Raw genomic sequence first — 57,671 nt, forward strand, 5'->3', positions numbered from 1 at the left:
CCGATCTGACGAAGTCCGAACCGCGCCCGACGGGTGCCCCTCCCCCGGCCCCTCCCCGGTCGTTCCGCACGGAGAGGGGAGAATTCGATCCCGCTCCGGACGGCCGGTCGGCGAAAACCATCAGCCCCGCAGCCTTCGAGAGGCCGCGGGGTTGATCGCGTTTCAGCTAAGACCTTCCGGATGATCGTGGGATCAGCCTTAACTGCCGTTGCAGGCTATTCCCTATTCCCTATTCCCTATTCCCTGCAGTTCACACCATCGGGCACCCGCGGCACGGCACCGCCTTGGGACACCCTTCGCACGGCAGCTCCGGCGCGGGCAGGTCGCCGATGCGCGCCTTTTCCTCCGCCAGGCGCAGGGCCAGGTAGCGCATCCGCCGGCTGTTGGTGGCCTCGCTGAACTCGCCCTCGCGCGCGGTGCCCAGCGTGCCCGACGCCGCGTGCGTGGCGATCTCGCGCACCTGCTCGATCTCCTCCACCCCCAGCCGGCCCAGCCCCGGCAGCTCGTGCCGGGGCGCGCGCTCGAGCACCAGCACCTGCCGCGCGAACGAGATGAACATCGAACACGCCTCGGGGCAGGGCACCAGCGCGTCGCCCGTGGTGTCGCCTTCGCTGGGCAGGTCCAGCGGCGTGTCGCCGTCCACGTTCCACGCCACGCGGCGCAGGCACACGGCGTCGCCGCAGCAGGCGCGCACGGTGTTCCGCACCACGTCGGCCGGCAGCAGCTTTACGGCGCCGTACATGCCGCTCTGCCGCGCCGCCACCTCGCGCCAGTGCGTCACGCGCAGGGTGCCCGCCAGCTCCGCGTACCAGTGCAGCGCGCACGCCGGATAGAGATAGTCCAGCGCCGTCCACAGCGCCCGCACGTCCAGGTCTACCAGCGCCCACCCCTGCCGCAGGGTGGGCGCGGTCTTCAGCGGGCGGTGCTCGCCGCCGCTGGTCATCTGCGCGATGAAGCGCGCGGCGTACGGGTCGCTGGTGACCGTCTCCAGCGACAGGATGGATCGGTGGACGTCGCGCGCGTGGCGGATCTCGTACTGCCCGTCCCCCGTGCGCAGCAGGCGCACCTGGAGAAAGGTGCGCCCCGCCTCGCCCGCGGCGTCGATCCACTCGGTCAGCGCACGCCGCGCGTCGGGGATGCCGCCCGGCGCGTGCGATCCGCGCACCCGCGGCGCGTCAGACACGGGCCGCCTCCCCCACCACCAGCCCCGCGGGAACGCGCGCGCCGGCCTCGCGGGCGCGCTGCAGCACGATCTGCGCGATCTCGGGAAAGGTGCCCACGGGCGCCGCGTAGAAGATCGTCCGCCCGTCCTTTTCGGTCATGGGGCTGACGGCGGGGCGGTTGATCCCCAGGTCGTCGGGGATGGTCTCCTGCGTGTGCCACCCCTCCGCCACGAAAAAGGGAACCAGGACGACGGTCCGCTCCTCCATCTCGTCCAGCACCTCGCCCACCTCCGGCGCCTGGTCCAGGAACCCGGTGCGCACGTGGCCGAAGACACCCGCCGCGTCGGCCTCGCGGCTGACGCGGTAGATGACCTCGGACGAGTTGCTGTTCCGCTCCGTCCCGTGGCCGATGATGATGAGCCCCGCCCGCCGCGCCTGCTCGTCGGTGAGCCCCGCGGTTTCCTCCGCGCGGCGCAGGATCATCGCCGGCATGCCGGGATGCGTGCCGACGGGCGGCGTGTAGTGGATGGTCCTGCCCAGCTTGCGCGTGGTGGAGGGCGCCGGCCCGTCCAGCCCCAGCTCGCGCGGAATCACCTCTTCGGTGAAGTAGCCTTCGGAGATGAAGAGGGGCACCACGTACACCTCGTCGGCCTCCACCAGGTCGAACACCTCGCGCATGGAGGGCTCTTCCTTCCAGAAGCACTCGCGCACCTCGTCGAACGCGCCCGACGCGCGGATGGCGGCGGCGTGCGCGTAGACGGGCGCGCTGCTTTCGGCGTTCAGGTGCGACCCGTGGCCGATGATGATCAATGCCTGCAACTGCCTGGCTCCCTTCGGCGAACGTTGTACGTACGCGCCGAAGATGGCCCGGCGCCAGGCGCCGGGCAAGGAGCGGCGAACGGAAATCCTCTTCCTCCCATGGCCAGCAGAGGAGGTGCACGCCGCCAGATCCGCCAAGATGTCTCACGCGGAGAAAGCAGAGGACGCAGAGGGATGGTTTTTCTCTGCTCCTCTGCGTCCTCTGCGTGAGAACCTTCTTTTGCCGGAGCTTCCTCTACGCCGGATATTCGCGCGCGGCCAGGTGTTCCCGCCCCTGGGCCAGCGTATGCCGGGCGTGCGTTTCGGGCTGGGGGCTCATCCTGGGGTCCTTGCGGGGGAGGGATGGAGCCGCCGCGCCGGGCGGATGCCAATGTGGAGGATAGTACCGGGCGGGATGTGCACGGTGACAGCCTTTTCTCCCCGCCCGCCGCGGGGACGTGTCTTTCGATGGGAGCCACGGACGAACAAAACCCCCGCGAGCGGCTGCACGCGGGGGCGATTTCGTCCGGCCGGTCTGGGCCGCAGGCGGATTGCTCTACGGCTGCGGCGGCGCCGGCGTGACGGGGACCTGCGGCTGCGGATTCACCGTGGGCGCGGGCATCGCCGGAGCCTGCGGCTGGACGGGCGGCGGAGGCGGCGGCGGGACCTGGGCGGGGGCGGGACGCAGGCTGGCGTCGTATCCCCAGGGCTGCAGGGTCCACTTCCAGCGCTCGCGCGGCGCGGCGGCCCCGGTGACCGCGCCCACCACAAAGCCACCGGCCAGCCCCGCGCCGCCGCCGATGACGGCCATCTCGCCCATCTCGCGGTCCACCACCTTGGCCAGCAGCGGCCCGGCGATCAGCCCCAGCCCCGCGCCGATGAAGGCGCCCATGCGGCCGCGGTACCACGCCGTCGAGGCGGCGCTTCCGCCGGCGAACTCGTCCAGCCGCAAGACGGAGCGCAGCGGCAGCACGACGGTGTCGCCCGTCACCTCGTCGGTGACGGTGATGCCCTGCTGCGTGTACGCCGTGACCGTGCCCGTGACCGGCGCGGGGATGAAGTTGGGCGCCGTCACGCGGACGCGCGTGCCGGTGAGCCCGTCCGCGCGCTGGGCGGCCGCCGGCGTGGCGAGCAGGAGCGCGGCCAGCGCCGCAAACGTCAAGGTGCGCGTCATTGTCATGGAAGTGAGTGTGAAAGGCGTGCAGATCGGGACGGTGAATATGCCCGCGACGCAGAAGAACGCAATCCTCCCGTTGCCTCCGCTCGTCTGGATCGACCGGGTCCCGAAACGGAATGCCCTCACCCAGCGTCAACAGAGTCAGCAGAGTGTACGCCCTCTGACCCTGCCAGCTTCTGTGTGAGGCCATTCTTCGCCAGCGGGTGAGCCGGCCGCGACGGCGGTCAGGTGCTCGGCGAAGTCGCTCCATCGCCGCTCCAGCTGGTTGCGCGTCTGCCGCACTTCGTCGCGTCCTCGCCGCGCCGCGCCGCGCACGCCACACGCTGCGCGTCTGCGGCACCATCTCCCTGGCACATTGGGAGAGCGGACCCCCGGTGGTGGCGAGCAGCTCCTCCATGGCCTGGTGCGAGACCTCGATCGCGCCGCGTTCCGTTGCCGCTTGCTGCCTCTTCCACCACGGGATCTCCGCCCGCGTCACCTGAATCGGCGCGTAAACATCTTGTTCTTGGCGCATTCCCTTTGAACGGTTACATTTACGCGTCCCGGCTCCCCGTTGGCCCTTCCCTCCCGCTGGATTCGTGGTCCCGCTGTGATCATCGAGGTAAACATGAAACCGTCCTCCTCCCTCCTGCGCCGTGTTGCGCTCGTTCCGCTGGTGCTCGCGCTGGCCGGGTGCGGCGACAAGAGCCCGTCGCGCCCGGAGGGCACCACGCCCGTCGGCGTGCGCGTGGTGAGCGGCGACGGGCAGACCGGCGCCGCGGGCGCCACGCTGGAAAAAGACGTGGTGGTGGAGGTGGTCGACGACAGGGGGCGCCCCGTACCCGGCGTGCTGGTGCGCTTCAGGGTGCTGGACGGCGAAGGGAGCGTGGCCGCAAGCCCCTTGACGCAGGACGAGCCGGCGATGGCGCGGGCGCGGTGGACCCTGGGCCCGGTTGCGCCCGACTCGCAGGTGCTGGAGGCGTGGCTGGAGGGCGTGCAGGCCACCCCCGTGCGCCTGGTGGCCTTTTCGGTCCCGGGCCCGCCCGCGCAGCTTTCGCGCGTGCGGGGCGCGACCGCCGGCCTCGTGGGTGGCGCGGTCACGCCCGCCCCGGCGGTGAGGGTGGCGGACCGCTTTGGCAACGGCGTCCCCGGCGTAGAGGTGGGATGGGAGATGGTGGCCGGCGACGGCACGCTCTCCCCCGCGCGGGGGCAGACGGATTCCACGGGGGTGGCGGCGGTGCAGTGGATGCTGGGGCCGCAGGTGGGCGCGGAGCAGACGGTGCGCGCGGCGGCGGCGGGGCTTCCGCCGGTGCCGTTCACGGCCGTCGCGGGCACGGAGGGCGTCCCGCTGCAGCTGGCCAGGCGCGGCGGCGACGGGCAGCACGCAGCGGTGGGCACCCTGCTGGCGGACTCGCTGCGCGTGGCGCTGCGCATGCCGGACGGCCGCCCCGTGGCGGGCGCGCAGGTCACGTGGGCGGCGGCCGCGGGCGGCGTGACCCCCGCGGTGTCGCGCACGGACGCGCAGGGCTACGCGGCCGCGGCGTGGCGGCTGGGCACCGTGGCCGGGCTGTCCACCGCCACCGCCACGGTGGACGGCGGCACGCTGACCTTTACCGCGCGCGGGGACGCGGGCCCGCCCGCGCAGCTGTCCATCGCCGGCGGCGACGGCGGCACGGCGCCCATCGGCGGCGCGGCGCCGGACGACCTGGCGGTGCGGGTCGAGGACGCGTACGGCAACCCCGCGCCCGGCGCGCAGGTCACGTGGACCGTCACCTCGGGCGGCGGCTCGGTGCAGCCGGCCGGCGGCGTGGACCTTCCCGGCATCACGCGCGCCCGGTGGATCCTGGGCCCGCTGCTGAACTCGGCCCAGACGGTGCGCGCGTCCATCGCCGGGGGCGCGTCCGCCACCTTTACCGCGACCGCCCACGCGCGGGGCGTGCCGCTGCAGATCACCGGGCACGGCATCGGGCAGCGCGGGACCCCGGGCAGCGTGCTGGCGGACTCGCTGGTGGTGGCGGTGAGCTGGTCCGGGCGCCCCGTGCGCGGCGTGCGGGTGCAGTGGACGGTGCCCGCGGGGAATGGATCGGTCACGCAGGGGGCAGAGGAAACCGACGCGCAGGGGCGCCTTTCGGCGGCGTGGCGGCTGGGCACGGTGGCGGGGCCGTCCTCGATCACCGCCACGGCAGAGGGCGGAACGCTGACGTTTGGCGCCGACGTGGTCGCGGGCCCGCCCGCGCAGGTGGCCATCGTGGGCGGAAACGGCGGCACCGCCCCCATCGGCGGCACCCTGCCCGGCGACCTGCAGGTGCGGGTGAGCGACGCGTACGGCAACCCGGCCCCCGGCGCGCCGGTCACGTGGATCGTCACGTCGGGCGGCGGGTCGGTGCAGACGGCCGACGGCGCGGACGCGCCCGGGGTCGCCACCGCCCGGTGGACGCTGGGCCCGCGGCTGGACTCGGTGCAGACGGTGCGCGCGTCCATCGCCGGGGGCGCGTCCGCCACCTTTACCGCGACCGCCCACGCGCGGGGCGTGCCCCTGCAGATCACCGGGCAGGGCAGTGGCCAGCGCGGGCCCGTGGGCAGCGTGCTGGCGGACTCGCTGGCGGTGGTGGTGCGCTGGTCCGGGCGCCCGGTTCAGGGCGCGCGGGTGCAGTGGACGGTGCCGTCGTCGTACCAGGGATCTATCACCCCGGCGGAGGGACGCACGGACGCGCAGGGACGCGCTGCGGCGGCGTGGCGGATGGGGCCGGGCGCCGGCCACGCGGAGGCCACCGCGACGGTGGAGGAAACCAGCCTGGTCTTTGTCGCCACCGCCCAGGTGGGCACGGCCGCCAGCCTGACGCCCCTGGGCGGGAGCAGCCGCGAGGGCCGGGTAGGCCAGCCGCTGGCGGACTCGCTGTTCGTGGCGGCGCAGGACCAGTACGGCAACGCCGTTCCCGGCGTGACGGTGACCTGGGGGGTGGCCTCGGGCGGCGGGTCCATCAGCCCGGCGCAGAGCGTCACCGATTGGCGGGGGGTCGCGGTCGCGCAATGGACGCTGGGGCTGGTGGCCGACTCCACCCAGCAGGCCTCGGCGGTGGCGCCGGGCGCGGCGCGCGTGTTCTTCAACGCGACGGCGCGCACCCAGGGGGTTACGCTGCACCTGACGCGGCGGGCGGGCAACGGGCAGTCGGGCCGGGTGAGCACCGTGCTGGCGGACTCGCTGGAGGTGGAGGTGCGCACGCCGGCCGGGCAGCCGGTGCGCAACGCCTTCATCCGCTGGGACACCAACGTGGAGTACAGCGGCGGAATCTCGCCCAACAGCTCGCGCACGGACGCGAACGGCCGCGCCCGCACCTCGTGGGAGCTGGGCTACATGCCCGGTCCGGTGCAGGCAACCGCCCGCCTGGACGACGCGGTGGTCACCTTCACCGCCACCGCGAATCCCTGAGCGGCGTCCCGCGGGCGGATCGGCACGCGGAGCCTGCGGCGTACAAACGAGAGTTCGCGGAGAACGGCAGGCCCGTTCTCCGCGAACTCTTTTTTGACCCCATCGAGGATTTTCGTGCACCCACGATCGAGAACATCGTACGCGCGCCGCCAACCGTCCTTCCGAGGGAGGCGCCCGCCCGATCTCCGCCGCCGCCGAACGACACCGCCTTCAGAGGGTGTTGCTAAACCTCAAATCCATAACGAAGCGGTGACTTCCTGAGGGAGCGCACCACGTGTAACCCGATTCCACACAACCGCCTGCGCGCGACCGAAGGACCTCGTCTCGGTGGCGCAGGGGCCAGATCAGGGCACGGGACCAGCCCCGTCGTTCTGCTGGCGAGGTCCTTCAGTCGGCGCCAAGGTGCAGTGTGCAAGCGAGTTAGGGGGTGGCGCCTCCCTCAGGAAGTCGATCACGCTGGGAGGTTTGGCAACACCCTCTCAGGCGCCCCGCTTGCGGGCGTACGCCTCGTCGTAGCGGGCCGCGACGGCGGTCAGGTGCTCCGCGAAGTCGCTCCACCGCCGCTCCAGCAGGTTGCGCGTCTTTCGCACCTCGTCCGCCTCTTCTCCGCGCCGCGCCTGGCGCAGCGCGGGGAGCACGTTGTGCATCTGCGTCACCATCTGCCGGGCAAGCAGGGGAAGCGGACCCGTGGTGGTGGCGAGCAGCTCTTCCATGGTCTGGTGCGCGACCCGCGCCAACTCGGTGCTCTCCAGGTGTCCCGAGGCCAGCATGTGGTCGACGAGGAACGCACGGTACCAGTAGTAGCTCAGGCGGTCGGCTGCCTGCTTCACCGTAAAAAAGTACAGCAGCTTGCGCGAAAGGCGCTTCAACAGCCCGACCGTCAGGTACACCGGCAGTGCCGCGCACCCGCCTCCGCCGCCCTCCTTCTGCAGCACCGCCCGCACCTCGCCGGGAATCGTGCGCCCGCGCGACTCCGCCACCGCCCCGGGAATGCGCTTGCGGAAGAACGCCTCGAAGGCGTCGTCCATGAAGGGGATGGGGATCAGCACGGAAAGGCCGGCCAGCGTGGCATCGGCGTATCGAGACCACTCAAAATCCGTCGTCCGCGCGTAGGGCATGGCAGGTCAGCAGGCAGAGGGAGGTTCGCCGGCACTCCGCCGGCCAAGTCGCCGCCGCGGATTGCACGACCCACGCCGCCGGTGAACCGCGCCCTTTTCTCAGCGGATCACACGACTCCTCTGAAGGCCAGGCCATGCCGCAGCGGGTGTTGCCAAACCCCTCGAATCCCAACGAAGCGGTGACTTGCTGATACCCATTGTGAAAAAGAATGATCGTACAGAGGAACAGAGTCAGACAGAGAAAGCTGAAGTATCATCCTGGTTCCCCTGTCTGACTCTGTTCCTCTGTACCCATGAAGGTGTTGTTTTCCCGTGATTCGGTAGAAGAGGGTGTTGCTGAACCCCTCGAACTTCACAACGAAGGGTGACTTCCTGAGGGAGCGCCCGCGTGGAACTCGAATCCACACAACCGCCTGCGCGCGACCGAAGGACCTCGTCCGCCTTCGCGAAGGACTGTCCTCCGGGCGCGGCAGCCGGCCCCTCGGTTCTGCCGGCGAGATCCTTCGGTCGGCGCCAAAGTCCATCGTACCCGCAGGTTGCGTAGCGGCGCCTCCCTCAGGAAGTCAATCGCAGGGCGAGGTTTGGCAACACCCTCTCAGGAGTCAATCATGGGGGAGGTTTAGCAACACCTCCTCAGTTGACCGCCGCCGTCCGCACCTGCACGGCGGGCGCGAGCAGCTTGTACATCACCGGCGTCACCAGCCGCGCCAGGATCGTCGACGAAACCAGGCCGCCGATGATGACCCACGCGAGCGGCGAGTAGAGCGACGAGCCCTCCAGCGCCAGCGGCAGCAGCCCGCCGATGGCCGTCAGCGTGGTGAGCACGATGGGGACGAAGCGGATCTCGCCCGCCTTCTGGATGGCGTCCACCAGCCCCATCCCCTCCTCACGCAGCTGGTTGGTAAAGTCTACCAGAAGGATGCTGGTCTTGATCTCGATGCCGATCAGCGCCACGAAGCCGATGGTGGCGGTGAACGACAGCGTGTGCCCCGTCAGCCAGAGCGCCGCGATGCCGCCGACGAGGCCCAGCGGGATCACCGACGCCACGATGAGCGTGCTGCGAAAGGTGCGGAACTCCAGCACCAGGATGGCCAGGATCATGAAGGTGGCCACGATCACCGCGCCGCCCACGCCGCCAAAGCTCTCCTGCCGGCTCTCGATCTCGCCCGCGGCGGTCCAGCGGTAGCCGGCGGGCATCCGCATCCCCTCCAGCTTGTCCAGCACGGCGCGCGTCACGCGGTCGGTGTTGTACCCGGACCGCACGTACGACGTCACCGTCACCGCGCGCTGCTGCTCGTGGTGCGCAATGCGGGGCGGCGAGCTGGCGAAGCGCACGTTCGCCACCTGCCGCAGCGGCACCGTGGCCCCGCTCAGCGCGGTAACGTAGACGCGGTCCAGCGCCTCCACCGTGGGCATCCCCTGGTGCGGCAGGCGCACGCGGATGGGGTACTCTTCGCCAGATCCGTCGCGGAACACGCCCGCGTTCAGCCCCGCCACGCCCAGCCGGATGGTGCGGTCCACCTCCACCGCGGGAATGCCGAACATCCCCGCCTTGTGCTGGTCCACGTCGACTTTCAGATCCGTGCGCGCCAGCCGCACCGGGTTGTCGACGTACATCGACCCCGGCGTGGCGGTGATGACGCGCTCCACCCGCGCCGCCAGCGCGCGCAGCGTGTCCAGGTCGGGCCCGGTCAGGCGGATGGCGACGGGCGCGTCGATGGGCGGCCCGTTCTCGAACTCGCGCACCTCGATGCGCGCGTTGGGGTACGCCGCGAACCGCGCCCGCAGCGAGTCGAACATCGCCGGCGTATCGGTGGGATGGTACTCGTCGAGCGTGACGAACAGCTGCGCCACGTTGGCGTTCTGGCTGCGCGGGATGACGTTGTAGTACACCTGGGGATTGTCGCGCCCCACGTTGGTCATCACCGACTCCACCCCGTGCTGCCGCCCCACGATGCGCTCGGCGAAGCGGGCGGCGCGGTCCGTCTCGGCCAGGCTGCTTCCCTCCGGCGTCTCGACGTCCACCAGGAACTGCGGCGTGCCGGCCTTGGGAAAGAGCGAAAAGCCCACGACCGGCACCAGCGCCAGCGACGCCACGAACAGCGCGGCGGCGCCCCCCAGCGTGCGCCCCGGACGCGCCAGCGCCCGGTGCAGCACCGGCGCGTACGTGGCGCCGATGGCGCGGTGCATCCACCGCATGAAGACGTTCCCCTCCGGGTCCTCGGTGCGCGAGAGCGTGCGGCTGGCCAGCCAGGGGACGATGGTCAGCGAGACGACCAGCGACGCCAGCACCGTGTAGACCACGGTCAGCGGCATCACCCGGATGAACTTGCCCGCGTTGCCGGGAAGGAAGATCAGCGGGAGGAAGGCGAAGATCAGCGTGGCCGTGCATCCCACCACCGCCACGGAGATCTGCCGCGTGGCCATCAGCGCCGCCTCGCGCCTCGATCTGCCCTCACGAAGGAAGCGGCTGATGTTCTCGACCACGACGATGGAGTCGTCCACCAGCAGCCCCAGCGCGATCACGAAGCCGACGATGGAAAGCTGGTTGATGGTAAAGCCGGTCAGGTTGAGCGCCGTGAGCCCCATCGCCAGGGAAAGGGGGATGCTGACCATCACGATTCCCGCCGCGCGCACCCCCAGCGGCAGCAGCGTCAGCAGCACCAGGACGATGGCGATGGCGAAGTCGCGGCCCAGGTGGCTCAGCCGCTCGCCGACGTTCTTCGACTGGTCGAAGCCGCGCTCCAGCGTGACCCCCGGCGGCAGCGTCTTTTCGAACGCGTCCAGCTCGGTCCAGATGCCGTTGCGCACGGCGGCGATGTTGACGTCCGGCTGCTGGTTGGCGGTCACGAACACCGCGCGGCGGCCGTTGAAGCGCGCCACGTGCGTGGGGTCGCCGTAGCTCCAGTCGACGCTGGCCACGTCGCGGAGGAAGGTGACGTTGCCGCCGCCCGCGCGCACCACGGTGTTGCGCACCTCGTCCAGCGACGCGTACTCGCCGCTGGTCTTTACGTTGAAGCGGCGGCTCCCCGCGTCCACTGTGCCCCCCGGCAAGTTCGCGTTGTCGCTGCCGATGGCCTGCATCACCTGCCCCGGCGCCACCCCCAGCTGCGCCAGCCGGCCAAGATCGAGGCGGACGCCGATCTCCCGCTGCGGAAAGGCCCACGCCTCCGCGCTCTTTACGCCAGGCACGGCCTCGATGCGCTCCTCCAGCCGCTCGGCGCGCGCCTCGAGCTCGTGGTACGGCAGCGTTTCGCTGACCAGCGCCAGCTGCACGATGTTCACCTCACTGGCGCTGACCTTGTTGACGTCCAGCGAGTGCAGGTCCGCGGGGAGCGAGGGGCGGAGCGCGTTCACCTCGCGCAGCACCTCGTCGTACTTCTTGTCGGCGTCTTCCTCGGCCTCGAACTCCACGTTGATCACGGCCAGGCCGTCTTCCACCTGGCTCTTGATCTGCTTGAGCCCGTCCAGCTCGCCCATCCGCTCCTCGATGGGATCGACGACGAGCTGCTCCACGTCCCCCGGCCGCGCACCGGGGTAGACGGCCACCACGATGTAGGTGGGGATGGGGATGGCGGGATCCTCCGCCTTGGGGATGCCGGCCCACGAGCTGACGCCCATTACCGCCAGCATCAAAAAGAGGACGACCGTAAGCTGGTAGCGGTCGACGAAGAACTCGGTGATGCGGCTGATCATGGGACCACCTGTACGGCCGCGCCGTCGCCAAGGTACGCCGCGCCGTCCGTCACCACGTGGGACACGCCCTCCAGCCCACCGCTGACCGCCACCCGCTCCCCCGCGATGAAGCCGACCGTGACGGGAAGCCGCTTTGCCGTGCGCCCGTCCGCCGCCAGCGTGTAGACGGTCGCCGCGTCGCCGTCCGCCTCCAGGATGCTCCCGATGGGGACCAGCGCCATCTCGGCCCCCGCCGCCGGCCGCATCTCCACCCGCCCGACGAGGCCGGACGAGAGCGGCTTTCCGCCGGCGACGACGGAGACCTCCACCTGGTACGTCCCCGTCGCGGGGTCCGCCGCGGGCGCCACCTCGCGGACGCTGCCGGCGAACTCCTCGCCCGGATAGGCGTCGAAGCGCACGGTGGCCGCGTCGCCGGGCTTCAGGCGGACGGCGTCGCGGTCGGCCACGCCCACGCGCAGCACCTGCCCCCGCTCGCTGCTGCCCAGGACGACGACGGGCTGCCCCGCCCCCACCAGCTCGCCGCCCTCCGCCAGCCGGCGCAGCACCACCCCGTCCGCCGGGGCCACGATGGTGGCGTAGCGCCGGTTGAACGCCGCCGCCTGCAGCCCGCTTCGGGCCACCTCCGCGCCCGTGCGTGCGTCCTGCACCTGCGCCAGCGTGGCCACGCTGTCCGCGTACAGCGCTTCGGCGCGCTGCAGGTCGCGCTGCGCCTTGTCGACGCCGCTGCGGGCGGCGGCCACCTGCGCGTCGATCTCGCGCAGGTCCAGCGTGGCGAGCGGCTGCCCGCGGCGCACCTGCTGCCCCTCGGCCACCAGCACGCGGGCGACCACGCCCGGCATCTTGAACGAAAGCTGCAGCTCGTCCTTGCTGTGCAGCGTGCCCGTGGCCTCCACCGGCCGCGTGACCCACTCGCGCGCCACCGGCGCCGTGCGCACCGCCACCGCGTCCGCCACCCGCGGCGCCTCCGCCTTCGCCGAGCGCCCGCAAGCGGCGGTGAGCAGCAGCGGCAGGATCATCATCGCTCTATTCATCGCATCCTTCCTTTCGTCTCGATGGTTGACACTCACGCCTGATGGCAGAGGGCCCCTCCCCCCGGCCCCCTCCCCGCTCGTTCCTCGCGGAGAGGGGGAGAACTACCTGCGCCACTCACGCACTTCCGCACTTCCGCACTCACGCACTTCAGTTCCCCAGATCCCGCAGCGCCGCCGCGCGCTCCACCTCCACCCATCTCGCCGCGTAGTCGTACCGGGTCAAAATCAGGTTCAGCCCGGCGGACGTGTATACGGTGCGCGCGTCGATCAGCTCGATCTGCGGCGCGATGCCCTCCTGGTAGCGGCGCTCCACCAGCTCGTAGGTGCGCCGCGCGGCCGCCAGCCGGTCTTCCGCGGTGGCGATGGCGCCGCGGGCGACCTCGGCGGAGCGATACGCGGTGCGCACCTGCAGCTCGATCTGCTGCTCCGTCTGCGCGCGGCCGGCGCGGGCGGCGTCGGCGGTGATGCGCGCCTGCTGGCGGCGCGCGCCGGTCTGGCCGCCGTTGAAGGCGTTCCACTGGACGACGAGCGAGGCCACCGCGAAGTCGTCGTCCGCGCCGATGCGGTAGTCGGGGCCCTGGAACCCGTAATCCACCGCCAGCGCCACGGTGGGGAGGCGCGCGTGGCCGGCCAGGCGCACCTGGCTTTCCGCCGCCGCGATCCCCGCGTCGGACTGGGCCAGCTCTTCGCGGCCGGCCAGTGCCCGGCGCACCGCATCGTCCTCATCCACCGAAAGCGCGAAGGCCAGCGCGGAGTCCGGCAGCACCTCGACGGGCGTGTCCAGCGGGCGGTTGAGCAGGTGGTTGAAGCGGCGCATGGCGCTCTGGCTGCGCACCTCCGCCTCGGCCAGCGCCTGCTGCGTTTCGCCGCGCTCGGCGCGGGCGCGCAGGACGGCGTCGGGGGTGGCGGTGCCGCGGGCCACCCGCCGCTCGGCCACGCGAAGGTTCTCGTCCAGCAGGGGAAGGGTGGAGCGGTACAGCTCCACCACGCGGACGGAGCGCGCGTAGTCCAGGTAGGCGCTCTGCACGTCGGCGGCGAGCTGGCGGGTGGCGGCGTTCAGCGCGTGCCCCTGCAGGTCGCGCAGGGTGCGGCGCAGGCGGTGGTTCTCCCAGATGGAGGGCTGAAACAGCGGCTGGGCAATGCGCAGCCGCGTCTCCTGCGCCAGCGGCAGCCGCGCGTCGACGTCGGTGGGAAAGCGGTTGGTGCCGGTGAGCTCGTTCAGCGCGCCGTACGCCGGGTTCACCAGGTCACCGATGTTCATCCCTCCGCTCATCTCGCTGTAGCGCGCGTCGAAGGCCACGCTGGGGAGGAAGAGGCCGCGCGCCTCGCGCACCTCGGCGTCGGCGCGGTCGCTGGCCAGCCGCTCCTGCCGCAGCCCCAGGTTGCCCTCGATGGCCTGCCGCACGTAGCCGCCCAGCGGGTCCGCCTGCGCCCGCAGCGGCGCGGTGACGAGGAGGGAAGAGGAGAGCAGCGCGGCGAGCGCCAGCCGCGCGATGGGGATCGATCGTCCATCCGGGTACCGCATGGGGTCCACCTCCAGCCGGGGTGAGAGGGTGTTCAGAACCGCGTGGAAACATCTGACTGCGTGCATGTTTCTAACAACGTTAAGTCGACGGGCAAAAAGAACCTCCGCGCGGGACCGGCAGGGGGATCAGCCCTGCGGTGCCTCGCGGAGGATGCCGCGGATGAGCGCGTCGATGATGCGCGACGCGGTCTGCCGCAGGTCGCGCCAGTCCACCCACGGATCGTGGCACTTGGCGATCTGCAGCGAGATGATTCCGTGCACGCTGCTCCACGTCATCTGCGCCAGCTCGTGCGCGTCCGTGAGCTCCGGCCGAAAGCGTCCGGCGGCCAGGCCTTCCTCGACCGTCTGCAGCAAAAAGCCGTAGGCGTCCTCTTCCGGGTTCTTTTCCGGGTGCTCGTGGACGGGCGTACGCGTCATGAACATGATCTGGTAGTGGTGCGGGTTGTGGATCGCGAACTCCACGTACGCCATGCCGATCCGCCGCAGCCGCTCTACCGGGTCCTCGATGCGCTCCATCTGCGTGAACTGCCGGCCCAGCCTGGCGAAGTCGCTGTGGCACAGCTCGATGATGAGCGCGTCCTTGTCCTTGAAGTGGTGGTAGATGGCGGTGGGCGTGTACTCGATGCGATTGGCGATGGCGCGCATGGTGGTCGCCTCGATCCCCTGCGTCGCGAACATCTCTCGCGCCGCCTCGAGGATCTTGTCGCGCGTCTCCATGCGCTCCCGCTCCCGCCGCTCTTTGGTTCCCATAACCTTGATTGATGACTTAACAGTGTTAGGATGGATGATACCTGCGGGCCATTCGGGTGTCAAGCATCGTGTGCAAGGGGCGTGTTCCACATCCCGATCCGACCAACGCGGATCTCGCCGCGTCCGCCCCAGGAGCGAATGAATTCGCCGCGGGAAAGGCGCAAAGTCCGCCTGCGCGGACTCGGCGGCCCGGGCGCGTGCGGCGTCCCACGCACCGGCGCGTCCGCAACGGGAGAGGCGCCTGCGCGGCTCACCTGCTCCTGACGAAACCCGACTCTGTCATTCCGAGGGAGCGCCGCGCGGAATCATACGAATCCGCGGAAGTCAGGGCGCGACCGAGGAATCTACCGTCGGCCACTTCCGCGCTGTTCGAAGCGCATCGTGCCCGCGGTAGCGCCGCCCCTGCCGCGCCTCGTTGAACCGCCCCTACTCCTCCGGCTCGTCGAACAGGCCCAACAGGTCGGGCGAGGGCGTGCGCGTTTTGCGCGGGCGGGGGGCGGAGACGCGTGGCTCCAGGAACTCCACCTCCGCATCCGCCTCCAGAAAGCCGTACGTCGCGCGGCCGGTGCGCTTGAGGACCGCGAGTGCGGCACGCACCTGCTCGGGCGCAACGTCTCCATCCCCCCCGGCCGACAGCAGTTCGGGAACGGGCACCCTGGTTCCCACATGGCGCGCGTGCAGCTGGTCAGCGAGCACGCCGGGATCCGGCCCGCGCCGCGCCGGCTCCGGTTCCGACGAGAGCGCAAAGAGGTCCAAGACCGCGGCTGGCTCGTCAGGTGCGGGCTGCGACGGCGCCTCGACGGCGGATGCGGTGGCGCGCTTGGCGGCCCGTGACCTGGGCTTGGCGGCAGCTGGTTCGGGTGCGGCCGCCTCAGATGCCGACGGATCGGCGGCCGATTCGGCGGCAGGCGGCCCGGCGGTTGACTCAACGGCGGCCGGCTCGGAGGCTGGCGGCTCGGAGGCGGCCGGTTCAGCCGCAGGCGCCTCAGATTCGGCGATGGGCGGCTCGGCGGCGGCTGGCCCGGCGTCGGCCACCTGAGACTCGGTGGCGGCTGGCTCGGCGACGACCGTCTCCGGCGTCGGCGGCTCGGCTACGGCCGGCTCTGCGGCAGCTGGATTAGCGGCCGCGGTTTCCGGCGCCAGTTGCTCGATGATGGGCGGCTCTGCGACGGCCGGCTTGCTGGCTGGCGTCTTTGCGGCTGGCGACTCGGCGGGAGCCGGCGTCTCTGCAACGGCCGACTTGCGGCCGGCGCGGCGCTTGGGTGCGGGGGCGCTGTCGGCGACGGCGGTGTCCAGCGCCAGCTCCAGCTCCGACAGGTGCGCGGCGTGGGGGGTGGAGAGGAGGAGGTGGACGGATCCCGCCTTGCCGGCGACCGGCAGAGCACGGGTGGATCGATCCTCGTCGACCCCGGCCAGCAGCGCCTGCATGCGCTCCAGGACGGCGGCCAGCGCGGCATCGGCACCGCCGGCGCGCTGCGCGGTGCGCCAGGCGGCGACCCATCCGTGGCGCGGATCGGCCAAGAGCGCGGAGCAGCCTTCCACCAGGCGCCGCAGGTTGGGCGGCAGGTCGGCCAGCGGGCCGGTGAAGTGCGCCTGCTTCGCGAAGTCCTCCAGCGGAACGCGCAGCAGCACGTCGGTGCCGGCAAGCTCGGCGATGGGCTCCAGCGCGGCCCACGGCAGCGTCCGCGCGGTGAGCGGCGCCAGGCGCACCAGGGCCGGCTCATCGCCAATCGCGCTGGCGAGCCGCGTGGCCACGCCGGCGAACGGCGCTTCCACCAGCGCAATCTGGCCCGGCTCGGTGGCGGCGGGATCGGCGGCCACGTGGATGCGCTCGCCCAGGCCGATGCGGTCCAGCTCCTGGCGCAGGCGCGAGATCAGGCCGGGATCTTCGTCGATCAGCACGATGCGCGTCGCCGCATCCAGCGCCTGCACGGCGGCGATGGCGACGGCCTGCGCCGTCGTGCCCCGCAACGCCGCGCGCTGCAGGTCCGCCCCCGCGAATCCATCGACGTACCACGGTGCCGCCGGTTCGGGAGCATCCTCCTCCCGCGGACGCGCGACGCTCTGCGCCCAGCGGCCGGCGTACCGGCCCGCGATGGCGCAGGAGAGCGTTTCGGCGTCGGGAGCGGGAGGAGCAGTCACGTCAGTGGCCAGAGAGGAGCGCGAGTAGCACGTAGATTACACCCGCACAAAAGCCGAAGCAAGCGCCTGTCTCATACACGCGAGGATCAGGGCCGTTTCGCGAGGTCAGTGCGGGTGGTGGTCCCAATCTATCAGCGCCAGTGACTTTCCGAGTCCATGGATCAAGTTGCTGTCATTCCGAGGCCCGCCCGCGCTGCACCGGCCGAATGCGACCCAGGTTGCAGGGCCGAGGAATCTACTGTCGGCCCACGCGGGGCCGGACGCGGCAGCCCGCGCCACAGCCGCGGCGACGAAACCGCTAGACAGGGCCAGTCCGGGGCCTCACCGCACGTCACCAGGAAACGGAAAGTAGATTCCTCGTCGCGCACCGAGTTTGTTGGTCAAGCAGGTGCAGCGCGTGCGCTCCTCGGAATGACAGATCGGCGGTGGGCGCCCAGTGCCGGTTTAGCTCAAAGGGTGTTGCCAAATCTCCCAGCGTGATTGACTTCCTGAGGGAGGCGCCGCCCCGCAACTCGCTCGTACACTGCACCCTGGCGCCGACCGAAGGACCTCGCCAGCAGAACGACGGGGCGGGTCCCGTGCTCTGATCTGGCCCCTGCGCCACCGAGACGAGGTCCTTCGGTCGCGCGCAATCTGTAGTGTGACTTACGGGGTGGACGTGGTGCGCTCCCTCAGGAAGTCAGTTCTTGGCGTGTTGGTGATAATAAACGATCATTTACGAATACCAGGCAATCCCGTCATCTGCTCGCTGATCTCCCATAGGCGGCGGGCGGCGGTGTCGTCCTGCGCGGCGGATGTGATGCGGGCGGGGCGCTCGTCCTGAAAGTAGCCGCCGGTCACTGTGGCTACGTCGGGAAAGGAGGCCAGGTACACGGTGGTTCGCGCGCCCTGCTCCGGCGTCTTCATGAAGAATTTCAGCAGCCGCAGCGGGGCAAATCCGCCGAAGAGCAGTTCCGTGGCCACCACGCCCGGATGCAGCGCGTTGGCCGTGACCTGCGCCGGCGGAACGCGCCGGGCAAGCTCGCGGGTAAAGAGGATGTTGGCCAGCTTGGTGTTGGCGTACTGCCGCAGCCCGTTGTACTTGCCGCGCATCTCCACGTCGTCCAGGCGCAGCGCGGCGCCACGGTGCGCGCCGGAGCTCATCGTCACCACACGGGCCGGGGCGCTGGCCCGCAGCCGGTCCAGCAGCAGGTTGGTGAGCAGAAAGGGGGCGAGGTGGTTCACCGCCCACTGGGTTTCGATGCCGTCCGGCGTAAGCTGCAGCGTGCGCGTGTAGACGCCGGCGTTGTTGATCAGCACGTGCACCGCCGGCCAGCGCTCCATGATCTCCGCCGCGGCCGCGCGCACCTGCGCCTGCACGGCCAGGTCCGCCCGCACCACGTGCACGCGGTCGTGCCCGGCGGCGCGCACCACCGCCTTGCGCGTGTTCTCCGCGCGCTCCGGGCTGCGCGCGACCAGCACCACCGTGGCGCCACGCCGCGCCAGCTCCGTCGCCGCCGCCTGCCCCAGCCCCGCCGTGGCGCCCGTGATCACGCAGACGCGCCCCTCCATCCCCCGCCCGCTCATCCGCTTCCTTTCGTTTCCATCGATCAGCCCGCCGCTACCGTCGCGTGACGCCGCGGCACTGGCCCCGTGACGCGCAATGGCGTAAATCGTCTACGGACCCCATCGACCGACACCCGCGGTACCGCAGGCAATCGCATGACGCATGATCTCGACCGCCGCGCCTTCATCCGCCAGGCCGCCGCGCTGGGCGGCACCGCGCTGGTGGCGCCCTCGCTGCTGGGGCTTTCGGCCTGCTCGGCCGCCACCGGCGCCATGCCGCGCGCGTTAGGCTATGGGCCGCTGATGCAGAGCACGGACGTCCCCGAGCTGTGGGTTCCGGAGGGGTTCACCGTCCGCAAGCTCAGCACCACGCGCGCGCCGTCGCTGGTGAACCCCGCGCTGACGGTGCAGTACGGGGTGGATGGGATGGCGGCCTTCGACGCGGGGAACGGCGCGGTGCGGCTGGTGCGCAACCACGAGATCCGCGACGCGGCCGCCAGCGCGCGGCTGCTGGGCCCCGGCGTGCGCGCGTACGACCGCAAGGCGGGCGGCGGCACCACGACGCTGGAGGTGCGGCAGTCGCGCGGCGGGTCCGTGGAGCTGGCGCGCGAGTTCGTAAGCCTGAGCGGCACGCACACCAACTGCGCCGGCGGCCCCACCCCGTGGGGATCGTGGATCACCTGCGAGGAGACGACGGTGGGGCCCGCGTCCGGCTACGAGCGGGCGCACGGCTACTGCTTCGAGGTGCCGGCCAGTGCGGACGCCGAGGTGGAGCCCGTGCCGCTGCGCGCGATGGGCCGATTCGTCCACGAGGCGATGGCGGTGGACCCGCGCTCCGGCACCGTCTACCTGACGGAGGACGTGACCTACGATCCCGCCGTCGCCGCCGGAAAGGGTGCGGGGTTCTACCGCTTTCTCCCCGCGCAGCCGGGGAACCTGGCGGCGGGCGGGCGGCTGCAGATGCTGGCCGTGCGCGGGCGGCCCAACTACGTCACCGCCAGCGGGCAGACGGTGGGCGCCTCGCTGGAGGCCGGATGGGTCGACATCCCCGATCCCGATCCGGCGGCCGCGGAGGCGAACCTGTCCGCCGTGTTCCAGCAGGGGTGGGCGCGGGGCGGGGCGGTGTTCCAGCGGCTGGAGGGGTGCTGGTACGGCGAGGGCAACGTGTACTTCAACGCCACCAGCGGCGGCAACGCGGGCGCCGGGCAGGTGTGGAGCTACCGCCCGGGCAACGCGGACGGCGGCACGCTCACGCTGATCTTCGAGTCGCCGTCGCGCGACGTGCTGGACAGCCCCGACAACCTGTGCGTGAGCCCCCGCGGCGGCCTGGTGCTGTGCGAGGATGGCGGGGGCGAGCAGTTCGTCCGCGGGTTGACGACGGATGGAAAGATCTTCGACTTCGTCCGCACCGCCGGCCCCAGCGCCGAGACGGCGGGCGCGTGCTTCAGCCCCAACGGCCGCACGTTGTTCTTCAACATCCAGGGCGGCACTAGCGCCACCACCACCCTGGCCGGAGGCACCTACGCCATCTGGGGCCCGTGGGAAAAGGGCGCGCTCTGATCAACGGTAGCTCCCGAACTTCTGAAGCGTCGACGGACTGACGAGTTGGTGGGGTACAGAGGAACAGAGGTCCAAAAGAGAGGTGCAGAGGAGCCGTCGTTTCGGGCCTCTGCTCCTCTCTTCACTACCTCTGTTCCTCTGTACCCCCAGTCTTTTGCGGATCTGGTCGAACGCGCCTACGCCGGCTCGTCCGTGCCGTCCCACTCCGCGTGGAAGCGGTCGAGGTACTCCTGCATGAAGCGGTGGCGGCCTTCCGCGATGCGGCGGGCGGCGGGGGTGTTCATCCGGTCGCGCAGCAGCAGCAGCTTTTCGTGGAAGTGGTTGATGCTGGCGCCGGTGCTCGCCTTGTAGCGGTCGAAGCTGTCGTGCAGTTCCGGCGCTTCGCCGGGCTCGTGCAGCGGACGGCCGCGGCTGCCCCCGTACGCAAACGCCCGCGCGATGCCGATGGCACCGATGGCGTCCAGCCGGTCGGCGTCCTGCACCACCGCGCCCTCGGGGCTGGCCATCGGCGTCGGCACACCGGCGCCCTTGTACGACAGCGCGGCGATGATGGCGCACACGTGCTCGACGGTCTCCGCGTCCGCGCCGGCGCTTGCCAGCCAGGCGCGGGCCGCCCGGGGGCCGGCCGTCTCGTCGCCGTCGTGGAACTTGTGGTCGGCCACGTCGTGCAGCAGCGCCGCGAGCTCCGTCACGTACGGGTCCGCGCCCTCTTCGCCGGCCAGGCGCAGCGCCGTGCGCCGCACCCGGTCCACGTGCCACCAGTCGTGCGAGCCCTCCGCGTGCATCCGCTCGCGCACGAACGCCTCCGTCCGCCGCAGAATCCCGTCCCGATCGCCCATCCCGCCTCCCGTGTGGTGTTGTGGGCGACGAATCTGCGCCCTTGGCGGTGGATGGGGAAGATGCGGCGCGACCCTCCGGGCTCCAAACAGCGCGGGGAGGGTGACGCGAGGGGAAGGTTGGGAGCGACGCCGAAGTTCGGCACGGACCTGCGGGGCGCTTCGGCAGGGCTGGGCGCGAGGGGCGGGCGCCCCCTCCGGGCTCGCATTACTCGCCCACCTCCCCCAAAACTGCTGGGGGAGGTTGGGGGTGGGGCTGGCGGTGGGGCGCTTCGGCAGGGCTGGCGCGGGAGGGTGAGCCGCCCCCCCCGGCCCTCCCCCGCAAACCGCGCGGGGGGGGTGACGCGCACGACAAGATATTCGAAGTGGGATCGAATTCTCCCCTCTCCGTGAGGAACGAACGGGGAGGGGCCGGGGGAGGGGCACCCCTTCGGACGCAGACCAACGTCTTTCGACGAGCCCCCATACCGTCGGAAACAACAAACCTCCCCCAAACTTGGGGGAGGTGCGAGCCTAAGCGAGCGGAGGGGGCGCCCTGCCGGCGCAGCTCGACCCCTCCGAATCACTACCGAAGTTCTCCCCCTCTCCTCGCCCACTTTGCGATAAGAGGTCGGGGGAGGGGCAGAGGTCAGGTCCCTACCGCGCCGCCGGAGCCGCCTTGGCCGGCTGCGCCTGCTGGCCCGCCTGGCCCGGAGCCGCCGGAGCCGCCGGAGCGGCAGGACGCGCGCTGTCGGCGGGCTGGGGGGCGGGGCGCCAGCGGATGGCCTGCATCACCGAGTCGATGGCCGCCGGGTCCTTGAGCTCGCCCGTGCGCGAGTAGATGGTGCGGCCGCGCTCGTCCAGCACCAGCGTCACCGGCACCGTCCCCGCGCGGTACATCCCCGCCACCTTCTCGTCCGGAAAGCGCACCGTCTGGTACGGCAGCTGGTGCTTGGCGATGTACTCGCGCGTCACGTTCACGGAATCCAGCGACACGCCGTACACGGCCGCGCGAATGCTGGTCATGGTGTCGGTGGCGGCCTTGATCTGCTTCCAGGCGGGAATGCTGCTCAGGCAGAAGGGGCACGACGTGGTGTACATCATCAGCACCTGCCGCCCCTCGCCCTGCACCTCGCCGATGGTGGCCTGCTGGCCTTCGAGCGTGGGCGCCTGGAATGCCGGCATCCACATCCCGCGGATGGGCATGGTGCGCGCCTCGCGCAGCTGGTACTGCGCCTGCTCCAGGTCGGTGATCAGGCCGCGCTTCTGCCAGCCCAGCAGCACCACCAGCGCCGCGGCGACCGCCAGGGCGGCGTAGGGAAGGATGCGATAGATCCGGTCCTGCATGGGTCTGCTCCGGGGCGTCGGGGAATGCGGAGGGGAGGACAACCAATTTACGTCGCGGAACGGATGATTCAAGCCCCCCGCTTTCCGCCCCGGGCGCGCCGCGCTACAATCCGCGCCGGTCCACCGTGCGCGACCCCGTCCGCGAAAGCTCCCGATGCGCATCCACCCCCTCGCCGCCGCCCTGCTCCTGGCCTGCGCCGGCGCGCCCGCCGCGGCCGCGCAGCTCCTTCGTCCCGGGGACGCGCAGGTCACCGCGGTACTCGCGGAAGGCGCCGAGGGGTACGACATCCACCTGGGGAGCGAAGACGACGCGCCGATGGGCCAGATGATGCTGCGCACCCGCCTGGCCACGGTCGACGGAACGCCCGCCCTGGTCCGCACCGAGGAAACGTGGATGGACGCCCTGCTGGTGCAGGTGGATTCGTTCATCCTGCACCGCGGCACGCTGGCGCCGCTGCGGCTGGTCCGGTCCACGGATCGCGAGGCGGTGTCGATGGAGTTCGTCGGCGGGGGCGTACGGACCGTGTACCACGACCGGTCCGGCGCCGACACGGCCGAAACCGTTCCGATCGCGGAGCCGGTCTTTCTGGGCGGCACCACCGACCTGCTGCTGGGCGCCCTTCCCCTGGCCGCCGGCTACACGGCCCGGCTGGCCCTGTACGACCCCGACGAGGGCCTGGGCACGATGGACGTGGAGGTGGAGGCGGCGGAGGACCTGGTGCTGGACCCGGGGGGCCGTGCCGTGCCCACGTGGCGTGTGCGGGTGACGCACGCCGGCGCGCCCGCGACGTACTGGATGGACCGGGAATCGCGTACGCTGGTGCAGTTCAGGAGCGCGGAGACGGACATTCTCATCGTCCGCACGCGGGAAGGCCGCGGCCGCGCCCGCCCCACCCGCTGAACCGTCGGAACACCGCCATGAGCGAGCCGCAGTCCAACGTCCGCATCGCCCTTACCCGCCCGCCCGAGGGCGACCTGGAGGCGCGCGACATCCGCGAGAGCCTGTCCGCCGTGGTGCAGACCGGGCCGCACCTGTGGCTGGGGTGCGACGAGACCGCCACCCTGGAGCGCGTCACCGACCACGGCGCCGGCCGCTACGCCGAGCACCGGACGTATCGCCTGGCCGACGTGCTGGACCTGCCCGGCGACGACGACGCCGAGGTGGACGTGGAGGGGCTGGCCTGGGCGCCGCCGTACCTGTGGATGGTGGGGAGCCACGGCCGCAAGCGCGGCAAGCCCGATCCGGACGAGGGCGTGGAAAAGGCCTTCGCGGCGCTGGCGGACGTGGACGAGGACGAGAACCGCTACCTGCTCGCCCGCATTCCGCTGGAAGAGGACGCGGAGGGCGGCGGCCTGGTGCCCCGCCGGTCCTGCGCCGACCCGCGCGACCCGTCCTCCACCCTCACCTCCGCCCGGCTGCGCGGCAAGGGCCAGCGCAGCGCGCTGATGCGCGCCGTGCGCGAGGACGAGCACCTGCGGCGCTACCTGAAGCTGCCGGGCAAGGACAACGGCTTCGACGTGGAGGGGCTGGCCGCGGCGGGCGGGCGGCTGTTCCTGGGGCTGCGCGGCCCCGTGGTCCGCGGCTGGGCGGTGGTGCTGGAGGTGGAGCCGGTGCCCACGGACCGCCCGGAGCGCCTGAAGCTCAAGAAGATCGGGCCGGAGGGGCGGCGCTACCGCAAGCACTTTCTCGACCTGGACGGCTTGGGCGTGCGCGAGATCACCGCGGACGGCGACGACCTGCTGGTGCTCGCCGGGCCCACCATGGGCGTCCGCGCGCCGGCCACCCTTTTTCGCTGGCCCGGCGCGGTCAAGCTGGAGGCGGATTCCATCACCGCCCGCGACACGCTGGAAAAGCTGCTGGACCTGCCGCACGACGTGGACGGCGGCGCGGACCACCCCGAAGGCATCTGCTGCCTGGAGGACTTTGGCGGACGCACCCGCGAGGTGCTGGTGGTCTACGACAGCGGCGGTCCGCGCCGGCAGGATGGCGACGCCGTGGTCGCGGACGTGTTTCGCGTTCGGCGCGGGCGCGGTCCGGGGCTGATGGAAACCCTCTTTCCCCCGCGCCACGGCGGGGACGGCGAACGGAACGGAGGCGGGGAAGGCGGATGAGCGAGCCGTATCACGTGTTCATCAAGGGCGGCGACGCCCTTCGCGAGGTGGAGGGCGCGCTGGACGCGCTCAAGAAGCGCGGCGTGACGCGCGAGGGCGCCGGGCTGTACAAGTGCATGTACGTGACGCGCGCCGACCAGACGGTGCTGATGACGGAGTCCGCCGGCTCGGCGCTGGCGCTGGAGATGCGCGGCCGCCCCGGCTGGGCGGAGCCGGGAGACAAGCCGCTGAACGTGTAGATGCTGCACGTCACCAACGGCGACGCCGCGGTGGGGCCCATCCGCGCCGTGGGGGTGGAAGGCGGCGTCCTTCCCTGGCGCGACGTGCTGCACGAGGGGCCCGTCCCCGGCGGCCTGCCGCTGCCGCGGCTCAGCGAGGTGCGCGCGGACTACATCGCGTCGCTGGGCTGGGGGCCGGCGGACGAGGTGCGCCGCCAGTTCGCCGGGCGGGACGGCGCGCTGGCCGCGGCGGGGAAGGAGGACGAGGTGGTGCTGTGGTTCGAGCACGACCTGTACGACCAGCTGCAGCTCATCCAGCTGCTGGACTGGTTCGCGGACCATCCGCACCCCCGGCTTACCCTCATCAACCCGCCGGAGTACCTGGGCGGCATCACCGCCCAGCGCGCGCGGGAATTGTTCGATGCGCGGCAGCCCGTGACGCGCGCACAGCTGGCGCTGGGTCGCCGGGCGTGGGACGCGTTCCGCGGCACGGACCCGCGCCAGCTCGAGGCCGTCCTCTACGCGGAGAGTGCGGACGCGCTGCCGCACCTGCCGGCGGCGCTGTTCCGGCTGCTGGAGGAGTATCCCGCGACCGGCAGCGGGCTTTCGCGATCGGAGGAGCAGATCCTGATCGCCTTTTCCGCCGGCCCGCGCACGCTGGCGGACGCCTATCCCGCCGCGCACCACGACGTGGAGGACGCGGTGTGGCTGGGGGACGCGTCGTGGATGGGATACGTGGAGCGGCTGGCCGCCGGCGCGGAGCCGCTGCTGGCCTGGGAAGGCGACGGGGAGGGCAGCGAGCCAAGGGTATCCATGCGCCGCCGCGCGCGGATCACGGACGCGGGGCGCGAGGTGCTGTGGGGCCGCGCGGACGCGCTGTGGATGAACGGCACGGACCGCTGGATCGGCGGCGTGCACCTGGCCGGCCGCGAGGTGCCGTGGCGGTGGGACGCGGACGAGGAGCGCATCGCCGAAGGGTGAGGCGGATGCGGTCATCCGCCCCGCGTGACCCGTTTTTCATCCCCGTCGAAACGCGCGGCGGGGTGGCACGCGTAGAGTGGCACGCATTCTTCCACGGAGCGGGGCGAAATCCGCTTTCCTGGGCACCGGGCACTAGGCACTAGGCACTTCCGTTGGAAATCGGCAAGCTTACCCTGCCGCCGCTGCGCGACGAGGAAGAAAAACGCGCGGCGCTCATCAAGATGAAGCGCCTGGCCACCGGGCTGCTGGCGTTCGCCACGCTGGTGTTCATCGTCACCAGCTTCCTGGAGCACCGCTGGCCGGGGCTGGGCTACGTGCGCGCCACCGCCGAGGCCGCCATGGTGGGCGCCATCGCCGACTGGTTCGCGGTGACGGCGCTGTTCCGGTATCCGCTGGGCATTCCCATTCCGCACACCGCCATCATCCCCACGCGCAAGGAGCGCATCGGCATCAGCCTGGGCAACTTCGTCCAGAACAACTTCCTGGCGCCGGCGGTGATCGTGGCCCGCATCCGCTCGGCCAACGTGGCAAAGAAGCTGGCGGAGTGGCTGGCCAATCCTGACCACGGCGACACGGTGGGCAAGCACGCCGCCGCCGGGGTCAGCGGCCTGGTGCAGGTGCTGCGCGACGAGGAGATCCAGGAGATCATCGAGACCAGCCTCATCAGCCGGGTGCGGGCCACCCAGGTGGCGCCGCTGATGGGCACCGTGCTGTCGCTGGTGACCGCCGACAACCGGCACCAGGAGCTGCTGGACAGCGCCATCCGCCTGTTCGGGCGGCTGTTCGACGAGAACCGCGACGCGCTGCGCACCAAGATCCGCAGCGAGACGCCGTGGTGGATGCCCACGGCGGTGGACGACCAGATCTACAACAAGATCGTCCGCAGCGTCGAGAACACGCTGCACGAGGTGAACAACGACCCCGACCATCCGCTGCGCCACCGCTTCAACGAGGCGGTGGGCGAGTTCGTGGAGCGGCTCAAGAGCTCGCCCGAGATGATTGCCCGGGGCGAGGAGTTCAAGGAAGAGGTGCTGCGGCACCCGGCGGTCCGCGGCTACTCGGGCTCGCTCTGGGCCGACGTCAAGGGCTCGGTGCTGCGCCACAGCGCCGACCCGCAGAGCGAGTTCCGCCGCCGCGTGGGCCACGCCGTCACCCGCTTCGGCGCGTCGCTCACCGAGGACGAGGAGCTGCTGGCGAAGGTGAACGGGTGGGTGGAGCAGGCGGTGCTGTACGTGGTGGAGCAGTACCGGCACGAGGTCGCCGCGCTGATCGAGACCACCGTGGCCGCGTGGGATCCGGAAGACACCACGCAGAAGATCGAGCTGCAGATCGGCAAGGACCTGCAGTACATCCGCATCAACGGCACGCTGGTGGGCGGCCTGGTGGGCCTGCTGATCTACACCTTCGCCCAGTTCTTCGCGCCGTGACGGAGAGTGGTGGCCGATTCGCCAATTCTCGCAAAGGAATGATTTCCTGAGGAAGCGCACCACGTGCACACAGACGCCACACAACCGATTGCGCGCGACCGAAGGACCTGCTTCGCCCTGCGACGGGGCCGGCTTCACGACGTGGAGCCGGCCCCTTTCCTTATGTCGGCGAGATCCTTCCGTCGGCGCGCTGACCTTTTCTGAACGGCAGGATTCGATGGCGCGCCTCCCACACCGGCCGCACGTCCCGATCTGTCATTCCGAGGGAGCGCCGGGCGTACTACCGAATCCGGAACAACACCTGTCATTCTGAGGGAGCGCCCACCCTGCGGTCTCGGGAACGTCGCGGAGCCTGTGGCGCGACCGAAGAATCTTTCTCCCCTCGCGCGGAATCCTCTCCCGGGCAGAGCCCGGGAAACCCGCGTGACGGAAAGATCCTGCCGCTTCGGATAAAGATTCTTCGGTCGGCGCCATGCTCCTGGGTAAAGCAGAGCACGGTGCGACGCCTCCCTCAGAATGACAGTTTTGTCAGATCCGGTCTAACCGTCCTCCACTCCAGACCTGGCGCGCGACCGAGGAATCTACTGTCCGTCTCCTCGTGGCCCGCCGCGACACCCCGGGCTGGCCCCGTCTGGCGGTTGCGCCGCCGCATGCATGGCGCGGGCTGCCGCGTCCGGCCTCGAGCAGGCCGAGAGTAGATTCCTCGGCCCTGCAACCCGCGGCGCATTCGTCTGGTGGCAGTGCGGCCGGGCCTCGGAATGACAGCCTGGTTTCATCCGGCAGGCCGCTGGATTGGAACACGAGAAACCGGCCGCGCCCGTCTGGGGCGCGGCCGGCTCGCGTTCATCCGCCAAAACCGCCTACGGGTGCGGCGGGCAGACGTCGGCGCCCTGGGGATCGGGGGCGCCGTAGGTGCGGTGCTCGTAGCGCGGCTCGGCGCCGGGCTTGAACACCAGGATGTACAGGTTGGAGTACTGCGCCTCGCACAGGTCCGGCAGCCGCGGCCCGCCCAGCGCGTGCACGATGGCCGGCACCGTGTTGCTGTGCCCCACCACCAGCACGTTGTGCCGCCCCACGTGCCGGCGCACCGCCGCCACCACCGAGTCCACGTGCGCCGCACCGTGCCGCAGCGACACCACTTCCGACCCAAGGCCGTTCGCCAGGGTCACCGGCCCCGCCGTGGCGTGCGTACGCTGGCGGTCGGTGCCGATCGCGGCGTCGAAGTTGATTCCCTCCAGCGCCTCCAGCAGCGCCACGGCGCGCGCCTCGCCGGCCTCACTGAGCGGCGGATCGTTGTTGCCGGCCTCGACCACGGCCTTTTCGGCGTGGCGGACCACCACCACGATGGTGGAGTCCTGCGCGGCCAGCGGCGCCGCGGCCACCAGGGCGGCCAGGATCAGGAGCGGGCGAAGAAGCGTACGCATCGGCGGATGGGGTTCGGTGGAAAGAATCAGGACGCGGAGGATTCGCCCGGTCCGCGGCGGTTCAGGAAGATCGGGCTCGACGGTCAGCCGGTGACATTCTCGCGGCCGGCGACGGTCATCATGGTGGCGGTCATGGTGGATACGTGGCGCTCGGCGCCGTCCTGCACCGCGAACGCGTCCGCCGTGCAGACGGTGATGGTGCGTCCCGCGCGCACCACCCGCGCCCGCGAAATCACGCGCTCGCCGCGCGCGGGCGCCAGCAGGTTCACCTTGAACTCGATGCTCAGCACCCCGGCTTCCGCCGGCATCAGCGTGAACGCGGCGTATCCCGCGGCGCTGTCCAGCACCGTGCCCACGATCCCCGCGTGCAGAAAGCCGTTCTGCTGCGTAAGGTCTTCGCGAAACGGCAGCTCGATGTCCACCTCGCCCGGCGCCACCCGCACCAGTCTGGCGCCGATCGTCTCCATCACCCGCTGCTTCGCGAAGCTCTGGCGGACGCGTGCTTCGTAGTCCGGGTCCTGGGGAACGAGAGGCACGAGGGGAGAGGGAATAGGGAACAGGGAATAGCCTGCAACGGCGTTTCGTCGGCGCCGACACCAATCTGCACCCGAATGGCGTCCGCGGTAAAGTGATGGGACCGATGATTGCCCTTGCGCCGGGCGCCGCGGCGGGGAAATCCTCATCCGCTCTGATCCCGTTCCACCCGCTCCCGCGCCGATGACCACCGATCCCGAGTTGACGATCCGACGCGCCGTTGCCGCCGATGCACCCGTGGTGGCGGAGCTTGCGCTGCGCACGTTCATGGAGGCCTTTGCCGCGGACAACCATCCGGAAGACGTGGCGATGTACACCGCAAAGGTCTACGGCGCCAATCAGCAGGCGGCCGAGATCGCGGACCCGCAGATGATCACGCTGCTGGCGGAGATCGGCGGTGTGCCGGCGGGCTACGCGCAGGTGCGCGCGGGGCAGCCCGCCCAGCCGGTGCGCGACGTGCCGGACGTGATCGAGATCGCGCGGTTCTACGTGGACCAGCCGTGGCACGGGCGTGGCGTGGCGCAGCGGCTGATGGACGCGGTGTTCGACGCGGCGCGGGAGCTGGGCGGGCGCGCCCTGTGGCTGGGCGTGTGGGAGCGCAACCACCGCGCGATGGCGTTCTACAGGAAGCGCGGCTTCAGCGACGTGGGGAGCCACGAGTTCATCGTAGGCACCGACCGCCAGACCGACCGCGTGATGTACCGGCGGCTGGACGAGGGGTGATCGGCGGCCGGCGATGTGCGGGTGGGGCGGGGGCGATGAGCGGCCGGCGAGCGCGGAGATGAGCGGGTGATGAGCGGGTAAACCCGCTGCTGGGAAGGCGATAAGCCCCGTCTCGGCTCGCTGCGCTCACCGAACGGGGCTTCACCTGCTCGAGGCCGAGGGTCCCTGGCGATTCGGGCGCGCCACGAGCAGCTGGACGGTAGATTCCTCGGCCGCGCGCAGCAGGTTGGGCGCCGGACGGGTCCACGTGGTGCGCTCCACTCGGAATGACAGCCCGGGCGTGCGACCAGTGAAGGCGTCTACCGCGGCATCCCAGGGCACGCGCAGCAAGCATTTGCGACGTTTATACCCTCTCCCGCTGGTGGGAGAGGGTGCGGGCCTGAGCGAGCGGGTGAAGGCCCCGCCGCCACAGCCCGATCCCGTTCGTAGCTCGCACTTACGCACTTACGCACTTACGCACTCACGCACTCACGCACTCACGCACTCCCGCACTCACGCACTCCCATGCCTCGCATCCTCCTTCTCGCCCTGACGCTCGCCCTCGCCGCCGCACCCGCCCTCGCGCAGGAGCAGCGCCCCTTCGGCACGCTGCGCGAGCAGGCGCAGGTGCGGCAGGAATGGCTGCGGCTGCGGCTGGAGCGCGTGCTGCCGCGGGTAATGCGCGAGCAGGGCGTGCAGATGTGGATCATCCCCGTGCGCGAGTACGCGGAAGACCCGGTGTTCTGGTCCATCGTCTCGCCCACGACCATGGCGGCGCGGCGGCGGACCATCTACGTCTTTTGCGACCGCGGGCCGGAGCGCGGCGTGGAGCGCATCGCCATCGGCGGCAGCACGCAGGGCGGACTGTACCGCGTGGTGCGCGACCCGGACGCCGCCACCGGCACGGCCGGCGCCACGGTGCGCCCCGCCGAGCCGTACGGCCCGGAGCAGTGGCGGCTGCTGGCGCCCGTCGTCCAGGCGTGCGACCCGCGCACCATCGCCGTCAACATCTCGCACACGCACGCCTTTTCGGACGGGCTGACGGCCGGTGAGTGGGAGCAGATGCAGGCCGCGCTGCCGCCCGTCTACCGCGACCGCGTCGTGCGGCGCGAGCTGCTGGCGCTGCACTACATCGAAGAGCGCCTGCCGGAGATGATGCCCACGTACGTTCAGATGCAGCGGCTGGCGCACGACGTCATCCGGACGGCGTTCTCGTCCGAGGTGGTCACCCCCGGCCGCACGCGGACGGAGGACGTGGTGTGGTGGATGCGGCAGCGGCTGAACGATCTGGGTGTCGGCACCTGGTTCCAGCCGTCCGTCACGGTGCAGCGGGCGGGGGTGGAGATGGGGGATTCGGCCAATCCCGTCATCCTGCGCGGCGACGTGCTGCACACGGACTTCGGCATCACGGCGCTGGGGCTGAACACCGATACGCAGCACATGGGATACGTGCTGCGCGAGGGCGAGAGGGATGCGCCCGCCGGCCTGTACGCCGCCCTGCGCCGCGCCAACCGCCTGCAGGACCTGCTGCTGGAAGAGATGCGGCCCGGCCGCACGGGGAACGAGGTGCTGCGGAGCACGCGCGAGCGGATGCGCGCCGAGGGCATCGACGGCACCGTCTACACGCACCCGGTGGGCGACCACGGCCACGGCGCGGGCCCCACCATCGGCCTGTGGGACCGGCAGGAGGGCGTCGTGGGCCGCGGCGACGTGGCGCTGCGTCCGAACGCGTGGTTCTCCATCGAGCTGCAGGCCACCACGCCCGTGCCCGAGTGGAACGGACAGCCGGTGCGGATGGCGCTGGAAGAGGAAGCCTGGCTGGACGCCGGCGGTACGCGCCGCTGGGTGCTCTCGCGCCAGGAGCGGTTTCACCTGGTGCGGTAGGGGGTGAAGGGGTGAAGGGGTGAAGGGGTGAAGGGGTGAAGCTCGTCGCGACCCGCGGGGCCCTCTCCCCCGACCGGCCTTTCGCTCGTTCCTCGCGACGGCGGTCGACCCCTCCCCCAAACTGCGGGGGAGGGGTTTGTCGAGTGGGGAGTCCTGGTTGATGCGGTCCAGTGCCGAGGAAACGGAAAACCCCTCCCCCGGGGTTGGGGGAGGGGTCGCCGCGAGCCGCGAGGAACGAGCGGCGAAGTCGGCGGGGGAGAGGGCCCTGTCGGGCGCCAGTTCGGTTTCCTTCGTCGAGCCTCAACCCCAGCTTGCCTCAACCCCAGCTTGCCCCACCTCCCTACGTATCGAACGCGAACATCCGGCCCATCGTGCTCCGCGCGACGGCGGCGGGAGTGGCGCGAAAGATCATCTCGCGCATCCGCACCGCCGCCGCGTGCTGCCACTGGCCCACCCGGCCGTAGCGCAGCGACTCGCGCGTGATCCACGCGGTGCGGCGAAAGCGGCGCGCCTCGAAGGCACGCAGCGCGGCGGGCACGTCGTCCGTCTCGCACAGGCAGCGGGCCAGCACGGCGGCGTCCTCGATGGCCATGCACCCGCCCTGCCCCAGGTTGGGCGTGGTGGGATGCGCCGCGTCGCCCAGCAGCGTCACGCGGCCGCGGCCCCAGCGGCGCACCGGCGGACGGTCGTAGGTGCCGTTCTTCAGGATCTCGTCGTCGGGCGTGGCCTCGATCAATTGCGGGATCGGCCGGTGCCAGTCGCCAAACAGGCGCAGCAGCTTGGCCCTGCGCCCCTCCGCCGCGTCCTCCGCCCGCTCCGCCTCGTTCGCCGTGGCCCACCACGCCACGCGCCCTCCGCCAATGGGCACGATGCCAAAGCGCAGCCCGCGCCCCAGCGTCTCGGTGAGCGTGTTCCACTCCGACGTCCCCACCGGCGCCACGCCGCGCCAGACGGGATAGCCGCGGTACACGGGCTCGCCGTCGCCCAGAACCTGGCGGCGCACGGCGGACCACAGGCCGTCCGCGCCCACCAGGAACGCGCCCTCCACCGTCCCCGCCTCACCGAAGTCGGCCTCCACGCCATCGGGCGAATCCACCAGCCGCTGGAACTCCGCGCCGGTGCGCACGGCCCAGGGCGGCAGCGCGTCCGCCAGCACCGCGTGCAGGTCCGCGCGGTGAATCAGCACGCCGGGCGCGTCGGCGGCGGGGAACGGGATCGCCGTCAGCACCGTGCCGCGCGGCGTGCGCATCTCGCCGCCGCCAAAGCGAAAGCCGCGGCGCAGGATCTCGTCCAGCAGCCCCCAGCGGCGCAGCTGGCGGGTGGCGTTGGGCCACAGGCTGATGCCGGCGCCCACCTCGCGCAGCTCCGGCGCGCGCTCGTACACGTCGGCCTGCACCCCCGCGCGGCGCAGCGCGATGGCCGCCGACAGCCCGCCGATCCCCCCGCCGACCACGATGGCCGAACCCCCCGCATCCATCATCGCCGCCTCCTCCTGCCGATGCCGTGCGCCCGGCACGCGCCGGACGCTGACGGCAAGCTAATCGCCCGTCACCCCGCACAGGATAGGGAACATGACCCGCCTTCCGTGGTGGATTGCCCGACAGGAGTGCGGGAGTGCGGGAGTGCGGGAGTGCGGGAGTGCGGGAGTGCGGGAGTGCGGGAGTGCGGGAGTGCGAGAGTGCGAGAGTGCGAGAGTGCGTGCGGGGTTGGTGCGTGAACCTTTTGCCGGAATCGGGCGGTATGTAGAATCCATCGTCCGCGCGTTCGCGGACTGAACCTGCCTTTGGACCAGCGTACATCATCCACATGCGATTCAAGATCACCTTCGCGGCCCTCGTACTCGCCTCCACTTACGCCACTGCCGCGGCCGCGCAGACGGTCGATCTCCCCTACGCCGCGTCCGCCATCGCGCCGCTCCCTGCGTCGCTGGTGCCGGACGTGGACGAGCGCACCGCCGCGGGCGCGCCGCGCATCTCCGTTCGCCGGGTGCTGGTGAGCACGGGTGTGGGAGCGCTCGCTGGCGCCGGCGCGGGGCTGATCATCGGGACGCTTGCGTCGGATGGATGCGGGGAAGTCGAGGACTGGTGCCTTTTCTCGCGGGAAGAGGAGATCGCCCTGACCACCGGCGCCGGTGCGATCGTCGGCGCGGGGATCGGCGCCCTCTACGGCATCGTCACTGGCATCCGCCGGCCCGCCCGCGACCGCGCCCCGGTCACCCTTGTGCCGGCCACCAACGGCGGCGTTGCCGTAGGCCTTACGCTGCGCCACTGATCCACATCCATCCACCGTCCTGAAGCCCGCCGCCCTCCCGCACCCCGGGAGGGCGGCTCGTTCTTTCCCAATCACCCATCCACCGATCCAGGTACGGGCTGATCGGAACCGGCCCTGGCGCGCCGGGCCATCGGCTCTGTCCGGCCGTATCACGACCGCGGGTTCCGTGCGGGCTGCCGCGTCCGCGTTTGAGCAGGCGGAGAGCAGATCCTTCGGCCCTGCGACCCCTCACGCGACAGATGCTGCGTGGCCGGGCCTCAGGATGACACGGTTTGGGGGTCGGGTTCGGCTCCGGCGCGCCGGGCCATCGGCTTTGTCCGGCCGCGTCATGGCCGCGGGTTCCGTGCGGGCTGCCGCGTCCAGCTTCCAGCAGGCGGAGAGTAGATCCTTCGGCCCTGCGACCCCTCGCGCGACAGATGGCTCTGCGTGCCCGGGCCTCAGGATGACATGGTATGGGTGCGCGAGTCAGCCACGGAGTATCGCCCGACCCCGTTCACCCGTTCACCCGTTCACCCGTTCACCCGTTCACCCGTTCACCCCTTCACCCCTTCACCCCTTCACCCCTTCACCCGCTCACCCTCTGGCCGTGATCTTGCCGCCCCGGAACGCCGCGAAACCGCCGGCCCCACCACTCTCCGTGCACATCCCGTGAGCCCGACTCCAGAGGCACGCATCCGCGACCACGACGCGCAGTTCGGGCGAGCCCGGGACGGCGTGGCCGTGCTTTCGGCCGACTGGCGCTTTCGCTACGCCAACGCCTCGCTGCTGGAGATCCTGAACCTGATGGGCGGCCGCGACGGCGTGGAAACCTTCTGGGACGCCATCCCGGGGTGGGACCAGGTCCCCGAGGCCGACCAGCTGCGCCGGGCGATGGAAGCCGGCACGCCGGTCACCTTCCGCTTCGACCGGCGGCCCGGGGTGCCGCACGTGTGGGAGGTGTCGACCGAGCCGCTGAACGGCGGCGACCTGCGCCTGCAGCTGCGCAACGTCACCCGTCAGGTGGAGGTGGAAGAGCTGCAGCGCCGCGTGGCCGAGGCGCACGGCTCGCTGGAGGAGCGGGAGCAGCGGCTGGGCACCATCGTCTCGGGCGCGCCCGTGGCCCTGGCGCTGCTGGACGCGCGCACCATGGTGGCGCTCGAGGCCAACGAGGCGTACTCCGCGCTGCTGGACCCGCCGTGGAACCAGCCCGGCGCCGCGGTGGGCCACCCCATCTCGCGGATGCTCCCCGCGTACGAGGAAAGCGGCGTGCAGCACATGCTGGAAACCATCCGCGACACGGGCGAGGCGTACGAGAGCGAGGAGTTCCTGTACCAGGGGTTCAGCCGCGGCCCCGCCTGGTTCCGGCTGACCGTAAAGCCGGTGCCCGGCGATGCGGGCGAGGGCGTGCGCGCCCTGCTGATCATGGCCGTGGAGGTCACCGCGCTGGTGCGGGGGCGCCAGCGGGTCGAGGCCGAGCGCCGCGCCCTGTTCGAGGTGCTGGACACGCTGCCGATGGGCGTGATCGTGGCGGATGCGCCGGACGGGCGCATCTCCTACCTGAACCCCGCCGCCCTGGCGCTGGGCGGCGGCGACGCCGAGGCGCTGGCCACGGGCTCGCTGGACGAGTACGCCGCGCGCTGGCCGCTCTTTCGCCCCACCGGCGAGCCGTTTCCGCCGGAGGAGCTGCCGCTGTCCCGCGCCCTGGCCGGCGAGGCCACGCGCGACGTGGAGCTGGTGGTGCGCCAGGCCGACGGCACCGAGCGCACGGTGCTCAGCTCCGGCGTACCCCTGCGCGACGCGGCGGGGCGGGTGGAGCGGGGGATGGTCGCCATCTACGACATCACCGACCGCCTCCGCTTGGAGCGCGCCCTCATCGAGCGCACCACCGAGGCCGAGCACGCCGCCGCCAACGCCGCCCTGCGCGCGGAAGAAAGCCGCGCGCTGCGCGAGATGGGGCGCGCGCTGGTCTCGTCGCTGGAGCCCGACGACGTGCTGCGGCTGGCGGCGCAGAACGCCATGGAGCTGCTGGGCGCGCGGGGCAGCTTCTTCGCCGCCGCGGCCGACCCCGGCACGGAGCTGCTGGTGAGCCCCGCGCTGGGGCTGATGGCCGAGATGGAGGGCACCCGCACGCCCGTGGCCGGCAGCGCCGCCGAGGTGGTGCTGCGCGAGGGGACGCAGCTGTACAACGCGGTGGAAAAGCTCCCCGCCTCAAGCCCTCTGCTGCCGATGGTGACGCGGGTGGGCGCCCGCAACCTGCTGCTGGTGCCCGTCCGCGCCTACGGCGAGGCGCTGGGCGTGCTGGCCGTGGTGGACCGCGCCGGCGGCTTTGGGGCCGAGGACGCGCGGCTGCTGGAGGCCTTCGCCGACTCCGCCGCGCTGGCCGTCCACAACGCGCGCCTGTACGCCGGCGAGCGCGAGCGGGCCGAGGTGAACCGCGCCCTGCTGCGGGCGGCGGAGGTGCTCACCTCCACGCTGGACCCGGAGGAGGTGATGGAGCGCATCGTCTCGCTGGCCCGCGAGCTGGTGGGCGCGGACGGCGCGGGCCTCACCGTGCTGGTGGGGGAAAAGGGCGAGGAGCTCCGCACGGCGGTGGCGGCGGGGCTGCTGGAGCCGATCCGGGGGCTGACCGGCGCCACCGCGGGAAGCCTGACGGAAGCCGCGTTCCGGCGCGCCACGCCCACCGTGCTCTCCGCGTCCGACCCCGACGGGCCCGGCGCCATGGCGTGGATGCGCCGCCTGGGCGTGGAGCACTACGCCGTCTTTCCCCTGCGCGCTGGCGACGAGCGGCTGGGGATGCTGGGGCTGGTGCGCGGGCCGGACCGCCCGCCGTTCAGCCCGGCCGAGGTGGCCACCCTGGCGCTGCTGGGCAACCAGGCGGCGCTCGCCGTGCGCAACGCGCGGCTGTACGAGGGCGCGCAGGCGGCCAGCCGCGCCAAGAGCGAGTTCGTGGCGGTGATGAGCCACGAGCTGCGCACGCCGCTCAACGCGCTGGCCGGCTTCAGCAGCCTGCTCGAGGAGGGGATCTACGGCCCCGTTACGGACGCGCAGCACGAGGCGCTGCGGCGCATGCGCGGCGCGCGCGAGCACCTGATGGCGCTCATCGACCAGGTGCTGGACGTGGCCCGCGTAGAGGCGGGCACCCGCCGCGCGCGCCTGGAGCCGGTGGACCTTTCCGCGCTGGTGCGGGACGTGTGCGAGGCGCTGCGCGGCGCGGTGGACGCGCGCGGCCTGTCGCTGGACGTGCAGGTGGACGAGTTGCCTGTGGTCCAGACGGACCCCGGGATGGTGCGGCAGATCCTCACCAACCTGATCGGCAACGCCGTAAAGTTCAGCGAGCGCGGATCCATCGCCGTGCGCCTGCATCCCTGTGGCGACGACGCCTGCGTGGACGTGGAGGACACCGGCCCCGGCATCGCGCCCGAGCTGCAGGAGCGTGTCTTCGAGCCCTTCTTTCAGGTGGATCCCTCCACCACCCGCCGCGAGGGCGGCGTGGGGCTGGGCCTGGCCCTGAGCCGCGAATTCGCCGGCCTGCTCGGCGGCACCCTCACCCTCCGCAGCACCCCCGGCGAAGGCAGCACCTTCACCCTGCGCCTGCCGGCCGGCACCATCCCCGACGCGCCGTAAGGCTTGTTTTGTTTTCGGAGCGAATTTCGATCAATTTGTTTTTTGTCCCGATTGTCCCTCCGCCATGCCCTCCGCAACATCCCGGTTCAATGGTTCAGAGCGCCCGGCATTTCGATTCGTTCGAGCCGCACACGTTGCTGAAGCACGCGATTCTCCGTGCGTATGAGGAGCGGTGGGCGCGGGTCCTCCTCGCCCGCCCGGACTCGCCACGCACGCGCGTGCGAATCGTCGATGCCTGCGCCGGTGCCGGTCAGGACGAGATCGGCAATCCGGGGTCTCCGTTGATCTCCATCCGGAGGCCGAGAAGGCACGCGAGCAGTTGAGCGCAATGCGGGGAGCGCCCGTGGAAGTGCAGGTGGTCGCGATCGAAAAGGACCGCGCCCGGTACGCGCAGCTCGAGCAGATCGTCCAGACCTTTGGCGGACGCCATCAGGCCTGGTGTGGTACGCTGGGCGATCACATCGCGCGTCTGGAGCCCGAGTTCTCGACCACACCCACGCTTTTCTTCATCGACCCGTTCGGCTTGAACCCGCTGCAGGCGGAGGTGGTGCGGCGGGCGCTGCGTGGAACTCACAACGAAGTCCTGCTGCTGTTTGCCGATCAGGCTGCGTTGCGGCACATCGGGGCGGCGGCGGCCATGGATGCATCCGACGAACAGCCGCTCTCGCTCTTTGATGAGGACGCCACCTTGCAGGCGCCAGCCGCCTCTCGCGAGCTGCAGGTCACCGCGGACGCCGCGAATCGCATCATGAACGCGGCCTTCGGCGATGATCGGTGGAGGGCAGTGATGCGCCACCCTGCACAGAGCAGAAGGCAGGCGCTCGTGGAGATGTACGGCGAGCTGCTGGAATCCATGGGCGCGAAGCGGGTGCTGTCCCTTCCCATGATCGGAAAGGGCAGCCGGCTGAAGTACCACCTGATGTTCGCGACGAAGTCAGGAAAGGGGTACGAGGTGATGAAAGACTCGGTCGAGCGTGCCTGGACCGTGATCTGGTCGATGACCGGGCGGTTCAGCTGATGCGGATGGGCGTAGCCGCGCCGACGGCGGAGATCGAGAAGGAGGTGCGAAGGCGTTTTGCCGGCCAGCGACGCGTCGCGTGGACAGGCGAGCGTCCAGGCGACTCCATAAAGTTGTTTGCCCTTCAGGACACGCCCGCGATGCCGCATCAGCTGGAAGATCTCAAGCAGCGGCTGAAGCCCCTTCGAGTTCCGGGCGAGCGCGCTTTCTTCTATGACTTTTCCCGCCCAGGCTGATCGCGACGGGAGCAACGTTCTCCGGGATCCGGTCCGGGATCGGCATTTCGTCCCACGTACGATCACCCAGCATCCGTCCGCCCGCCTTGGACCGCCTGCCGCCCCACTGCTTGAAGAAGAACGGCGTACCCGTGCTCCGGCACTGGTCGCGCAGATGGAGCGCCCACGATTCCTCGAGGGGCCGGAACTCGTCTCCGCTCTCCCCGCCCGCGATCACCCAGTGGATGCCGCCCAGCTTCAGGTCCAGTGGCCCCAGCAGCGGCTCACACGACAGGAACCGGACCGCGGCAGGCAGCTTTCTGAGGTGAGCCACCCGGTACGAGACCTCCTGGTTTTCGACGCTCGTGCCCATCCAGATGTGATCCGGGATGCGGCCGGCGGGAAAGAGGTCCTGGTTGAGCCGGAAAAATCGAACGGCGCGTGATGGCCGCTTGGTCAGCACCTGGTAGATGTGCCGGTCCACCTTCAGCATCACCTCGAACACCTGCCGGACGAATGCGTCCGGCACGTCCGCGTGAAAGAGATCCGACATCGAGTTGACGAACACGATGCGCGGCTTTCTCCAGGCTGCCGGCTGCTCCAGCCGCTTGGGCCAGAGCCTTACCGAGAATGGATCGGCCGTGTTCTCGGGTGTCTGGACCACGGGCAGCTGGCGCGAGTACAGCGTGGCGAGGCGCTCGTGGGCGAGCTTGTGCGCATAGCAGTGATCGCAGCCGGCGCTGACCTTCGTGCATCCCGTCGTGGGATTCCACGTCGCATCCGTCCACTCGATCTTGCTCTTCTGGCCCACGGAGGCTCGCCTTTGGGACAGGGTTTCGGGTTGGGTTCGGGATGAACTCTAACATCACTTTAGATTTTCGCCAAATCAATTCTTCCGCCCCGTTCACGCCCTGAGAGTTCAGCCGGCCTCCCAGATCCCTCCATCTCACTCCAAACCCGAAGTCATCTCAACTCACCGTGATTGCGGACGGGGTTCTTGCGTGCGGGAGGAGCAGCACGTATGATGTTGAGAATCGTTCTCATCTATACACCTGCTGCTCCTGTTCGCAGATGCGACTGCTCTCTCTGGTTGGCGCTGGATGCATCCTCGCCGCGGCTCCGGCCGCGGCGCAGGACGCGCGTCCCGCGATGATGCTCGATATGTCGGCGCTGGCGCCGGCGGACACCACGGCGCCCATCCGCTTCAACATCCCGGCGCAGCGGCTTACGGACGCGCTGCGGGCGTTCTCGCGGCAGGCCGCCGTGCGCGTGCAGGTGGACGTGCCCGCCGCCGCCGACGTGCGGTCCCCCGCCCTGTCCGGCACCTTTACGGCGCCCCAGGCGCTGCGGATGCTGCTGGCGGGGAGCGGGATGTCCGCGCAGTTCGCCGACGGCGAGACGGCGCTGGTGACCCGCGGCGAAAGCCTGGGCGGCGCCTACCGGCTCACGCCGCTGACGGTGGTGGCGGGGCGCAGCGTGGGGTACGCCACCCCGCGCACCACCAGCGCCACCCGCACCGACACCCCGCTGCGCGACGCGCCGCAGTCCGTCAGCGTGGTGACCGGCGAGCTGATCGCCGACCAGTCCATGCAGGGGATGGCCGACGTGGTACGCTACGTCCCCGGCATCACCATGGGCCAGGGCGAGGGGCACCGCGACGCGCCCACCATCCGCGGCAACAGCAGCACCGCCGACTTCTTCGTGGACGGCGTGCGCGACGACGCGCAGTACCTGCGCGACCTGTACAACGTGGAGCGGGTCGAGGCCCTCAAGGGCTCCAACGCCATGATCTTTGGCCGGGGCGGCGGCGGCGGCGTGCTGAACCGCGTCAGCAAGGAGGCGCAGTGGGCGCCCACCCGCGCGCTGACCACCGAGGGCGGCTCGTTCGCCCACCGGCGCGCGACGCTGGACGTGGGCCAGGGGCTGGGTGCCGGCGTGGCGGCCCGCTTCAACGGCATGTTCGAGGATTCCGAGAGCTTCCGCGACCAGTACGGCCTGCGCCGCTTCGGACTGAACCCCACCATGGCGCTGGCGCTGGGCTCGCGCACCACCGTGCGCGGCGGCTACGAGTACTTCGACGACGAGCGCACGGTCGACCGCGGCATCCCGTCGTTCAACGGCCGCCCGTCGGACGCCGACATCACCACCTTCTTCGGCAACCCGGACGTCAGCCGCTCCACGCTGGCCTCCCACGCCGCCACCGCTACGGTGGAGCACGAGGCGGCGTGGGGCCTGACGGTGCGCAACCGGACCCGCTGGGCCAGCTACGACAAGTTCTACGCGAACAGCTTTCCCGGCGCGGTGAACGCCGCGGGGACGGAGGTGAACCTGGCCGCGTACAGCAACGCCACCGACCGCCGCAACCTGTTCAACCAGACCGACGTCACCGGCACCCTGCGCACGGGCCCCATCCGCCACACGCTCCTGGTGGGCGCCGAGGTGGGCCGGCAGCGCACCGAGAACTTCCGCGAGACCGGCTACTACAACGACGCGGCCACCTCGCTGGCCGTGCCGTTCGACGCGCCCACCGTGGCGGTGCCCGTCACCTTCCGGCAGAGCACCACGGACGCGGACAACCGCGCCACCGCCACCGTCGCCGGCGTGTACGTGCAGGACCAGGTCGCCCTGTCGCGCCACGTGCAGGCCATCGGCGGCGTGCGCTTCGACCGCTTCAGCGTCGACTTCCACAACAACCGCACCGACGAGGACCTGGACCGCGAGGACGACCTGGTCTCGCCGCGCGCAGGGCTGGTGATCAAGCCGGTGGAGCCGGTCTCCCTCTACGGCGGATACAGCGTGTCGTACCTGCCCAGCTCGGGCGACCAGTTCAGCTCGCTCAACGCCACCACCGAAACGCTGGAGCCGGAGCAGTTCACCAACCGCGAGGTGGGCGCCAAGTGGGACGTGCGCCCCAGCCTGGCGCTGACGGCGGCCCTGTACCGGCTGGACCGCACCAACACCTCCGCGCCGGACCCGGAAGATCCCACCAAGATCGTGCAGACCGGCAGCCAGCGCACGACGGGCTGGGAGCTGGGGCTGACGGGGAGCGTGGCGTCGTGGTGGCAGGTGTCGGGCGGCTTCGCCTCGCAGCGGGCGCGCATCACCAGCACCACCTCGGCCGCGGCCAAGGGGCAGAAGGTGCCGCTGGTGCCCGAGACCACGCTGTCGCTGTGGAACCGCTGGCAGCTGCTGCCGGCCGTGGGGGTTGGCCTGGGCGTCATCCGCCAGGACAGGATGTTCACCTCCATCGACAACAGCGTCACCCTGCCAGCCTTCACGAGGACGGACGGCGCCGTGTTCGTGCGGCTGACGTCGCTGGTGGGTGCGCAGGTGAACGTGGAGAACCTGTTCGACGAGCGGTACTACGCCACGTCGCACGGCAACAACAACATCATGCCCGGCGCCTCCCGCACCGTCCGCGTCTCGCTGACCACGCGTCGGTAACAGAAGTGCGTAGTGCGTGAGTGCGGTAGTGCGTGAGTAAAGAACGGCGGCCCGCCGCCGCTTCGCTTCGTCCGAATCCGCAAAGGACCGCGTCCGGACGATCACCTGTCATTCTGAGGAAGGCGCCGCCCCGAGCTATCCGGAGCGCGCAGCAGCCCTGTGCGCCGACCGAAGAATCTCCGTCGGAAACGGGCGGCCCCTCGCGCCAAACCAGCCGTAGCCGACGGGACCGTGCGCCCATCCGGCGGATTCATCGGTCGGCGCACGGGTGATGGTGCAACTGGAACGGGAGTGCCGCCGCTTCGTTTCCTCCGAATCCGCAATAGCCCGCGTCGGACGATCACTGTCATTCTGAGGAAGGCGCCGCCCCGAGCCCTCCGGAAAGCGCATCAGCCCGGTGCGCCGACCGAAGAATCTCCGTCGGAAACGGGCGGCCCCTCGCGCCAAACCAGCCGTAGCCGACGGGACCGTGCGCCCATCCGGCGGATTCATCGGTCGGCGCACAGACGATGGTGCGATCGGATCCGGCGGATTCAGGAGGATGAAAGAAGGGGCGTGGTCAATTTCGCCGTGCCCGTTCGCGCGCCCCCGTCGGCTTTGTCCGGCTCTGTCGTGGCCGAGGCTCTCGCGCGGGCTGCCGCGTCTGGCCACGCGCGATCCGAAAGTAGATCCTTCGGCCCTGCCACCCGCGGCGCGAGAGGAGGGCTCTGCGTTGCCGGGCCTCAGGATGACAGGCCCTGGTGCGCCGCGGCTCAGGCCGGCGCGGAGGAGCCTGCAGATGCGCAGCCCCGCGCAGTTTGCGGGGCTTCCCGCAGTTGTTGCGGCGAGTTCACTCGCTCTCGCGAGCGGCTGGTCGCCTCACCCCTTCACCCCTTCACCCCTTCACCCGTTCACCCATTCACCCGCTCACCCCTTCACCCCGCACTCCCCGGATCCGTCCGCACGATCATCACCCCGCCCAGCGTCAGCACCGCGCCGACGAGCGCCAGCGCCGACGGCGCCTCGTTCAGCAGCACCACGCCAGCAAAGAGGGCGACGACTGGTGTGAGATTGCTGAAGATGGCCGTGCGCGTGTTGCCGATGCGCTCCACGCCGCGGTACCAGATCAGGTACGCCAGCCCGATGGCAAAGGTGGCCGAGAACGCCAGCCCGCCCCACGCCGCCGGCCCCACCGCGTCCCAGTCCTGCCGCAGCAGCGACGGGATTCCCAGCGCCACCAGCCCCACCGCGCCGATCCACAGCGTCCACGCCGTCGTCCGCACGCTGCCGTAGCGGCGCACGATGGGCCGTGCGCCCACCGTATAGACCGCCCACGCCACGCACGCCGTCACCAGGATGGCGTCGCCCACCAGCGCCTCGCTCCCCTCCACGCGAAAGCTGGCGCCGCTCACCAGGCCGATCCCCAGGATGGAGAGCGACGCGCCGCCCCAGGTGCGGGGGCCCGGCCGCTCGTGCCCCGTCAGCATCGACAGGAACGCCGTCATGATGGGGGTCAGCGCCAGGATCAGCGCCGCGTGCCCCGCGGCCGAGCGGTCCAGCCCCAGGATGAAGCACATCTGGTAGATGACGTTCCCCAGCAGCCCCAGCGCCACCACCCGCGGCACGTCGCGCCGGTCGGGGAGCGATACCTGCCCCTGGGCGCGCAGCACCGCCAGCACCAGCACCGACGCGATCACGAAGCGCAGCGCGTTGAACGCCAGCGGCTGAAAGCTGGCCAGCGCGTGCTTCACCACCGCGAAGTTCACGCCCCACACCAGCACCATCATCGACAGCGCCGTCTCCGTCCATCCCCACCCCGGCACCGGCGCCGTGGCCGCCGCCCCCAGCTCCGTGGCGGCCGTCTCCGCCCCCGCGCCCTGCTCGTCCATCTGCATCCGCCCCTCGCAACGCGTAGACGGAAACCGGGGGAGAGCCCGCGCTCTCCCCCGGTCCGCCGTGTCTTTCGAATCGATCCCGCCCCGCTACGCCCGTTCCGCCGCGTAGGGGGACTCGTCGTACCGCGACAGAAGATCGGCGGGATCGTCATAGACCGCAACCGCTTCGCCCAGGTCCGCGTCGCCCCAGCCGCCGCAGCGCAGCGCCACGCACCGCACGCCGGCACGCCCGGAGGCCGTCACGTCGTACGGCGTGTCGCCCAGCATCAGCGCCTGCTCCGGCCGCGCGCCCGCCGTCTTCAGCGCCGCCTGCACGATGTCGGGGTCGGGCTTGCTTTCTTCCGCGTCGCTGGACGAGGTCTTTTCCTCGATCAGGTCCTTGATCCCCGCCTGCTTCAGCAGCCCGTCCATGTCGTCCTTGCTGGCGGAGGTCGCCACCACCAGCATCCACCCGTCGTCCCGCAGCCGCTGCAGAAGCTCGCGCGCCTGGGGAAACGGCTTCAGGGTCGGCAGATACGTCTCGCGAAAGATCTCGCCGCGCCGCTCCTTGATCTTCTCCCCCGTTGGACTGTCTTCCTCCAGCCCGGCGACTTCGGGAAGCACCTTGTCGCCCCCCATCCCGATCAGCCGCCGCACGTGGCCGTAGTCGATGTCGATGCCGAACTCGCGTCCCACGTCCACCCACGCCTGCGCGTGCTGGTCGTTGCTGTCGATCAGCGTGCCGTCGATGTCCAGCAGCGCCACCTTCGTCCGCTCGCTCATTCCGCTCCCTGGTCCAGCCGCTTGAGCGGGTAGATGGCGGGCCCCGTCAGCACCTCGCCCGTGGGCGCGAAGCGCGAGCCGTGGCAGGGGCAGTCCCAGCTGCGCTCCTCGCTGTTCCAGCGGATCACGCACTGCAGGTGCGTGCACAGCGCCGACATCTCGTGCGCCACGCCCGCGTCGTCGCGGTACACGGCCACCTTCTGCAGCCCTCGCTGGACGACGGCGCCCGTCCCCGGCGGCACCTCGGCCGCGCTGTCGGCGTCGCTGAACGTGGGCGAAAGCTTCAGGTACTGCTTCGCCACGTCCAGGTTCTCCGTGGCGAACTCCATCAGCGAGTCCGTCGACAGCGTCTTGCGCGAGGGGTCGTACAGCGTCTCCCACGGGTTGGGCCGCCCCAGGACCAGGTCCGAGATCAGCATCCCGCCCAGCGTCCCGTGCGTCATCCCGTGGCCGCTGTCCCCCGTGTGCACGTAGACGTTGGGCCGCCCCGCCGGGTCGCGCCCGCTGAAGGCCAGGTAGTCGAAGGGCTCCATCACCATCCCCGACCACTTCATCTCCGCGGACTGAAGGCCGAAGCGCGGCCGCGCCCACTCCAGCAGGCTGGCGTACCGCTCCTCGTGGTCGTCGGAGTGGGCCTGCTTCACGTCCTCGCCGCCCACGATCACCCACCGTTGCGAGGGATCGCCCTCCACCGGCTGGGTGCGGACGTAGTGGTAGGCCTCGAGCGTGTCCCAGAACAGCGCGGGCTGCACCGTGCCCGCCGGCACCTTCCCCGCGATCACGTAGGTGCGATACGGCGCCTGCTTGGTGTGCAGGGCAAAGCGGTCGTGCACCGGCGGATTGGTGGCGACGACCACCGCCCCCGCCGTCACCGAGAATCCCTCGCCCTTCGCGGTCGCCGTGGGCCCGCCCTCGATGTCGTCGACGTGGTTCCCCGTGTGGATGCGCCCGCCCAGCCGCACGATGGCGTCCGCCAGGCCGGAAAGGTACTTGAGGACGTGGAACTGCCCCTGTCCGCCAAAGCGCAGCGCCGGCCCGCTGTCGAAGGGCACGCCGGGAATGCGGTCCACCCGCTCGGCCGCGGCGCCGGCGCGGCGGGCGGCGTCCAGCTCCTTCTGCAGCAGGTCCGGCCCGTGCGCGTCGTCCGGCGCGCGGAACCAGTAGCCGTCCACCCGCACGTAGTCGCAGTCGATGCCCTCCTCCGCCGCGATGGAGCCGATGCGGTCGATGGCGGCCTGGTGGCTCTCGTACGCCAGCCGCGCGCCCTCTTCCCCGTGCACCTTTTCCAGCACGTAGAAGTAGTCGTCCAGCGCGCTGCTCAGGTGCGCCGTGGTCTGCCCCGTCTCGCCGCCGCCCACGCCCGTCTTGTCGAGGACGATCACCCGCTTTCCCGCCTTCGCCAGCAGGTACGCGGCCGTCATCCCCGCGATGCCGGCGCCCACCACGCACACGTCCGCCTCCGCGTGGCCGGCCAGCGGCGCAAACTCGCGCTGGGGCACCGTGGCCTCCCACACCGACACCGACCGCTCCGACGATTGCATCCCGTCCTCCTCCACTGGGCACCCCCACACGCCGCCGCGCGTCCGTGCGGCGGCGGGCCGCCCTCAAGCTGCAATGTTCGTACAAGCCGCTGTTGCCGCCCGTGGCAGACACGCAAAGGCCCGCCCCCGGCTGGGAGGCGGGCCTTTTCCGGTGGATGTGCGCGCGTGCCTACTCCGCCGTGGCGACCGTAAGCGCGGGCTGATCGCTGCCGGCGGGACGCGGGCGCACGCTGATCTCCACCTCCTGCCCCAGCGCCGTCAGGAAGCCGATCAGCCGCTCCAGCGAGAACTTCGACAGCTTGCCGCGCATCAGGTCCGAGACCGTCGGCTGATTGGTGCCCAGGATCTCTGCCGCGCGCTTCTGGGTAAGCCGCCGCTCGCGGATCAGGTCGCAAACACGGCTCATCAGCTGGCACCGGGCAAACGCCTCCTCCGCGTCGGGACGCCCGATGTCGGCCCAGATGTTCCCGCTGCTGACGTAAAACTCGGGAAGTTCGTCGCTCATCCCCTTGCACCGATTCAGGTTGATCGAGAGGCCTTGTCGATCTTTACCGCCGCCAGGTATCGCTGCCGCACCAGCTCCAGCTCGTGCACCGGCGTGGAGATTCCGAACTTCGACTTCTTCTTGAAGGCGTGCAGCACGTACACGGCGCTCGGAAGCTTCACCGTGTAGACGACCCGGTACGTGTCGCGATCGAAATCGACCCTGATCTGGCGAATTCCCAGTCCCTTGAGAATCCCCTGCGTCAGCAGCTTCTCGCCCCGGGCATCCTTCCCCATCTGCACCAGGTAAAGCTGCCGGCCGAAGTCGTCGGCGGCATCGGGCGGAAATCGCGCGAACTCTTTCTGCGCGGCACCCACCCAGATCAGTCTACGCAACGGAGGAGAATCCATCCGGCCTCCTTGATTATATGCGTTTTGATATACCTCGTCAACACCTCCAATTTCGCGGGAATTCCAGGTGCCACGCCAGCCACTAATGCAAGCGCGCACCTTGCGTCAGCCGTGGCACCGCGCGTGGCGGAGTTGGCGAATTCCGTATGCCGCCACCCGTCGTCCGGACGCAGAAAGGCCCGCCCCCTCGCGTTGAGGGCGGGCCTGTTTACGTCGAGGCGAAGGTCTGGATCAGCGGCGGCGGATGCGGACGCCGCCGGAGCCCGTTTCGATCTCCACGCGCCCGTTGCCGTCGCCGATGCGGCCGCGGAAGCTGCCGCGGCTGGTCTGCCGGCGCGTGACCGGCACGTCCACGGTAATCCCGCCGCTCCCGGTCTGGACGGCCAGGTCCGCGCCGAACGCGGCGGGCACCCACATCTCCACCCCGCCGGACCCGGACTCCATGGTCACCGCCTGCGCGTCCGCCGCCAGCGCCAGCTTGATCCCCCCGCTTCCCGTCTCTACCTCCACCTCCCGCGCGGCCACGCCCTGCAGGTCTACCGCGCCGGAGCCCACGTCCACCAGCAGGCTCCCGGTGCGCACGTCGGCCCCGGTCACCGCGCCGCTCCCGGTCTCCACCTCCACCCGTGCCCCGCGCACGGCGGAGAACGCCACCGCCCCGGAACCCGTGGAGATCGCCAGGTCCCCCTGGGCGCCGCGCACCTCCACCGCCCCGGAGCCCACGCTCACGTCCAGAGACCCGCGCGTCCCCTGCGTGCGCACCGACGCGGCGTGGGTGTGCACCCGCAGGCTGCCGTTGACGTTGGCCACCTGCACGCGCCCCACCCCCTGGTGCAGCTCGACGGTGCGCCCCGCGGGCACCAGCACCCGCACGTCGGCGTGCGCCCGCGTCCCGTTCCCCGACCCGGCGACCGTCACCTGGCGCGCGCGCATCCCGCCGCCCAGGGTGCCGTCCGGCCGCACCGAGACCTGTGAGCGCGCGCGCGGCCCCATCCGCGCGTAGACCACGCGGTCGCCGGGAAACGCCACCCGCACCGCGTCGCCCTCGCGCGCCACCCGCAGCCGCGCCGCGTCGGGCCCGCCGCGCGTCACTTCCACGACGACGGCGGAGCCCGTGCCCGCGGCCACCGTCACCTCGCCCGCCAGGTTGTGGACCACGGCGCGGCTCCCCGGCAGCGTGAACCGCTGGCCCGCCGCCGGGGCCGCCATCATCGTCACCGCCAGCAGCGCGAGCGCGGGGCGGGCGATCCGCGGGGTGAAAGCCATCCTCATCCGTGCCTCATGGGCGAAGGGAAATCCTGCAGTGCCAGGAACGAGCGGTCTGGAGCATCAGCACGGCCGGGCACCGCCTCGCGGGGCGAGGGCGGTGCCCGGTCATGGTCTTCGTGGGATGCTGTCGCCGGCCGCCACGGGTGTGGCGCTCCGGAGAAGGATCTCGGTGAGCATCGGTCTGCGCAGGGGGCGGGTGATGCCGACGCTCCCGCTACGCGCCTACCTGCGGGAGAGTTTCACGTCCCCGCTGAAGGTGGTGATGCTGACCGCCGGCCCGCCGCGGCCGATGGAGACCCGGCGCTCGTGGCGCGACTCGCGCGACTCGCGTGCGCCGCTGAAGTCCGAGCGAAAGCCGCCGTTGAAGGTGGACACCTCCACCTCCGCCGCCGCGCCCGAGGGCAGCCGCAGCTCCACGTCGCCCCCGTGGCTCTCGATGGAAACCGGCCCCGCGAGCGACCCGGCCACGACGATGTCTCCCGCGACGGTGGTCACGTTGCCCCGCAGGCGGCTGCCGTTCACGCTCACGTTGCCGCTCACGGCCTCTATCTCCACGCGTCCGGTGGCGTTGGCCACGCGCACGCTGCCGCTCAGCGCGCTGATCTGCACCTCGCCCACCCGGCCCAGCAGCTCCACGGGGCCGCTCATGGCCTCCACCTCCACCCGCTGGCGCACCTCGCCGGTCACGCGCACCGGGCCGCTCATCGAGGTCAGCATGGCGCGGTCCGTCTGCCCCGCCAGCGTCACGGCCCCGCTGTGGGCCACGATCTCCACCGCGCGCGGGCTGCCCTGGACGGTGACGCTGCCGCTGCGGCTGGTGGCGTCTACCGCGCCCGTCACGCCGTTCACGGTGATGGGGGCCGCGCCCGCCACCACCTGAACGCTGCTGCCGGCGGGGACGCGCACCTCCAGCGTGGCGCTTCCGCGGCGCCCCGCCCGCACCTCCACCGTGCCGCCGCCGCCCTCCAGCTGCACGTCGTCGCGGCCCGATACGCTGCCGGTCACCTGCACCTCGCGGCGCGCCCAGCCCACCACGCGCAGCGAGCCGGCGTTCATCTGGATCTCTACCCGGCCGCTGGCCGAGGCGTCGTGCCGCGCGTTCACCTGCCGCTGCGCCTGCGCGGGGGCGGCCAGCATCACCGCCGCCGCGAGGGCCAGCCCAACGATCCTGTGTGTCATCTCTCCTTTATGTCCTCTCCCGGTGCGCGGCCTCAGAGCGAGACCGCGCGCCGCAGCACGTCGAGCTTTGCGTCGTAGGCGCCGGAGAGCATCCTGGTGAGCTCCGGGCTGTTGGGGTCCGCGGCCAGCGCCGCCCGCGACTCGCGGATGGCCTGGTCGATGATGCGCAGGTTGGTTTCCAGCGTGGCCACCGTCTGCGGGGCCATCTGGCCGCGCCGCGCCCGCAGCACCGCCTGCAGGTCGCCGATGGCCTTTTCGTACTCCTGCTCCGCCGGGCGAAAGGCCGCCAGCGCGGTGGGCGTGCCCCCCGAGCCCGCCGGCGCCTGCGCGGCCTGCGCCGGCAGCGTGGGCGCCGGCCCCGCGTCGTCCCCGGCGCCGGAGATGCGCAGGGTGGCGAAGGAGGTGGTGGCCACCAGCGCGATGGAGGCGGCCGCCAGCATCCACCAAGGGAGCGGGCGGGCGGGCCTGGGCCCGATCACCCGAACCTCCGGGATGCGCTCCACCGGTTCTTCGACGAAGGAGTCGCGGGCCTGCAGCCGCGGGACGATGCCGTCCCACAGATCGCGCTCGGGAAGCACCTCGTCGGCCAGCGCGGCGGCCTGGTCCAGCAGCGCCCGCAGCGCCTGCTCTTCGGCGCGGCATCCTTCGCACGCCATCAGGTGTCGCCGGACCTCCCGCTCTTCGCGGGGCGGCAGGTCGCCGCCCACGAAGTCGTCCAGCAGCTCCAGAATCTGTTCGTGTGTCATCGTCCCAGTGCCTCTCTCAGCAGCCGCCGGGCGCGGTGCAGCTGCGCCTTGCTCGTTCCTACCGCCGACCCGTGCATCTCGGCGATCTCCTCGTGCTTGTAGCCTTCCACGTCGTGCAGCACGAACACCGCGCGCGCCCCGGGGGGCAGGGTGGCGATGGCGCGCTCCAGGTCCATGGCCGTGCCGGGGTCCGAGGCGCGCGTGGAAGGCGTCTCGTACTTCTCGGGCTCGTCCGTGGCGAACACCCGGTGCACGCGCACCGACTCGGACCGGCGGTCGCCCAGCACCACGTTCACCGCCAGGCGGTGCAGCCAGGTGCTGAAGGCGCTGCGCCCCTGAAAGCCGCCCAGCTTTTCCCACGCACGGACGAACACGTCCTGCGTAAGCTCCTCGGCGCGGCCGCCGTCGCCGCACAGCCGCAGGCACAGCGCGTAGATGCGCCCCACGTTGTCGCGGTACAGCTGCTCGAACGCGGCCGTGTCACCCTGCTGGGCCCGCCGGACGGTGAGGTCCACGGCTCTCACCTCCGTCGCGGGAGGGTTGTCAGCCAGCATGGGTGCCGCCATGGAGCCATGTGCGTTCGGGGTGGTTCGCGTTTACGAGCCTATGACGCGCCCTGCGCCCCGATGGTTTGAATGCGCGTTTCGCCGGATGCGGACGGCGTGGGGAGAAAGGATGCATGGGAGGGTACGACAGGTGGAGGTTGCCGCGAATGGAAGGGATAACGGACCGGGCGGGCGGGAAGATTCGGATGATGGATTTCGGCGTGCTGCGGGGGTTTCTCGCGCGACGGCCTGCGCCCCCTCCGGGCTCGCATTACTCGCCCACCTCCCCCAGAACTGCTGGGGAGGTTGGAGTGGGGCAGGGGTGGAGGCTCGGCGAACGGGATCACGCTGGCGCCCGACAGGGCCCCTCTCCCACGGCCCCTCTCCCCCGCGGAGCGGGAGAAAGGGGAGAATTCGATCGCGCTCGGGTGGGGTCTGCGCGAGCGGCGGGCGCCCCCCTCTCCCGGCCTCTCCCCACAAACTGCGTGGGGGAGAGGAGAATTCGATCGCGCTCCGGCAGGTTTGTCTCATCAGCCGCGGAAACGCGCGACAGGGCTTTGCGACGTTCATACCCTCTCCCGCTTGCGGAGAGGGTACGAGCCTGGGCGAGCGGGTGAGGGCCCCCGCGGACGCAGCTCGATGTTCTTCGCCGATGGACGATCTCAGCCCCACACCCAACCTCCCCCAGCAGTTTTGGGGGAGGTGGGCGAGTAATGCGAGCCCGGAGGGGGCGCCCGCCCCTCGCGCCCAGCCCTGCCGAAGCGCCCCACCGCCAGCCCTACACCCAACCTCCCCCGGCAGTTTTGGGGGAGGTGGGCGAGTGGTGCGAGCCCGGAGGGGGCGCCGCGAACCGCGCCCTACGCCCGCGCCGGCAGCGGGCGATCCCACAGCACCAGGCGCGTGCGCCAGGCAAGGAGCAGCGCCACCACCATCAGCGACACCACGAGGCCGGCCCAGATCCCCGGCGCGCCCGCCCGGGTGTGAAAGCCAAGCAGGTACGCCACCGGCGCACCCACCACCCAGTAGCCCAGCACGGTAATCCACATGGGCACCCGCGTGTCGGCGGCGCCGCGCAGGGCGAACAGGCCGGCGACCTGCGCGCCGTCGAACACCTGGAACGCGGCGGCCATCACCATCAATCCCATTCCCACCTGGATGATGGCCGGGTCGTCGGTGTAGAGGCCCAGCAGCCAGCGCGGCACGGACAGAAACGCCAGCGCGCACAGCGCCATGAAGGTGATCACCAGCAGGTAGGTGGTAAGCACGGCCCGGTGCACGCCGCGGCGGCTGCCGGCGCCCACGTGCTGCCCCACCCGGATGGAGCCCGCCAGGCTGGTGCCCAGCGCCACCATGAACGTGGCGCTGGCGATGTTGATGGTGACCTGGTGCGCGGCCTGGGCCACCGGGTTCAGCCATCCCATCATCACCACGGCAAAGGCGAACACGCCCACCTCCGCCAGCAGCTGCACGCCGATCGGCGCCCCGATGACGGTCATCCGCCGCAGCCGCGCCGCGACCGGCGCCAGGCCCACCCCCACCGCCAGGTCCCGGCGGCGCAGGATGTAGATCACCATCGCCACCAGCATGCACCACCGGCACAGGGTGGTGGACCACCCCGCGCCCACCAGCCCGCCCGGCGCCACGTCCAGCGTGCCGAAAAACGGGACGCGGAGCCGGAAGCCGTAGATGAGCAGGAAGTTGCCGCCGATGTTGACGGCCAGGCCCAGAAAGGTCATCACCATGGCCGGCCGGGTGTAGCCCATGGCGTCCAGGTACTGGCGAAACGCCATGAACAGCAGCATGGGCAGCACGCCCCAGGCAATGGCCCACAGGTAGCCGCCCGCCAGCGCCGCCACCTGCTCGGGCTGCCCCAGCGCCCGCGCGATCGGCAGCCCGAACAGGGTCACCAGCGTCATGGGAACGGAGACGATGGCGGCCAGCCACAGCCCCTGCACCATCACCCGCCGGCACTCGCGGCGGTCGCCCGCCCCGAACGCCTGGCTCACCAGCGGCGACATGCCCATCAGCATGCCGGTGCACACCATCAGCAGCGACATGAAGATGGCGTTGCCCAGCCCGGCGGCGGCCAGCGACTCCGCGCCCAGCGGCCCCACCATGATGGTGTCGGTGGTGTTCATGGCGATGCCGCCCAGCTGGCCCACCACGATGGGGCCGGCCAGGCGCAGCAGCGCGCGCATCTCGTGCAGAAACAGCAGCGACCGCCGCCTGCGTCCGGGACGCGCGGCGGTGCTCCGTGTGTGCCCCCGCGCAGGGGGCCGGGCCAGGGTACGCATGCAGTCCGTCAAAAGGAGCAAGGCCATCAAGATAATGCGCGGCACGGGCTTGCGGCACCCGCCGCGCCGGGGCTTGCGATCAACAAAAAGAAACGGGGCCTCGCCGTTCGCGAGGCCCCGTCCGCCGTCCACAGGGACGGTGCGCGGTCAGTTTCGCTCGGGCGCCCGCACGGGAGCGGGAATGCTCAGCAGCTTGGGATCGGACGCGGAGATGAGGGCCTCGGCGAAGTCCTGTCGCTCCTCGATCTGGTTCAGCCGGCCGTCGATGCTGGAAAGCACGTCGTGAATGCGCGCCATGTCCGCCTCGGGGGTGGCCTTGAGCCGGGCCTGCGTGGCCGCGTCGAGGTACGAGCCCAGCCGCTTGGAGATCGGACGCAGGATGAGCACACCCCCCGTGGTAAGGATCAGGGTGCAGAAAACGATCACCGGCGCAAGTGCGTCCATGGCTCTACTCGACTCGTTCGGATGGGCTCGTCGCCAGGCGTGGTGCCTGACCCGGGCCTACGCTGAAACAGCGCCGCGGGTTTCGCCGGCCGCTGCTTCCTGTGATTCCGCTTCGCCGCGGCGCGTTGCCGCGGGACGCTTTTTCTTTCCCCGTCCCGCCAGCACCGGAAGGCGCAGCGCCATCAGCACGGCGAACACGGCGGCGAAGATGAGCGGGTCGCGCAGGTCGCTCTTCACCAGCCAGATGAAGTGCAGCACGCCCAGCCCTGTCGCAAGATAAACTACCCGGTGGAGTTTCTGCCACCTTTTTCCCAGCCGGCGGATGGACCCCTTCGTCGAAGTGAGCGCCAGCGGGAGCAGGAGAAGGAAGGCGGTGAAGCCGGCGGTCACGTACGGCCGCTCGGCCACGTCCTCCACGATGTACGTCCACGCGAACCCCTGGTCCACCAGGTAGGTGGCCAGGTGCAGGCAGACGTACAGAAAGGCGCACAGCCCCAGCGTCCGCCGCGCGGGGGCCAGCCAGTTCCACCCCGTCCACCGGCGCACGGGGGTGATGGCCAGCGTGCACATCAGCATCAGCAGGGTGGCAAAGCCGGTGCGCAGGGTAACGTACTCGATGGGGTCCGCGCCCAGCCCGCCGGTAAAGACGCCCGCGACCAGCAGAAACAGCGGGATCAATCCCCCGATCCACGCGGCGGGACGGATCCACCGCGCGGCCGCGAGCTGCCAGCCGGCCGCGGCCATCAATAGTTGCGGCGCAGGTCCATCCCGCTGTACAGGCTGGCGACCTGGTCGTAGCCGTTGAACATCAGCGTGGGGCGGCGCCGGAACTCGCCGATGCGGCGCTCGCGGGCCTGGCTCCAGCGCGGGTGGTCCACCTGCGGGTTCACGTTGGCGTAGAACCCGTATTCCTGCGGTGCCGACACGTTCCACGCGGTGCGGGGCTGCGTGTCGGTAAAGCGGATGCGGACGATGGACTTGATGGACTTGAAGCCGTACTTCCACGGCACCACCAGCCGCAGGGGCGCGCCGTTCTGCGCCGGCAGCGCGCGGCCGTACAGGCCGGTGGCCAGGAGGGCGAGCGGATGCATGGCCTCGTCCATCCGCAGCCCCTCGACGTACGGCCAGTTGAGCACCGCGCGCCGCTGCCCCGGCATCTGCACGGGATCGTTGAGCGTGGTGAACTCCACGAAGCGGGCGCCGGCGCGGGGCCGGGCGCGGTTCACGACGTCGCGCAGGGGAATGCCGCGCCACGGGATCACCATCGACCACGCCTCGACGCAGCGCAGGCGGTAGGTGCGGTCCACCTGCTGCGTGCCGCGGACGAAGTCGTCGAAGGCGTAGCGCCCCGGCCGGTCGCACAGGCCGTCGACGACCACGGTCCACGGGCGCACGCGCAGGGTGCGCGGCGCGTTGCGGGCCGGGTCTTCCTTGTCGGTGCCGAACTCGTAGAAGTTGTTGTAGCGCGTCACGTCCTCCAGCGGCGTGAGCTCGTCGCGCTGCGGCGCCCGGGCCACGGCGGCTCCACCCTCCGCGGCGCCGTCGGCGGTGTCGCAGGCGGCCACGGCGGGGATGGTGCCGGCGGCCAGCGCCACGGCGGATGCGCCGATGAACTCGCGGCGGCTCAGGTACAGCCGCTCGGGGGTGATCTCGGACGAGGGGATCTCGGGCTTGCGGATCAACATCGCACACCTCTACTGCGGGGCGGCCGGGTACGCCGGCTGGCTTGGACAAACCTTTCAAACGCCGCAAGGCGCGATAAGGTTCCCGGCAATAATCATACGGGACGGGAGCGGCGGGCGGATTTCCCAACGGGGGTCCCGCCCCCGGCCCCCTCTCCTCGGGCTGACCACCGCGAGGAGAGGGAGGTGGAGCGGATGGATGGGGGGGCTTCGAAGGGCAACGAGCTGCGCCCGAAGCCGCCCCCTCTCCCCCGCTGTCGCGGGAGAAAGGGGAGAATCCGATCGCGCTCCGGCGGGGGTTCGGTGCGTCCCGACGGTGCCCCCTTCTCCCGGACTCTCCCCCACAAACCGCGTGGGGGAGAGGAGAATTCGGTCGCGCTTCGGCCGGACCCGGCGCGTCAGGCGGACGGCGTCTGCGCCTCGGCGGTGCGCGGGGGGCGCAGAAGGGAGAGGGCGATGGAACCGCCGATCACGGTGGCGATCACGGCCAGCGAGACGGCGGTGGGCACCTTGAAGACGTCGATCAGCATCATCTTGGCGCCCACGAACACCAGCACCAGCGACAGGCCGAACTTGAGGTACACAAACTTGTGCACCACACCCGCCAGCAGAAAGTACATGGACCGCAGCCCCAGGATGGCCATCACGTTGCTGGTGTAGACCAGGAACGGGTCGCTGGTGATGGCGAAGATGGCGGGAATGCTGTCGATGGCGAACACCAGGTCCGTGAACTCCACCAGCAGCAGCACCAGGAACAGCGGCGTGGCCACGCGCTTGCCGTTCTCCACGGTCCAGAACTTCTGCCCGTCGTAGCGCGAGGTGAGCGGCAGCCAGCGCCGCGCCAGGCGCACCACGGGGTTGTGCTCGGGGTCGATCGCCTCGTCCTTGCGCAGGGCCATCTTGACGCCCGTGACCAGCAGAATGCCGCCGAACACGTAGATCACCCAGTGCCACTGGTGCAGCACGTAGGCGCCCGCGGCAATGAAGGCGCCGCGCATGACCAGCGCGCCCAGGATGCCCCAGAACAGAATGCGGTGCTGGTACACCGCCGGCACGGCGAAGTACGAGAAGATCAGGGCGATGACGAAGATGTTGTCGACCGCCAGCGACTTTTCGACCAGGTAGCCGGTCAGGAACTCCAGCGCGGGCTGCGGCCCCGCGAAGTACCAGATGCCCGCGTTGAAGCACAGGGCCAGCGTGACCCACACCGCGCTCCACGCGGCCGCCTCGCGCAGGCTTACCGCGTGCGCCTTGCGGTGAAACACCCCCAGGTCCAGCGCCAGCATGGCGAGAACCGCGGCGTTGAACGCCACCCACAGCCAGATCGAATCACCCATCGGGACCACCTCCTCCTGGGCCGCGGGCACGCAAAAAGAGCGAGACCCTACGGCACGTCCAGTGTCGTAGTGGTCTCGCCCCAGAGATTCGGTTTCTCGTGCCCGCGGCCGAAGGCGCAAGGGGCGCCCCGTATTGACGACCGCGCGTCCGCTGCTGTCCCGGTCAGCGGCAGGCTACTCCCCACGCCGGCAAGTGTAATGGGTGATGGTGGGGTGATCAAGGGTTTGTCGCAGGTTGCCGGCGCCCGTTGCGGGATCGTTACAGGGGATAGGGGACAGGTTACAGGGGACAGGGGACAGCCTGCACGGGTGGATGAAGGTTTGCTGCGGGCAGTGGCGGCACCGGGGCTGCACGGGCGAATGAATTCGCTGCAACAAGCACACGAAGTCCGCCTTCGCGGGCTGGACGATTCGGCGCGTCAGCGGGGTGCGGTGCGCGCCCAGACAGATGGAGGCGGTTCGATGAAGGACAATCCTGATTCACCCAAGCGGCTGTTCGTGGGGGTGCCGCTGGCGGAGGGGGCGCGGTGGACGATCGACGAGCACCTGCGGCGGACGATGCCGGAGGGGATTCCGGGGCGGCCGGTGCCCACGGCCAACTGGCACCTGACGCTGCGCTTTCTGGGCACGACGCGGGCGGATCAGCTCGCGGCCATCGTCCAGCACCTCCGCGCGGCGGACTTGGGGGCGGCGTTCGACGTGGGGTTCGGGGGGCTGGGGGCGTTCTCGCGGCCGCGGAGCGCGCGGGTGCTGTGGATGGGGCTCACGGAAGGCGTGGACCGGCTGCAGGCGCTGGCGCGGATCGCGGAGGATGCGGCGCGCGCGGCGGGGTTCGCGCCGGAGGAAAAGGCGTTCAAGCCGCACCTGACCATCAGCCGCATCCAGCCGCCGCGCAACGTGACCGCCGAGATCGAACGCGTGCCGCCGCTGGAGCTGCGGATGCGGGTGGAGGAAGTCGTCATCTTCCGCAGCCACCTGGGCGGCGGCCCGGCGCGGTACGAGGTGATCGAGCGGTTCGGACTGTCGTAGCGAATCGGTGGCCGGCGGTCGGCACGGAAATCTCGGACGGAGCCCGCCCCGCGGCGAGCCGATTACGAGAAAGCGGAGAGCGGTTCTTCGGTCGGCGCCGCGGGATTCGAGCGAGGACGGCGCACGGGCTGCGCCCTCCTTCGGAACGACGATCGTGGGGCGGGCG

At 71.0% G+C, this 57,671-nt stretch carries 44 protein-coding genes; 14 read left to right on the forward strand and 30 right to left on the reverse strand.

Features of this window, described 5'->3' with window-relative positions:
- Positions 1-250: 250 nt before the first annotated feature.
- The 3 genes from VGC13_RS26090 to VGC13_RS26100 all read right to left on the reverse strand — a co-directional run bounded on the left by VGC13_RS26090 (position 251) and on the right by VGC13_RS26100 (position 3,135).
- Positions 251-1,183: a DR2241 family protein gene (locus VGC13_RS26090; protein WP_331128253.1), complete on the reverse strand. Its 933-nt coding sequence runs from the start codon at positions 1,181-1,183 to the stop codon at positions 251-253.
- Complete coding sequence (locus tag VGC13_RS26095; protein ID WP_331128254.1) at positions 1,176-1,982, reverse strand: CbiX/SirB N-terminal domain-containing protein; 807 nt, start codon at positions 1,980-1,982, stop codon at positions 1,176-1,178. The genes VGC13_RS26090 and VGC13_RS26095 overlap by 8 nt, the downstream gene beginning before the upstream one ends.
- 535 nt (positions 1,983-2,517) lie before the next feature.
- A complete protein-coding gene (locus VGC13_RS26100) occupies positions 2,518-3,135 on the reverse strand; it encodes a hypothetical protein (protein WP_331128255.1) in 618 nt (205 codons plus the stop codon).
- A 610-nt stretch (positions 3,136-3,745) separates the two neighbouring features.
- Between VGC13_RS26100 and VGC13_RS26105 the strand changes: the two genes are divergently transcribed.
- A complete protein-coding gene (locus VGC13_RS26105; RefSeq protein ID WP_331128256.1) occupies positions 3,746-6,547 on the forward strand; it encodes a hypothetical protein in 2,802 nt (933 codons plus the stop codon).
- 479 nt (positions 6,548-7,026) lie between these two features.
- Here the strand turns inward: VGC13_RS26105 and VGC13_RS26110 are convergent, their stop codons facing one another.
- The 7 genes from VGC13_RS26110 to VGC13_RS26140 form a co-directional block, all read right to left on the reverse strand.
- Complete coding sequence (locus VGC13_RS26110) at positions 7,027-7,665, reverse strand: hypothetical protein (RefSeq protein WP_331128257.1); 639 nt, start codon at positions 7,663-7,665, stop codon at positions 7,027-7,029.
- Positions 7,666-8,298: 633 nt separating this feature from the next.
- Complete coding sequence (locus VGC13_RS26115) at positions 8,299-11,361, reverse strand: efflux RND transporter permease subunit (protein ID WP_331128258.1); 3,063 nt, start codon at positions 11,359-11,361, stop codon at positions 8,299-8,301.
- Positions 11,358-12,392, reverse strand: a complete 1,035-nt coding sequence (locus VGC13_RS26120) for an efflux RND transporter periplasmic adaptor subunit (protein ID WP_331128259.1) — start codon at positions 12,390-12,392, stop codon at positions 11,358-11,360. Before VGC13_RS26120 ends, VGC13_RS26115 begins: the two co-directional genes overlap by 4 nt.
- 148 nt (positions 12,393-12,540) lie before the next feature.
- Complete coding sequence (locus tag VGC13_RS26125; RefSeq protein ID WP_331128260.1) at positions 12,541-13,917, reverse strand: TolC family protein; 1,377 nt, start codon at positions 13,915-13,917, stop codon at positions 12,541-12,543.
- Positions 13,918-14,043: 126 nt separating this feature from the next.
- A complete protein-coding gene (locus VGC13_RS26130; RefSeq protein WP_331128261.1) occupies positions 14,044-14,634 on the reverse strand; it encodes a TetR/AcrR family transcriptional regulator in 591 nt (196 codons plus the stop codon).
- Between the two features lie 459 nt (positions 14,635-15,093).
- Positions 15,094-16,809, reverse strand: coding sequence for a hypothetical protein (locus VGC13_RS26135; protein WP_331128262.1), 1,716 nt, complete (start codon positions 16,807-16,809; stop codon positions 15,094-15,096).
- Between the two features lie 711 nt (positions 16,810-17,520).
- Positions 17,521-18,375 carry an SDR family oxidoreductase gene (locus VGC13_RS26140; RefSeq protein WP_331128263.1) on the reverse strand — a complete coding sequence of 285 codons (855 nt, stop codon included), beginning with the start codon at positions 18,373-18,375 and terminating at the stop codon, positions 17,521-17,523.
- A 135-nt stretch (positions 18,376-18,510) separates the two neighbouring features.
- Here VGC13_RS26140 and VGC13_RS26145 point away from each other — a divergent pair, with 135 nt between their 5' ends.
- The gene (locus VGC13_RS26145; RefSeq protein ID WP_331128264.1) at positions 18,511-19,914 is read left to right on the forward strand and encodes an alkaline phosphatase PhoX; all 1,404 of its coding nucleotides are present in this window, start codon (positions 18,511-18,513) and stop codon (positions 19,912-19,914) included.
- A 176-nt stretch (positions 19,915-20,090) separates the two neighbouring features.
- Here VGC13_RS26145 and VGC13_RS26150 read toward each other — a convergent pair whose 3' ends face one another.
- Both VGC13_RS26150 and VGC13_RS26155 read right to left on the reverse strand, forming a co-directional pair.
- The gene (locus VGC13_RS26150) at positions 20,091-20,753 is read right to left on the reverse strand and encodes an HD domain-containing protein (RefSeq protein WP_331128265.1); all 663 of its coding nucleotides are present in this window, start codon (positions 20,751-20,753) and stop codon (positions 20,091-20,093) included.
- A 633-nt stretch (positions 20,754-21,386) separates the two neighbouring features.
- A complete protein-coding gene (locus VGC13_RS26155; protein ID WP_331128266.1) occupies positions 21,387-22,076 on the reverse strand; it encodes a TlpA disulfide reductase family protein in 690 nt (229 codons plus the stop codon).
- A 154-nt stretch (positions 22,077-22,230) separates the two neighbouring features.
- Here VGC13_RS26155 and VGC13_RS26160 point away from each other — a divergent pair, with 154 nt between their 5' ends.
- From VGC13_RS26160 to VGC13_RS26180, 5 genes are all read left to right on the forward strand, one after another.
- Entirely contained in the window at positions 22,231-22,977 is a 747-nt protein-coding gene (locus VGC13_RS26160) for a hypothetical protein (protein ID WP_331128267.1), read from the forward strand.
- A gap of 17 nt (positions 22,978-22,994) precedes the next feature.
- A complete protein-coding gene (locus VGC13_RS26165; protein ID WP_331128268.1) occupies positions 22,995-24,188 on the forward strand; it encodes a DUF3616 domain-containing protein in 1,194 nt (397 codons plus the stop codon).
- Complete coding sequence (locus VGC13_RS26170) at positions 24,185-24,427, forward strand: hypothetical protein (RefSeq protein WP_331128269.1); 243 nt, start codon at positions 24,185-24,187, stop codon at positions 24,425-24,427. The genes VGC13_RS26165 and VGC13_RS26170 overlap by 4 nt, the downstream gene beginning before the upstream one ends.
- A complete protein-coding gene (locus VGC13_RS26175) occupies positions 24,428-25,387 on the forward strand; it encodes a DUF1835 domain-containing protein (RefSeq protein WP_331128270.1) in 960 nt (319 codons plus the stop codon).
- A gap of 152 nt (positions 25,388-25,539) precedes the next feature.
- The gene (locus tag VGC13_RS26180) at positions 25,540-26,814 is read left to right on the forward strand and encodes a DUF445 domain-containing protein (protein WP_331128271.1); all 1,275 of its coding nucleotides are present in this window, start codon (positions 25,540-25,542) and stop codon (positions 26,812-26,814) included.
- 860 nt (positions 26,815-27,674) lie between these two features.
- On the opposite strand, the gene VGC13_RS26185 is transcribed toward VGC13_RS26180, so the two are convergent.
- On the reverse strand, positions 27,675-28,238 hold the full coding sequence (locus tag VGC13_RS26185) for a phosphoglycerate mutase family protein (RefSeq protein ID WP_331128272.1): 564 nt from the start codon (positions 28,236-28,238) through the stop codon (positions 27,675-27,677).
- An 83-nt stretch (positions 28,239-28,321) separates the two neighbouring features.
- Positions 28,322-28,774: a PaaI family thioesterase gene (locus VGC13_RS26190; RefSeq protein ID WP_331128273.1), complete on the reverse strand. Its 453-nt coding sequence runs from the start codon at positions 28,772-28,774 to the stop codon at positions 28,322-28,324.
- A 181-nt stretch (positions 28,775-28,955) separates the two neighbouring features.
- Here VGC13_RS26190 and VGC13_RS26195 point away from each other — a divergent pair, with 181 nt between their 5' ends.
- Both VGC13_RS26195 and VGC13_RS26200 read left to right on the forward strand, forming a co-directional pair.
- Positions 28,956-29,495, forward strand: coding sequence for a GNAT family N-acetyltransferase (locus VGC13_RS26195; protein WP_331128274.1), 540 nt, complete (start codon positions 28,956-28,958; stop codon positions 29,493-29,495).
- A 504-nt stretch (positions 29,496-29,999) separates the two neighbouring features.
- Entirely contained in the window at positions 30,000-31,358 is a 1,359-nt protein-coding gene (locus VGC13_RS26200; RefSeq protein ID WP_331128275.1) for a M24 family metallopeptidase, read from the forward strand.
- A gap of 340 nt (positions 31,359-31,698) precedes the next feature.
- On the opposite strand, the gene VGC13_RS26205 is transcribed toward VGC13_RS26200, so the two are convergent.
- Positions 31,699-32,838, reverse strand: a complete 1,140-nt coding sequence (locus tag VGC13_RS26205; RefSeq protein ID WP_331128276.1) for an FAD-dependent monooxygenase — start codon at positions 32,836-32,838, stop codon at positions 31,699-31,701.
- A gap of 326 nt (positions 32,839-33,164) precedes the next feature.
- On the opposite strand from VGC13_RS26205, the gene VGC13_RS26210 reads away from it, so the two are divergent.
- From VGC13_RS26210 to tcmP, 3 genes are all read left to right on the forward strand, one after another.
- Positions 33,165-33,629 (forward strand): hypothetical protein, encoded by a 465-nt coding sequence (locus VGC13_RS26210; protein WP_331128277.1) that lies wholly within the window; start codon positions 33,165-33,167, stop codon positions 33,627-33,629.
- 648 nt (positions 33,630-34,277) lie between these two features.
- Positions 34,278-37,232 carry a PAS domain-containing protein gene (locus tag VGC13_RS26215; RefSeq protein WP_331128278.1) on the forward strand — a complete coding sequence of 985 codons (2,955 nt, stop codon included), beginning with the start codon at positions 34,278-34,280 and terminating at the stop codon, positions 37,230-37,232.
- A gap of 172 nt (positions 37,233-37,404) precedes the next feature.
- Positions 37,405-38,250, forward strand: a complete 846-nt coding sequence (gene tcmP / locus VGC13_RS26220) for a three-Cys-motif partner protein TcmP (RefSeq protein ID WP_331128279.1) — start codon at positions 37,405-37,407, stop codon at positions 38,248-38,250.
- A gap of 162 nt (positions 38,251-38,412) precedes the next feature.
- On the opposite strand, the gene VGC13_RS26225 is transcribed toward tcmP, so the two are convergent.
- The gene (locus VGC13_RS26225) at positions 38,413-39,276 is read right to left on the reverse strand and encodes a phage Gp37/Gp68 family protein (protein WP_331128280.1); all 864 of its coding nucleotides are present in this window, start codon (positions 39,274-39,276) and stop codon (positions 38,413-38,415) included.
- A 341-nt stretch (positions 39,277-39,617) separates the two neighbouring features.
- Here VGC13_RS26225 and VGC13_RS26230 point away from each other — a divergent pair, with 341 nt between their 5' ends.
- Positions 39,618-41,909 carry a TonB-dependent siderophore receptor gene (locus tag VGC13_RS26230; protein ID WP_331128281.1) on the forward strand — a complete coding sequence of 764 codons (2,292 nt, stop codon included), beginning with the start codon at positions 39,618-39,620 and terminating at the stop codon, positions 41,907-41,909.
- Between the two features lie 914 nt (positions 41,910-42,823).
- Here VGC13_RS26230 and VGC13_RS26235 read toward each other — a convergent pair.
- From VGC13_RS26235 to VGC13_RS26300, 14 genes are all read right to left on the reverse strand, one after another.
- Complete coding sequence (locus VGC13_RS26235; protein WP_331128282.1) at positions 42,824-43,783, reverse strand: DMT family transporter; 960 nt, start codon at positions 43,781-43,783, stop codon at positions 42,824-42,826.
- Between the two features lie 87 nt (positions 43,784-43,870).
- Complete coding sequence (locus VGC13_RS26240; RefSeq protein WP_331128283.1) at positions 43,871-44,545, reverse strand: HAD family hydrolase; 675 nt, start codon at positions 44,543-44,545, stop codon at positions 43,871-43,873.
- Positions 44,542-46,086 carry an FAD-dependent oxidoreductase gene (locus VGC13_RS26245; protein WP_331128284.1) on the reverse strand — a complete coding sequence of 515 codons (1,545 nt, stop codon included), beginning with the start codon at positions 46,084-46,086 and terminating at the stop codon, positions 44,542-44,544. The genes VGC13_RS26240 and VGC13_RS26245 overlap by 4 nt, the downstream gene beginning before the upstream one ends.
- Positions 46,087-46,255: 169 nt before the next feature.
- Complete coding sequence (locus tag VGC13_RS26250) at positions 46,256-46,591, reverse strand: helix-turn-helix transcriptional regulator (RefSeq protein ID WP_331128285.1); 336 nt, start codon at positions 46,589-46,591, stop codon at positions 46,256-46,258.
- A 14-nt stretch (positions 46,592-46,605) separates the two neighbouring features.
- A complete protein-coding gene (locus VGC13_RS26255) occupies positions 46,606-46,980 on the reverse strand; it encodes a type II toxin-antitoxin system RelE/ParE family toxin (protein WP_331128286.1) in 375 nt (124 codons plus the stop codon).
- Positions 46,981-47,211: 231 nt separating this feature from the next.
- Positions 47,212-48,252 (reverse strand): DUF4097 family beta strand repeat-containing protein, encoded by a 1,041-nt coding sequence (locus tag VGC13_RS26260; protein ID WP_331128287.1) that lies wholly within the window; start codon positions 48,250-48,252, stop codon positions 47,212-47,214.
- Between the two features lie 219 nt (positions 48,253-48,471).
- Complete coding sequence (locus VGC13_RS26265) at positions 48,472-49,428, reverse strand: DUF4097 family beta strand repeat-containing protein (RefSeq protein WP_331128288.1); 957 nt, start codon at positions 49,426-49,428, stop codon at positions 48,472-48,474.
- 32 nt (positions 49,429-49,460) lie between these two features.
- Positions 49,461-50,174, reverse strand: coding sequence for a zf-HC2 domain-containing protein (locus VGC13_RS26270; protein ID WP_331128289.1), 714 nt, complete (start codon positions 50,172-50,174; stop codon positions 49,461-49,463).
- On the reverse strand, positions 50,171-50,689 hold the full coding sequence (locus tag VGC13_RS26275; RefSeq protein ID WP_331128290.1) for an RNA polymerase sigma factor: 519 nt from the start codon (positions 50,687-50,689) through the stop codon (positions 50,171-50,173). Before VGC13_RS26275 ends, VGC13_RS26270 begins: the two co-directional genes overlap by 4 nt.
- Positions 50,690-51,576: 887 nt before the next feature.
- A complete protein-coding gene (locus VGC13_RS26280; protein ID WP_331128291.1) occupies positions 51,577-53,013 on the reverse strand; it encodes an MATE family efflux transporter in 1,437 nt (478 codons plus the stop codon).
- A 147-nt stretch (positions 53,014-53,160) separates the two neighbouring features.
- The gene (locus VGC13_RS26285; RefSeq protein ID WP_331128292.1) at positions 53,161-53,457 is read right to left on the reverse strand and encodes a hypothetical protein; all 297 of its coding nucleotides are present in this window, start codon (positions 53,455-53,457) and stop codon (positions 53,161-53,163) included.
- 57 nt (positions 53,458-53,514) lie between these two features.
- Complete coding sequence (locus tag VGC13_RS26290) at positions 53,515-54,201, reverse strand: protein-methionine-sulfoxide reductase heme-binding subunit MsrQ (RefSeq protein WP_331128293.1); 687 nt, start codon at positions 54,199-54,201, stop codon at positions 53,515-53,517.
- Positions 54,201-55,142 carry a protein-methionine-sulfoxide reductase catalytic subunit MsrP gene (gene msrP / locus VGC13_RS26295; protein ID WP_331128294.1) on the reverse strand — a complete coding sequence of 314 codons (942 nt, stop codon included), beginning with the start codon at positions 55,140-55,142 and terminating at the stop codon, positions 54,201-54,203. The genes VGC13_RS26290 and msrP overlap by 1 nt, the downstream gene beginning before the upstream one ends.
- A gap of 395 nt (positions 55,143-55,537) precedes the next feature.
- Positions 55,538-56,476 carry a TerC family protein gene (locus VGC13_RS26300; RefSeq protein ID WP_331128295.1) on the reverse strand — a complete coding sequence of 313 codons (939 nt, stop codon included), beginning with the start codon at positions 56,474-56,476 and terminating at the stop codon, positions 55,538-55,540.
- A gap of 462 nt (positions 56,477-56,938) precedes the next feature.
- Here VGC13_RS26300 and thpR point away from each other — a divergent pair, with 462 nt between their 5' ends.
- Positions 56,939-57,505, forward strand: a complete 567-nt coding sequence (gene thpR, locus VGC13_RS26305; RefSeq protein WP_331128296.1) for an RNA 2',3'-cyclic phosphodiesterase — start codon at positions 56,939-56,941, stop codon at positions 57,503-57,505.
- Positions 57,506-57,671: the final 166 nt, after the last annotated feature.

The sequence above is a fragment of the Longimicrobium sp. genome (assembly GCF_036399255.1).
In the GTDB taxonomy this organism is placed as follows: Bacteria; Gemmatimonadota; Gemmatimonadetes; order Longimicrobiales; family Longimicrobiaceae; genus Longimicrobium.

Excerpts from the sequence above, each read along its gene's own strand:
- VGC13_RS26100 (WP_331128255.1), bottom strand. The coding sequence starts at position 3,135 with ATGACGCGCACCTTGACGTTTGCGGCGCTGGCCGCGCTCCTGCTCGCC.
- VGC13_RS26105 (WP_331128256.1), top strand. The coding sequence starts at position 3,746 with ATGAAACCGTCCTCCTCCCTCCTGCGCCGTGTTGCGCTCGTTCCGCTG.
- VGC13_RS26110 (WP_331128257.1), bottom strand. The coding sequence starts at position 7,665 with ATGCCCTACGCGCGGACGACGGATTTTGAGTGGTCTCGATACGCCGAT.
- VGC13_RS26115 (WP_331128258.1), bottom strand. The coding sequence starts at position 11,361 with ATGATCAGCCGCATCACCGAGTTCTTCGTCGACCGCTACCAGCTTACG.
- VGC13_RS26120 (WP_331128259.1), bottom strand. The coding sequence starts at position 12,392 with ATGAATAGAGCGATGATGATCCTGCCGCTGCTGCTCACCGCCGCTTGC.
- VGC13_RS26125 (WP_331128260.1), bottom strand. The coding sequence starts at position 13,917 with ATGCGGTACCCGGATGGACGATCGATCCCCATCGCGCGGCTGGCGCTC.
- VGC13_RS26130 (WP_331128261.1), bottom strand. The coding sequence starts at position 14,634 with ATGGAGACGCGCGACAAGATCCTCGAGGCGGCGCGAGAGATGTTCGCG.
- VGC13_RS26140 (WP_331128263.1), bottom strand. The coding sequence starts at position 18,375 with ATGAGCGGGCGGGGGATGGAGGGGCGCGTCTGCGTGATCACGGGCGCC.
- VGC13_RS26145 (WP_331128264.1), top strand. The coding sequence starts at position 18,511 with ATGACGCATGATCTCGACCGCCGCGCCTTCATCCGCCAGGCCGCCGCG.
- VGC13_RS26150 (WP_331128265.1), bottom strand. The coding sequence starts at position 20,753 with ATGGGCGATCGGGACGGGATTCTGCGGCGGACGGAGGCGTTCGTGCGC.
- VGC13_RS26155 (WP_331128266.1), bottom strand. The coding sequence starts at position 22,076 with ATGCAGGACCGGATCTATCGCATCCTTCCCTACGCCGCCCTGGCGGTC.
- VGC13_RS26160 (WP_331128267.1), top strand. The coding sequence starts at position 22,231 with ATGCGCATCCACCCCCTCGCCGCCGCCCTGCTCCTGGCCTGCGCCGGC.
- VGC13_RS26165 (WP_331128268.1), top strand. The coding sequence starts at position 22,995 with ATGAGCGAGCCGCAGTCCAACGTCCGCATCGCCCTTACCCGCCCGCCC.
- VGC13_RS26170 (WP_331128269.1), top strand. The coding sequence starts at position 24,185 with ATGAGCGAGCCGTATCACGTGTTCATCAAGGGCGGCGACGCCCTTCGC.
- VGC13_RS26175 (WP_331128270.1), top strand. The coding sequence starts at position 24,428 with ATGCTGCACGTCACCAACGGCGACGCCGCGGTGGGGCCCATCCGCGCC.
- VGC13_RS26185 (WP_331128272.1), bottom strand. The coding sequence starts at position 28,238 with ATGCGTACGCTTCTTCGCCCGCTCCTGATCCTGGCCGCCCTGGTGGCC.
- VGC13_RS26195 (WP_331128274.1), top strand. The coding sequence starts at position 28,956 with ATGACCACCGATCCCGAGTTGACGATCCGACGCGCCGTTGCCGCCGAT.
- VGC13_RS26200 (WP_331128275.1), top strand. The coding sequence starts at position 30,000 with ATGCCTCGCATCCTCCTTCTCGCCCTGACGCTCGCCCTCGCCGCCGCA.
- VGC13_RS26205 (WP_331128276.1), bottom strand. The coding sequence starts at position 32,838 with ATGATGGATGCGGGGGGTTCGGCCATCGTGGTCGGCGGGGGGATCGGC.
- VGC13_RS26210 (WP_331128277.1), top strand. The coding sequence starts at position 33,165 with ATGCGATTCAAGATCACCTTCGCGGCCCTCGTACTCGCCTCCACTTAC.
- VGC13_RS26230 (WP_331128281.1), top strand. The coding sequence starts at position 39,618 with ATGCTCGATATGTCGGCGCTGGCGCCGGCGGACACCACGGCGCCCATC.
- VGC13_RS26235 (WP_331128282.1), bottom strand. The coding sequence starts at position 43,783 with ATGCAGATGGACGAGCAGGGCGCGGGGGCGGAGACGGCCGCCACGGAG.
- VGC13_RS26240 (WP_331128283.1), bottom strand. The coding sequence starts at position 44,545 with ATGAGCGAGCGGACGAAGGTGGCGCTGCTGGACATCGACGGCACGCTG.
- VGC13_RS26245 (WP_331128284.1), bottom strand. The coding sequence starts at position 46,086 with ATGCAATCGTCGGAGCGGTCGGTGTCGGTGTGGGAGGCCACGGTGCCC.
- VGC13_RS26250 (WP_331128285.1), bottom strand. The coding sequence starts at position 46,591 with ATGAGCGACGAACTTCCCGAGTTTTACGTCAGCAGCGGGAACATCTGG.
- VGC13_RS26255 (WP_331128286.1), bottom strand. The coding sequence starts at position 46,980 with ATGGATTCTCCTCCGTTGCGTAGACTGATCTGGGTGGGTGCCGCGCAG.
- VGC13_RS26260 (WP_331128287.1), bottom strand. The coding sequence starts at position 48,252 with ATGAGGATGGCTTTCACCCCGCGGATCGCCCGCCCCGCGCTCGCGCTG.
- VGC13_RS26265 (WP_331128288.1), bottom strand. The coding sequence starts at position 49,428 with ATGACACACAGGATCGTTGGGCTGGCCCTCGCGGCGGCGGTGATGCTG.
- VGC13_RS26270 (WP_331128289.1), bottom strand. The coding sequence starts at position 50,174 with ATGACACACGAACAGATTCTGGAGCTGCTGGACGACTTCGTGGGCGGC.
- VGC13_RS26280 (WP_331128291.1), bottom strand. The coding sequence starts at position 53,013 with ATGCGTACCCTGGCCCGGCCCCCTGCGCGGGGGCACACACGGAGCACC.
- VGC13_RS26285 (WP_331128292.1), bottom strand. The coding sequence starts at position 53,457 with ATGGACGCACTTGCGCCGGTGATCGTTTTCTGCACCCTGATCCTTACC.
- VGC13_RS26290 (WP_331128293.1), bottom strand. The coding sequence starts at position 54,201 with ATGGCCGCGGCCGGCTGGCAGCTCGCGGCCGCGCGGTGGATCCGTCCC.
- msrP (WP_331128294.1), bottom strand. The coding sequence starts at position 55,142 with ATGTTGATCCGCAAGCCCGAGATCCCCTCGTCCGAGATCACCCCCGAG.
- VGC13_RS26300 (WP_331128295.1), bottom strand. The coding sequence starts at position 56,476 with ATGGGTGATTCGATCTGGCTGTGGGTGGCGTTCAACGCCGCGGTTCTC.
- thpR (WP_331128296.1), top strand. The coding sequence starts at position 56,939 with ATGAAGGACAATCCTGATTCACCCAAGCGGCTGTTCGTGGGGGTGCCG.